We start from the raw sequence: 57671 nt of genomic DNA, 5'->3' as shown, positions 1-57671 counted from the left end.
AGGCCCTCGGTGACGGCGCGCACGTCGCGCTCGAGGATCAGGAGGCGGATGCGTTTCATCGGGGCCGGTTTGAGCACGTGCGGGCCCTCGCTACGCGGCGGCGGTCAGCCGCGGATGGATCAGCCCTTCGCGGATGAGGGTGGGCGCGAGGCCGTAGCGCACGCCCTCGATCACGCGGATGAGGTTGGCCAATTCGACGCGCTTGACGGTGTAGAAGGCCACGACGAGGCCGAGGTCGCCCACGGACCGGTAGAACTGGCGGTTGGCCACGCGCAGCAGGCGCTCCCAGACGGCCCGCTCGAGGTCGGCGATGGCGAAGAGGCGGGCGGCGTCCTCGGGCCGCACGAGCTCGCGCGGCACGTGGGCCAGCATGTCGCGGAAGTCGGGGTAGTCGAACAGGCGCTCGACCTGCACAAGGTGGAGGGCGCCCTGGGCCAGGAAGGCGCGGGCCTTCTCCTGGGCGAGATGGTAGTTGAGCTTGAGGCGGAAGATCGCCAGCGTGTTGTAGATGGCCGCCTCCAGGCGCACGAGCGGTTCGCACGTGCGGCGGTGGAGGGCCGGCAACTCGGCGGCAAGCGACAGGAGGCGGGTGTAGTAAGCCGCGTCGAGCGCGGCCTCGACGAAGAAGGTCTCGCCCGCCTCGGCGTGCTGCGGGGCGGCCTCGAGCGCCGCGGCGCGGAGCTGCGGCTCGGGGATGCCGAGCACAAAGCTCGCCAGGTCGGCGGCTCGGAGCAGCGGGGCTGCCTCCAGGGCCAGGCCGCCGCGCAAGGGGGCCAGGAACGGCAGCACACGCTCGGGCGGTTCGTGGGCCTTCCAGGCGCGGAGGATGACCTTGAGGTTCTCCACCTGGAACCGCCGCATCATCCAGGCGTAGAGCGGGCCGAGAGGCTCGGGCAGGTGGGGCTGGACGCTGGCGAGCTCGGCCACGTGGTCGGCCAGGAGGCGGCGTTGGAGTTCGTGGTGGCCCTGGGCGTCGGCTTCGGGGTACAAGCGGTGCCAGAGCTGGGCCACGGTGCGCAGGTCGCACAGGGCGTCCAGGCGGTCCAGCTCGTAAACGCGGCTGCGGAGGCCGTGGACCTTGGCCTGAATGTAATCGAAGTCACCGCTGAGTGGCATCGTCGGCTCCCGTCACGGCGCGGCAGATGGCCTCGACGGCGCGCTGGGCGAGCGATGGGGGGATGCGGGCGGCGTCGCGGTTGGCCGCCGCGGCGGCTTCGAGCCGGGCCTGCTTCTGGCGGCGGGCCTCTTCGGCCCGCTGGGCCACCAGGCGTTGCGCCTCCTCGCTGGCGCGCAGCCGGCTCTCCTCGGCTTGCGCCTGGGCCTGGGCCCTGGCGGCGGCCACGGCCTGCTGGGCCTCGGCCTCGGCCTCGGCCACGAGCTGGCGGGCCTGGCTCTCGACCCGCAGGAGTTCCTGGATGATTTCCTTCATGGCCCCTCGTGGCTCCGCAGAGGGTCGAAGGCGGCGGGCCGGGCTACTCCTCGGCGCGGATGATGTCGAGCACCTCGCGCGCGTTCTTCGCGGCGCGCAGGCGTTCGTTCAGGCCCGGCACCTGAAGCAGGCGGGCGATCTCGCCCAGGCACTGCACGTGCGGCCCGGGGTTATTGGCCTCGGCAAGCACCAGAAAGACCAGGTACACCGGCTCGCCGTCGGTGGCGTCGTACTCGATGCCCTTCTTGGAGATGCCGAGGGCGACGAGGAGGGACTTGATGGACGGTTCCTTACCATGGGGGACGGCCACGCCGCTGCCGATGCCGGTGGTGGCCATCTCCTCGCGGGCCAGGATGGCCTGGAGCGCCCGGTCGCGGTCCTCCAGGCGTCCCGCGCGTACCAGGAGTTCGATCATCTCCGCGAACAGTTCTTCCTTGTCTTCCGATTCCAACCCGACCTTCACCACGCTCTCGTTGAGCAGGTCGCTAAGTTTCATCTCTGGCTACCCCTTCGCGCTGGGCGGCTCCCATGAGGCGGGGAGCCGACTTTAACTCACCAACTATAGCAGATGCCCCCGCCCATTGCAAACACTGGCGTGAGGGCGGGACCCAGGGAAGCAGGGGGGCCGGGGTGCAAGGGGGTGTGTTGGAGGACGGCCTTGCCTGGCTGGGGGCCGCGCTCATTTCGGGGGCGCCTGGGCGCGGAGGGCGTAGAGGCGGGTCATGGTGGCCACGTAGAGGGTGCCGTTGGCCGCTGTGGCCGTGCCGTTGATGGCGCCGTCGAGTTGCACGCAGGCGAGGAGCCTCTTCGCGCGGTCGGCGGCGAAGACGTGGAACTCGCCCCGCCGGCTGCCGAGGTAGAGCTTGCCGTCGGCCACCAGCGGCGAGGCCCAGAAGTCGCCCTTCGCCTCGTGCGTCCAGTGGGCCTTGCCCGTTGCGGCGTCCACGCAGTGTACGAGACGGCCGCAGTCGGCCACGAACACGAGGTCCCCCACGACGGCGGGCGTCGAGCAGCAGTGATTCCTGAGGTCATAGGACCACAGTTCCGCGCTGGCCGTGATGTCCCCCGTCTTCGTGGCGTCGAAGCACTTGAGCCAGGCCTTGTTCTTGCCCCACCAGATGTCGCCGCCCACGGTGAGGTAGACGCGGCCCTGGTGGAAGACGGGCATGCTCTTGATGTTGCTGGGGCCTGTTTCGCGATTGTTCTTGTACTTGTGGATGTCCTCCTTGGGCGAGGTGGGGTCGGGGTCGAACCGCCAGAGGCGCTGGAGCTTGGCCACGTCGCCGGCGGGCGGCATCGTGGCCAGGGCCGCGAAGCCATAGGCCACGCCGTCGCCGCCGCAGAAGACGACGAGCGGCTTGCCGCCGACCTCGCCCAGTGCGGGCGATGACCAGGTGCTGTGGTAGACCTTGCCGCCGATCCGCTCGTCGTCCTGGGCCACAAGACGCCCCGTGGCCTTCTCGAGCACGACCAGGCTCGGGGCGTCGGGGGCCGGGTTGCGGCGGTGGGTGCGGTCCACGCCGTTCGACGTGTTGAGGTAGAGGAAGTCGCCGTGGAGCAGGATGGAGGCGTGGAAGGCGTCGTTGGGGTAGACGCCCGACTGGGCTCGCAGGTCGTAGAGCCACAGGATGTCGGCATCGAGCGGGCCGGGCGTCATCGCGGGCCGGCCCTGGGGGGCCATGTGCTGGCCCTCGTCCTGGTAGGGGCCGTCGTTGCCGTTGGCGAGGCCGTGGAGGTCGAGGCACACCACCTCGCCGCGGTTGGTGACGGCGTAAACGCGGTCGCCCTCGACGGTGGGCGGCGAGCACAGGCCGGCGTTGGGCCAGTCGAGGTAGGGGTCGGGCGGGTCGGCGGTGATCTTGGGCACGACGAGCTGCCAGGCGAGGTCGCCGGTCCTTTCGTCGAGGCACAGCAGCACGCCGCGGTCGCCCTGGTGGCGGGGGTCGCGGGGGCGGTTGTTGTTGGTGCCGATGAACACGCGGCCGCCGGCCACGATGGGCGACGAGTAGGTTTCGGTGCCGAGGGGGACCGACCACTTGACATTCTCGCCGGTCTTCGGGTCGAAGGACTCGGGCAGGCCGCGTTCGGGCGAGACCATGTTGCGGCTGAAGCGCTCGCCCCACTGCGGCTGGTCGCCCGCCGAGACGGCGGCCGCCACGACGATGAGCAGCAAGGTCGTACGATGCATCCAGCGGGCTCCACGAGGCACAGGCGGTTCGTCGGGTTCCCTGGCGCGGCCATCTTAGGGGCGTTGCCGCGCGATTGCAAGCGGCAGAAGGCGCGGGACGGGCGGGCGCCCTGAGGAGGCGCCCGCCCGGGTCAGGAGGCGCGGCCTCAGCGGCTCAGTGGCCGCCGATCAGCCTGTCGGCCGCGGCCACCACGTCGGCCGCGGGGCTGCACTGGGCGTTGTCGCACGAGGCGGCATCGCACTTGACGGTGAACGCCGCTTCCACCTTATTCTTGTTGGCCACCAGGGCCAGCGTGGCGCACGCGGAGTCGAGCTTGTAGGCGCTCGGGCCCTTCGCGCCGTCGGCCGCGATGGTCAGGGGGATCGAGAGCTTGTGGTCGGCGGCGAGCTTCGTCAGGGCCTCGCGGTTGGCTGCGTTGTCCTCGCCCAGCAGTACCGCGAAGGCGGCGGCGCGCTGTTCCTTGTGGTCGGCGACGAACTTATCCACCGCCTTCACCAGGTCCACGAAGTGGCCCGTGGTCGTGCGCGTGAAGATGACGACCGATGGCCTGCCGCCGTAACGGCAGATGTAGCAGAGCTTCTCGCCCTTGGCCGGGCCGGTGACGTCGAGCACGTTGAACGGCGTCGTCGTGGCGATGCCCGGCTTGGCCCCGCTCGGGGCCGCCGCCGGGCCGCAGGCGCCGCAGCCCGCCCACACGTACACGCCCACCCCAACCACCCCGGCCAACGCGAGAGCGAAGATGAAGGAAAGACGAGCGAGGTTCATGGTCAGGCTCCTGGTCTCACGTAGATGCCCAACGAACACCGCCCGTCCTCTACCCGAATTGTGGCGCAGGCCATGCGCCGCGTCAAGCGGGAAAAGAACGCCGCGCCGCCGCTCGGCGACTCACCATCGGGCCTCCAAGCCGAGCGTCTGGCCCTCGGCCACGCTGACGCGCGAGGGGAGGGTGACCGTGAGCCTGTTGGCGGCCAGCTCATGCGTCGCCTCGAGCGGCCTGTCGCCGAGGCTGACCGCCAGCTTCGAGGGCCTGGCGTCCTCTGGCAGTTCGAAGACGAGGGACTTCACCTGGAGCTTGCCGTGGCGGACCTCGAGCCGCGCGGTCTGGCGGCCGGCCTGGCGCTTCTGGGTGAAGAGGCCCCAGCCCTCGGCGCCGCTCCAGAAGCTCGCGTGGTCCTCGGGCCTCCACCGCGGCCGGAAGCCGATGACCCCGGCGGGGCCATCGTAGATGAACCCCTGGCAAGCCAGGAGCAGCGACCAGATGCTCATCGTGCGGGCGTAGAACTTGCCGCACTCGTCGTCGCCGAAGGGGTTGCCGCTGTGGCCCCAGGACGCTGTGCCGCCGGGGGTGAGGCCGGTGCGCAGGCGCCCGTCGTAGCGGTCGGCCGCGGCGCGGACCACCCCGAAGCCCTCCTTCATCAGGCCCGCGTAGAGCATCATGGCGGCCGCCGAGTATTCGAAGCCGCTCATCACCTCGTCGGCGTAGATGGTGTGATTGGGCGGGCGGTTGTCCTTGGGCCAGCAGATCATCTGGAGGCCCGCATCGGCGTCGGCCACGAACTTGCGCGGGGCCTGGGGCACGCCGCGGAAGTGGGTGCGGAAGTTGTGCTGGAAGAGCGCCCGCATCGCCTTCGCGCAGTGGTCGGGCGGGTAGAGCCAGCCGAGGTCGAGCTGATGCGCCCACCACTGGCCGAGGAGCTGGTCAATGTGGCAGCCGTCGTGGTAGTCGCGGTGCGGCTGGGGGTCGGGAATCTGGATATAGTAGTCGCCGTTGAAGAGCGATTCGTCCTGCTTCTTCGAGCCGCTCTCGCGGATTCTCCTGTAGCGGGCCGCAGCCGCCTCATCCTTCTGGAGGAGCGCCATCTTCTCACTGGCGGCGAGGGCCGCGAGGTAGAGCGTGCCGAGCCACGAGGTGCTGCCGCCCGTGTTGCAATCGAGGGTGTTCCACTGCGGGCCGGCCAGCACGCCGTCCTCGTCCTTGTCGTGGGTGGCGATGAGGAAGTCCATCGCCTTCTTCACGGCGGGCCAGTGTTGGGCGAGCCAGGCGCCGTCGGGGGAGCACAGGTGCTCGCGGTAGGCGCCCAGGATGCCGCCGCACTGGCCGTCGAAGGCGGGGTGGCTGGCGGGCTGGCGGTGGGGGATGGCGCCGTTGGGGGCCATGAAGCGGAGTTCCTGCTCGCGCAGGATACGCCCGATTTCGGGGAAGAGGCGGGCGTGGCTCTGGGCGTATTGCCACACGTGGTTGCAGTTGCCGTTGCAGCAGCCGCTGTCGGGGGCGCAGCCCTCCCAGCCGCCGAAGTAGCCGGCCTTTGTCCAGAACACCGTCTGGCTGCGAAGCACGGCGAGTTGCGAGCTGAGGCGGTCGAGGAGCCAATAGGGGAGATTGCTTGCGTAGAGCGTGTCGTGGTAGAGGCGGGTGAGCCGGGTCAGGTCGTCGAGGCGGGCGGCCACGTCGTCGGCCACGGCGCCGGCGTTGGGCCACCAGTTCTCGTACATGTTGCCCTCGCCGCCCCAGCCGCCCTGGCCGTGGCGCCCGCCGGGGAAGTGCCAGGCGAGGATGAACGTGACGGTGCGGCTCGCGCCCGGATCGAGTTTCAGCGTGGAGGCGAGGGCGCCATCGGAGCCTTCGCCTGCGCCGAGGACCGCGAGGGCCATGCTGCCGGGCTTGGCCCCGGTCATGTCGAGGATGGTCGCGCGCTCGGTGCGCCGCATCTCCCTCTTGTGGCCCTCGGTGCCGGCGCCGTAACGCTGATAGGCCAGCACCGCGGCCTCGACCGGCTTGTCGGTGGGGTTCTTCACCGTGACGTTGTAGAGGGCGCAGGGGATCGCGGAGTCCTTGGTGTTCAGCGGGATGAGGGGGTTGAAGGTCTCGAGGCTCACCTTCAGGGGCACGTCGGGGTCGGTGAAGTCGTACCAGCCGAAGGGGTATTCGCCACGGAAGGAGAGGGCCTTCATGGCGGCGTAGGCGCCGGCGGGCTCGGTCTGGAGGGCCTTGAGGATCGGCTTGTCGCCCGCGATGCGAATGGCGAAGAAGCTGTCGGGCACGGCCATCTGGTTCATGTTGTTGAAGATGTGCCAGACGGGGCGGGCGGCCTTGCCGTCAATCTGGATGGAGCCGGCGCCGATGCCGCCGACTGGGAGGCGGATGGCGCCCAGAGACTCGCCCTGGTAGACGCGGCTCTCGCCGCGGGCGAAGAGCCGCTCGTCGGTCATCATCGCGGCCAGGTCCTTCTTGCGGACCTGTTCGCGGGCGAGGCGTTCCTTCTCGGCGAGGGCGGCCAGCTCCTCGCGGGTCATGCGCTTCTTCGCGCCCATCGCGTCCATGTGCCGCTCGATGTCCACGGGCGACAGCACGCGGGAGTAGACGGCCACCTCGTCCATCGCGCCCTCGTAGTATTCGAAGCCGTTGAGGTCGGCGGCGCCGAGGAGGAGGGGCAGGCCCTTCTTCTCGAAGCTGATGGTGCCCGCGCCCGCGAACTGGCGGCAGGGGAGGCCGTCGAGGTAGAGCTTCAGGTCGTTGCCCGCGCAGGTGAGCACCAGATAGTGCCACTCGCCGCGGCGCAGTTGGCCCGCCGCTGGGGCGAAGCGGACGACCGCCTTGCCGTTCCAGAAGGCGAGGCCGCTGTAGTCGTTCCAGAGGTGCAGGCTGAGGCGGGTTTCGCCGCTGGTCTTGCGTTTGCAGATGAGACAAGGGTTGCCCTGGCCGCCGGGCGCGAAGGTGGGCTTGAACCACAGTTCGATGCTGGTCGTCTCGAGGTCGAGTGCGGGTGCCTCGCCCATGGTCACGGCGCGCCTGGCCCCGAGCACGAGGGCTTTGCCGCCGTTGGGCCCGTCGGCGAACTCCGCCTGGCCGCCGCGGATTTCGCCCTTGAGTGCGCCTCGGGCGTCGTCGAGGTTGCCCTCGAAGCGCCACTGGGCCACCAGCCCCGGTTCCTTGGCCACGAGGCGGGCGAAGGCCTCGGACCCCGTTTCCGCCGCGCCCGCCAGGCCGCAGCAGATGAGCCACAAACACAGGGTGCTTCGTTGCATCGCGTCATCCTCCAGCGGTTCCTTGCGGCGCCCCCCGCCCCCCCTTGTCATTCCGCGCCTGTCGAAGAACCTTTCGGGGGCCCGAAGCCGACCCACAGAGCAGCCCTTGTGACGCCAGTCTACTCCCCTGAAAGGTCGCTCGACAAGCTCGCGATGACAGGGCGAACCCCCTGCCGACTGCCTCCTGCCGACGGCGGGCCGCTCCCATCGCGTCACAAGAGCGCGAGGAGATCGGCGGGCTTCCCAATCATCGCCCGCGCCCCCGCCTCGCGCAACTCGTCGGCGGGGCGGAAGCCCCACAGGGCGCCCACGGCGAACATGCCCGCGGCGTTGGCCGTCTGCATGTCGGTGTTCGTGTCGCCGAGATAGAGGAACTGCTCGGCCGGGACGCCGAGCTGGGCGATGATCGTGCGGACGCCCGCGAGATCGGGCTTGGGCGGCACGGCCTTGCTCTGGCCGATGACGGCGTCGAAGCGCCAGCGGGGCAGCAGCCTGGCCACACAGAGCAGCGTGGATTCGTGCGGCTTGTTCGACAGCACGGCCATCTTCACGCCGCGTGCGGCCAGGGCGTCGAGCAGCTCGGGGATGCCGGGGTAGGGCCGCGTCTTGTCGGCCCAGTGCTCGCCGTAGATGCGGCGCATCAGGTCCACGGCCCTGGCCACGGTCGGCTCGTCGCGATGGGCCTCGGGCAGGGTGCGCAGGATCAGGTTCGTGACGCCGTCGCCCACGAAATACCTGTAGGCATCGAGGGGGTGCGGCGGGAAGCCAAGCTGCATCAGGGCGGCGTTGGTGGAGTCCGCCAGGTCCTCCAGCGTGTCGAGCAGCGTTCCGTCGAGGTCGAACAGCACGGCGCGGTAGCTCACTTCGGCTCACTCTCGGGGGGGTGGTTTCGCAGGACATCGTAGTTTACCACGAGGGGCCTGTTGCCGCCAACCGCGGATCGGGCGCTGCCCAAGCGGGATTCAGACAACAGGCGCCCATGCTGTATCACCAGGGAGAGGGAGAAAGTGATACAGCATGGGCATGGCGGCCGAAAAAGGCCTCGAATCGCCAGAGCGCCATGCTGTATCACCTCCCGGCGGCGGGCGAGGCGGCAGGGCAGGGGGCTGAAGTGCCATGCCTCCTTCCGGCCTCCGCGTGCTCCACGGGCCTCCCTCCCGAAGGTTCCGATCCCTTCGGGAGGGTGTCAGGAAAGGCGAGCGCCGGGGGCCTTACCCTCCCGAACGTATTGGAGCGTTCGGGAGGGGCGGCTCGCCGGTCGGTTCCAGGCGCAGAATGTGGCCCTGGCGGAGGCCAAAGTTCACATCGCAACCGCCGCCCGAGCGCCAAGTCGCCATACTTGCTCAAATGAGAGGGGGAGGGAATTGAGCAAGTATGGGTGGAAAGGCCGTAAAGCCGCCCGGATCGCCAAAGCGCCATACCTGCTCAACTGGCAGGAGGAGGGAATTGAGCAAGTATGGGCGGAGAGGCCGCCGAGCCGCCCCGATCGCCCAGGCGCCATACTGGCTCACCTCGCGGCGGCGGCAGAGCCACGCCCGTGAGGCGCCGTTCTGTCTTTGCTTTCGCGGCGCCTTATTCCTATAATGAGGATCAGTCGTTCGCCGCCCCGCGGAGTCCCCGTCCGCGGGAGCCGGCTGGCTCTGGGCCAGGAGGACCGTGGCGCGATGAGTTGGCAAGCCCGCCGGCCCGCCGGCAGTGTCCCCGTCATCTTGTGTCTGGTTGCGGGCGTTTGGAGCGTGGGCGAGAGCGGCGCCGCGCGGCCCGAGCCCGGGGGCCTGTTCGCCCCGGCCTTCGCGGCCGATGACGTAGACCTCGCCGCGTGCAGGACATACAACGACGGGGTGCCCTCGCCCGCCGACCCCGCCGAGGCGCTGGCCGTGCTGGGCCTGGGGCCGCGGCCGCGCGACAGCCGCGGCTGGTCGGCCGGCGAGCCGGCCGACCCCGAGAAGGGCTCGACCTTCCACTATCTGGTCGCCTTCAAGCGGCCCGTCGCCCTCGGTTCCACGTGGGTGGAGGCTGGGGATTTCTGTTACCTGAGGCCCGACGCGCCGCTGCCCGCCGACCCGGCGAAGGCGGAGCAATGGCTCAAGCCGCCCGTCCATCCCGGCCAGGGCCATCCGCGCCTCGTGACCCTGCCGCCCGGCACGAGGACCCAGGCTGTGCTGCTCACCGAGCGCCGCTCGACGCGTCGCTCGACCCTGCGGCAGTGGCGCTTCGGGGCGCGGCGGCTGCACAACGTGACGCCCGACGCCGTGGCCCAGGCCGAGAGCGAGTTCACGCAGTACTCGCAGCTCGGCCCGCCCCACACCTACCACGCCGCGCGCATCACCACGGGCACCGGCTCGTGGCAGAACACGGGCAAGGACCAGAAGGAGCGGATCCCCCGCCCGCCCGTGTCGGACGTGGACCCGAGCTGGTTCGTGCTGTCGTGGGACGAGGCGCAGACGCTCTCGGGCCTGTTCCTGCGCGACAACTTCGAGATGCTGCGCATCGAGGTCTTCCGCGGGCCCGACACCCTCAGCCCCGTGGCGGCCGTGGAGAACGAGTGGAAGCGTCTGGCCGACTACGCCGAGCAGCGGGCGGGCGAGGGGCGCTGGATCGCCTTCGAGCCGCTCAAGACGCGCGGCATCCGGCTCGTGATCCTGAAGACGAATCCCGCGCAGATCGCCCGCATCGAGACGCTGCACGCCTATGTGGACCTGGGGGAGGCCCCTGTGCCCGCGCCTCGCCAGCGCGAGACGGCCCCGCCCCCCTTCCAGATCGCCTACACGCTGGCCGAGGACCGCAGGCTCACGATGGTGGTGAACGACGCCCAGGGGCGGCGGGTGCGCAACATCGTCGCCCGCGCCGCCCGCTCGAAGGGCCCGGGCGCCGAGAGCTGGGACCTCCGCGATGAGCGCGGAAACTTCGTGGCCCCAGGCACTTATGAGTGGAAGGCCATTGCCTATCCCCCGCTCGAACTGCGCTACCAGATGACCCCGTACCCCAACATCGAGGCCCATCACCCCGAGAACTCGCCCTGGCTCAACGGCGCCAGCGGCCCCGGCGGCTGGCTGGCCGACCACACGCCGCCCAGCAGCTCGGCCACCGACGGCGACTTCGTGTTCCTGGGCGCCCCCTGCGCCGAGAGCGGCGTGAGCTTCATCGCCTGCACCCTCGAGGGGCGCAAGCTCTGGGGCATCCACAGCTTCGCCGCCTGGAGCGGCCCGCGCCGCATGGCCGCCGCCGACGGCAAGGTGTTCGTCGAGAACCAGGGCTGGAGCGCCTCGGGCGAAGAGGGCATGGACCGCGTGTGGGCGGTGGACGTTGCGACGCAGAAGGTCGAAGAGCTGCTGATGCTCAGCCAGACCGAGAAGCGCCAGCGCGGCATCTGCGGCATGGCCGCCGCCGGCGGCAAGCTCTACATGGCCATTGACGCGGGCAGCGACTGGCTGAACAACGCCGTGGGCATCGGCGACGTGGACATCGAGAACTGCCTGCCGCCCTATCCGCGCAAGAAGCAGTCGGGGCTGGACTACGTGCCCGACCCGCGCGACGACTTCGTGCGGCTGTTCCGGATCAAGGGCACGCCGGCGGGCAATAATGGGGGCATCAGCTACCTCGAATCCACCAAGGGGCCGGGCCGCCAGCAGCACATCGTGCTGGCCCTCAAGCGTCCCGTGGCCATCGGCAGCCTCGTGCTCCCTCTGCCGACGTTCGAGGACGTGAAGCTCAAGATCAGCGTGCTCAAGCCCGACGCACCCTACCCCCCCGACGCCGAGAACGCGAAGAGCTGGACCGTGTTCTACCCTCCCCGGACCGCAGACCGAAATCCTCAATCCACAATGGCTTGGGACGTGGTTCCCTGCCCCCCGAACACGATCACCCGCGCCCTGCGCTTCACCTTCACCAAGGGTGCAGACGACGAGCTGGAGGCCGCCCTGGAAACGACCGACGAGGCCAAGGGCCTGAAACTCGACGCGCGAAAGGGCGACGAGGAGAAGGACGAGCGCGCCTGGTCCGCCCGCCTCGAGGGCGCCAAGCTCCTCCGTCGCCGCTTCAGGAGCCTCGCCAACACGGCCACCGTGCGGGTGAACTCGGGCAAGGTCGCGCCCGATGGCTCCTGGGATGCCGAGCGCTCAGAGCCCGTAACCGCCGATAGGCCAGGCATTTACGTCATGGAGTGGCCCGAGCCGCAGCGAATTCGCGGCATCGCCATCATGGAAATTGACGGAAAGCGCACTGAAATAGAGGCTTACGACGGGCAGAACGCCCCGGCCGACATCTCGGCCGGGGAGGGCTGGACTCCTCTCGCCACCTACGAGCAGGCGCGGCGCTACTTCTACTGGCCCGACGACAAGATGAACGCAAATGCCCGCTATATGGATGGTTACGTGGACTTCGGCCGCGAGGTGACCACCCGCGCCATCCGCCTGCGGGTCGTCGAGCAATGGGTTCACCGCGAAAGCGACCGGGCGGGCTGCTACGGCATCCGCGCCGACCGCGGCGGGCAGAAGATGGACCCCACCCGTTGCCGCATCTACGGCGTCGCGCCGCTCCAACCGCTGGGCGACGAGGCTCCCGCCGACCCGCTCGTGACCCGCCGCATCGAGGTGGCCGACGTGGCGACGAAGAAGATCACCCAGGAAATCCCTATCGAACAACCCGGGCCGCTCGCCCTCGGCCCCGGTGGCCAGCTCTTCTGTCTGTCGGGAACCCGTGTGCTGAAGCTGGACCTGGCCGGCGGCAAGCACGAGGCTGTCGTCTCCGACCTGGTCAAGCCCACGGCCCTCGCGGCCGATGGCGCCGGGGCTCTCTACGTCTTCGACAAGGCGCCCGACCGGCAGGTCGTGCGGGTGTACCAACCTCCAGCGGGTTCGCAAGCCGCGGGAGGTTACCGCTACGCGCGGGACCTGGGCACGCCGGGCGGCTTCAAGGTGGGGCCGTGGGACCCCACGCGCTTCGGCGACGTGTCGAGCCTGAGCATTGACAAGGCGGGCCACCTGTGGGCCGTCGAGTGGCAATACTGGCCCAAGCGCATCGTGCAGTGGACCACCGACGGCAAGTTCCTCCGCGAGTTACTCGGCAACACCTCGTACGGCGGCGGCGGCGTGCTCGACCCGTGGAACAAGCGCCGCGTGTTCTACGGCAACCTGGAGTTCGAGCTGGACTGGGACAAGGGCGCCACCCGCCTGAAGAACTACACCTGGCCCAACGGCTGGGAGGCGGGCGAGCTGCCCGTCAAGATCGGCGACCGGGTCTACATGGTCACCCGCACCCGCGAGCCGGCCAGCGACATCCCGGTCGGCATCGTATATCTATATGAGAGAGACCATCTGCGGCGCGTGGCCGCTGTGGGCCTGGCCAACTACTTCCCCGCGCTCCGCACGCCCGAGATCCTCGGCCACCTCGGCAAGCAGGTGCTCGAGGACTTCCAGTTCCTCTGGAGCGACCGCAACGGCGACGGCGAGCCGCAACTGGCCGAAGTCACCTTCTCGCCCAAGCGCATCCACGGCGTGAGCCTGTTCAACCGCGACCTCGGCGTCCAGGCCGGCACCCTGCGCTACCAGGTCAAGGAGTTCCTGCCCGACGGCGTGCCGGTCTACGAGGAGAAGGAGTTCCCGAAGCTCGAGCCGGCCACGAAGGGCTGGCTCTCGACGCTGTATCGGCTGGACAACGGCACGTTCTTCCACATGGGCAACCCCGAGGCGGCCTACACGCCCGAGGGCGAGATGCTCTGGTCGTACCGCACCGAGGGCGCCGGCGGCCACGCGCTCAACACCGCCGGCCCCTGGCACCCGGCCCAGGTCGTCTGCGAGTTCGGCTGGGTGGGACACGAGACCACCAGCCGGCAGGCGGCTGAGGGCAGCCGGCAGGCGGAGGGGCTGGGCGAGTTCGTGGTGTTCAAGACCAACGTCGGCTCGTGGAACGTGTGGACGAGCGACGGGCTGCTCGTCGGCCCCATCTTCCGCGACATTCGGGACCCCCAGCGTGTGCCCTGGGCCATGCGCGACCACGCCCGCGGCCTGCGCCTCGACGACGTGACGGCCGGCCAGGAGCATTTCTGCGGCTACTTCGGCCGCTCGTTCGAGGACGGCAAGTACTATGCCGTGGCGGGCCACAACCACGTGAGCGTGGTCGAGGTGGCCGGCCTCGAGCAGGCGCAACGCCTCGGCGGCAAGCTCACGGTCGCGCCCGACGACGTGCGCAAGGCCCAGGAGTGGGAGATCGCCCACGCCAAAGCCGTCGCCCGCCAGGACGTGAAGGTGCTCGACTGCTTCCGCGCCCTGAACCCCATGAAGCTCGACGGCAGCCTGAGCGACTGGGACGGCGTGGAGCCCACCCCGCTGATGACCGAGGATGCGGCCAAGATCCAGGGCGTCTCGCACAATGCCTCGCTCCGCATGGCCTACGACGACCGTACCCTCTACCTCGCCTACGAGGTGCGCGGCCTGGGGCCGATGAAGAACAGCGGCAATCAATGGGACAAGCTGTTCAAGACCGGCGCGGCCGCGGACCTGCACCTGGGCACCGACCCCGCGGCCGACCCCGCCCGCAAGACCGCCGTGGCCGGCGACCTGCGCCTGCTGATGACCTGGATGGGCGACAAGCCGGTGGCCGTCCTCTATCGCCCCGTGGCGCCCGGGGCCCGGCCCGAGGAGAAATGGGAAGTGGTCTCCCCGGTCTGGAAATTGACGTTCGATCTCGTTAAGATACTCGACACGGTGGCCATGGCCCGCTCGGGAGGCAGCACCCAGTACGTGGTGGAGGCGGCCATCCCGCTCGAGGCCCTGGGGCTGAAGTTCCCGAAGTCGTCCGGGACATCGGCGGCCTCAGGCCCGATTCGCCTGAAGCTCGACTGGGGTGTGCTCGCCACCGACGCGGACGGCACCGGAGTGCTCGGGCGCCACTACTGGGCCAACAAAGCCACCAGCGTGCTCTCCGACGCGCCCTCGGAGGCCGCGCTGCACCCCGACCTGTGGGGCTACGTGCGCGTGTTCGCCCATTCGAGCAAGGGCCTGCGCATGACCGAGCCCAAAGACCTCACGCCGGCCGGCAAGGCGACCGACGACCCGATCAAGCTGGAGTTGGACGAAGAGTAGCCAGACAGCCAACCTCCCGCGGGCCCCGAACCCGCGGGAGGTTCACCGGCTGCCGCCGATTCACCTCTGTTCGGGGACTCATGATGCGGAAGATCTGTTCTCTCGCGGGGCTGATCCTCACCGTGCTCGCGTGCTGGGCAAGCGGCGCCTCGGGCGGCGCCGTGGAGGAGGCCCGCGCCCTCCTGGCCCAGAAGAAGCACGACCAGGTGGACGCCGTGCTCGAGAAGCTCCTCGCGCAGGAGAAGCCGCCCGAGGACGCGCTGCGCGTGTCGCTCGACGCCGCGCTCGCCGGCGGGCGGGTGGTGACGGCGCACAAGCGCATCGCGGCGCTCCTCCAGCTCACGCAGACGCCCGACCTGCTGTACCTCGGCGGCGAGATCGCCGACCGCGCCGGCGACACCAACCTCGCTGCCGCCCGCTTCCTCACCTTCGTGCGCCAGTCGAACGACAGGAACGACAAGGTGGCGGCCGCCCTCCGCTACCTCCTCCAGCGCAACTCGTACCCCGAGGAGTTCAAGAAGTACGTCGCCCTGTTCGGCGCCGACGGCACGGCCTGGGCGCTGGGCAACCTGCTGCTCGACCGCCTGCTCCAGGCCGGCGAGGGCGAGCGCGCCGTCGAGATCGCCAGCCTGCTCATCGAGCGCTTCCCCGCCCCCGAGCAGGTCGGCCACGTGCATCGCCGCCTCAAGGCCTCCACCGACCGCATGGAACTCGGCGGGGGCGACAAGGAGCGCTTCGTCCAGCTCCTGCCCGCCATGCTCAAGGGCAAGCCCGACGAGTGGAGCGACCTCGACCAGGTGCTCGGCAACGCCGCCCGCGCGATGACGCCCGAGGAGCAGGTCGCCGCCGCCTTCGCCGTGCAGGCCTTGGCCAAGGAGCCGCTCTGGTGGGGCGTCTTCCATCGCTTCAGCAACATCCGCTCGTTCGCCGACGAGAACGCGCGCCTGGCCGAGGGCCGCAAGTTCCTGGCCCTCGAGCCGCTCTACCGCGACAGCAAGGACCCCAGCCACTACGAGCAGTTCCTCTCGATCCTGGGGGATTCGCCGCAGGCCTTCGCCCTCCAGGGCAAGGCCCTCGTCACGCCCGACCAGATGGCCCAGCGGTTCGACGCCCTGCGCGCCAAGTTCGGCGCCAACACGGCGCCCCTGCGCCCGCACGTGCGGCGCATCGCCGGGAACTACCTGGGCGGCATGGCCAACCCCGCGGCCGTGGCCTTCGTGAAGAAGCACATCGCCCTCGCCGACACCCAGCTCTTCGGCGAGCTGCTCTCGGCCGTCAAGAACGAGGGCTTCGAGGCCCTCCTGGCCGCCGCGGCCCAGGGCAAGGGCTACAACGAAGTCCTCGAGCTCCGCTGCCAGGCCCTCCCCGCCTACAACGAGGCCAAGAACGGCGGCGCCGTGCTCGCCATCGCCAAGGAGTATCTGAACGCCTTCCCCGGCAACTTCGACTGGGGGCGCCTCTACCACCACGTCATGCTCAGCCCGCACATCCAGATGGACGCCAAGCTCGCCCTCCTCCAGGACGTGCTGGCCAAGGGCGGCGCCAGCCGGCCCCTCAACGATCTGTTCAACAACCTGATCAAGATCACCGACCAGGACAAGAAGCGCCCCTGGGCCGACCACCCGACCTTCCAGGCGATGAAGCGCGACCTCGACGGCAAGAAGGCCGGCAGCGACCCGCTCCTGGCCGCCCACGTGACGCTGCACAACCTGCCCCTGGACGGCCAGAACGTGCCGCAGGCGGCCTGGGACGCCTACAACAGCTTCCTCAAGGCCTACGGCGGCCGCATCGCCGGCGGCTGGGAGACCACGGCCAACGTTCAGGACGTGCTGATCCAGGGCATCGTGGACCGCCTCCGCGGCGCCTCCTGGAACAACCGCCAGCACCTGTGCCAGTGGGCCGAGCTCACCGCGCCCCGCCTCAACCTCGGCTCGGGCTGGGAGGCCCTGGCCCGCCGCGTGGGCGAGCACCAGAGCCGCTCGACCCTCCACAAGATCGCCCCCTTCTACGTCGCACTCACCGCCGGCGCCGACAAGGGCGACCCCGCCGTCTGGGCGCAGCTGCGCAACGCGCTCAACCCCCGCACCGACCCCAAGCCGCTCTTCGCCTCGTGCTACGACCGCCTCGGCGGCGAGAACGCGCTCACCTATCTCGCCGCCCAGGACGCCCTCGACCCGCAGCTCGTGGCCGACGAAATGGCCAAGGTGGTGGCCATGCCCGGGTTCCAGTTCACCAGCCGCGCGCTTGCCAGCGGCCTCATCAGCACGCTCTACCAGCGCGCCGGCCCCACGTGCAAGCCCGCTCCCGCCCTCCTCAAGGCCCTGTGGGACTTCTACCGCGCCGAAGAGGATCGCACGAAGAGCTACAACGTCGTCACCGAGTCCTACGCCTACGGCCTCTACACCAAGCTCGAGATGGCCAAGGAGGCCGAGGCCTGGCTCAACGCCTACTTCGGCGCCCTCGCCAGCCGGCCGCTGCCCCAGCAGATCGAGGCCGTCGCCTCCATCGCCCAGTCGCTGCCCGTCGAAGCCGAGAAGAAGCTCGCCGCCAACCAGCGCCTCCACACGCTGCTCACGCGCCTGCGCCCCCTCTACGAGCGCGTGCCGCGGCCCGACTGGCCCCTGTGCACCGTGTACGACCAGGTGCTCGACGACGTGAACGGCGTGGCCGCCGGCTGGCCCGACGGCCCCGAGAAGGCCCAGGCCATCGGGTTCCTGCGGCTCCAGACCGACATGGTGCTGGCCAACGTGCGGCACGCGGGGCGCGGCAGCTCGCTCTTCGCCCCCGTGCAGCGCTGCCTCGCCGAGTCGATCGGCAAGGGCGACTGGCCCACCGTGAGCCAGCTCACCCGTCTCTACGCCGGCATCCTGCGGTGGGAGAACGACTGGTCGAAGTGCTACAACGACCACATCGTGCCGGCCGTCGAGAAGCTCCAGGCCCAGGGCGCCCACGAGCTGGCCTACGTGTTCCTCAACGAGGTCGAGCATCGCAACCGCCCGGGCGAGGAGTTCGGCAAGCAGCTCGCCATCCTCAAGGCCAAGGTGGCCCGCGAGATCACCGGCCTGCTGCCCGTGGGCCCCAACCACCCGACCTACGACCTGCACATGGCCGCCCAGGCGCGCTCGTTCGGCAACGAGGCCCGGGCCTGGGAACTGGCCGCGCCCAAACTCAAGCTCCTGCCCGAGCACTGGACCAGCCTCGACCCCGCCTTCGTCGCCTGGACCCTCGACCAGATGCGCAAGCAGAAGCTCCTCAAGGAGGCCCTCGAGCTCTCCTTCACCGTGCTCCTGCGCGAGTTCGACCTCGACCCCGAGGTGGCCGCCGCCGTCTCGCTCACGAAGGGCGACATCTACTCCGACATGCAGAACTACCAGGCCGCCCGCATCGAGTACGAGGGCCTCAAGAACAACAAGCGCTACGCCCGCACCGACGCCGGCAACAAGGCCCGCTACCGCCTCATCAACCTGCTCATCCTCACCAAAGACTACACCACGGCCGAGAGCCAGCTCGAGCGGCTCGTGGAATCCGACAACCTCGAGACCCAGGCCGAAGCCTACTACCTCTACGCGCGCATCGCCTACGAGCAGAACGACTACGAGCGCGCCAAGGAACTGCTCAAGGACGTCTTCAAGCGCCGCCACGACCACGTCGAGGCCCGCCTGCTCGAGGGCGAGCTGAAGCTGCTCGTGCCCCGCGGCCTCGCCTCCACCGAAGTGCTCATCGGCAACCCCAAGCTGCGCACCATCGCGGTGCCCGGCCGCGTGCTCACGCTGAAGCTCCAGGACGCCAACCTCTCGATCGCCCGCGGCGGAGCCGCCGTGCCGGTCATCGTCACCACCGCCCCCGGCGGCGACGAGGAGCACGTGAAGCTGCTGCCCAGCTCGGGCGAGAAGAACCTCTTCGTCGGCACCATCGCCACCGCCCTCGGCAAGGTCGAGAAAGGCAACCTCCAGCTCGAGATCCGCGGCAACGACACCATCTCGTACGTCATCGAGCCCGAGTTCCAGAAGGCCAACGACCTCAACTACCCGGCCAAGGCGCTCGAGGTGCGCTACGACGCGCGCCTGGTCGCCAGCGCCGGCGAAATCCTCAGCGAAGAAGAGGCCGAAAAGCGCGCCCTCGAACTCCGCCTCCAGCGCGAACGCGGCGTGGTCGAAAGCCGCCGCTTCGAGGGGCGGTCCGGCTCCGTCGTCCGACCAGGCAGCCCCATCTACGTCCAGGTCACCGACCTCGATTGCGACCTCACCGACGAGAAAGACACGGTGCCGGTGGACCTCAAGACCAGCTCGGGCGACCTGCTGAAGGGCTACAAGCTCGAGGAGACCGGGCCCCACACCGGCACCTTCCGCGCCGCCGTGCCCACAGGCATCCCGCTGCCCAAGGCCGCCGCCTCCGACACCCAGGAGGGCAAGGACCCCAGCGTCACCATCAACACCACGAAGCAGGACGCCTGGTCGAGCCTCGCCGACGGCCAGAAGCCCAAGTGGCTGGGCGTGGACACGATGAGCTCGCACCTCGTGAAAACCGTGTCGCTCGAGATGCCCGAGCCCAAGAAGGTCAAGCAGCTCGCCCTCCTGGGCGCGCTGGCCGACGACGAACTGCTGCTCGCCGCCTGGCCCAAGGGCTACCGCGGCGAGGGCAACGGCCTCAAGGGCGAGTACTTCAGCGGCACCAGCCTCAACCCCGCCCAGCTCCGCCTCACCCGCGTGGACCCCGTGATTGACTTCGACTTCTCCAAGCGGCCGCCCGACCGCGCCCTGGGCCGCGAGAACCTCTCCGTCCGCTGGACCGGCCAGATCCAGCCCCGCTTCTCCGAGACCTACACCTTCACCGTCCGAAACGACGACGGCGTGCGCCTCTTCCTCGGCGGCCAGAAGCTCATCGAGGACTGGACCACCCACGCCGTGAAAGAGAACAAGGCGACCATTGACCTCAAGGCCGACCAGAAGTACGACATCGCCATCGAGTACTTCCAGGGCCAGAACGACGCGGCCATGACCCTCCTGTGGTCCAGCCCCAGCCAGAAGCAGGAAGTGGTGCCCGCCGCCCGGCTCTTCCCCGGCACCGAGGCCGCCGAAGGCGCGAAGCCCAAGGCTGACATCACCCCCACCGACACGGGCTTCTCCGTCACCCTGCCCGAGCCGATCCGCCTGCGCCGCCTCACCTGGGTCTTCGACGACTTCGACGGCGAGGCGGTCACCGTCAAGAAGATCACCATCAGGAACGCCGACGACAAGGACGTGGTGCCCGGCCAAGAGGACTTCACCACCGGCACCACCAACACGACCCTCGAGATCGCGCCCGGCGACAAGATCGAAGTCACCTACACCGACGAGCGGCGCGCCACCAAGGACACCCCCACCCTCACCGCCGCCCTCAACTCGTCCTACTACAACGGCACGCTCCTGCTGGCCAACGAGGTCATCGAGCAGCGCGGCGAAGAACGCTGGACCGACTACCAGCCCGCCAAGCGCTGCCGCGTCGGCGACCAGCTCATGATCGTGCTCACCGACTACGACGAGGACCTCACCGACAAGCGCGACACCGTGAAGGTCGAAGTCAAGACCACTGCCGGCGAGAAGCTCACCCTCGACGCCCTGGAGACCTGGGTGAATGACACCAGCGGCGAACGCCACAACCACAGCGGCGTGTTCCTCGCCCTCCTGCGCATCGGCGACAAGACCGAGAAAGACACCCTCAAGGTCGCCCCGGGCGACGTCATCACCGCCAGCTACCTCGACAAGGAGAACACCAAGCCCGGCGTGCCCGTCGAGCGCATCTACACCGTCGAGGAGGCCGGCCGCAGCAAGCCCACGCTCACGGTCTACGGCACCACCCTCCAGACCGTCGAGGACAAGAGCGAGGAGGCCAAGGCCCAGCTCCGCCGCATGGTGATGAAGGGCAAGAGCGCCAAGGACCTGGTGATCACCCGCGACGAGATCATCGCGCGGCACCCCGACTATGAGGACCCGAACACCCCGCCCAAGCCCGAAACGCCCAAGGAAGCGCCCAAGGAGGCGCCCAAGGAAGCTCCCAAGGAGGCCCCGAAGGAAGCGCCCAAGGCCCCCGCCGGCGCGAAGGGCGAGGCGGGCACGCCGGGGCCTGCCGAAGGCGCCGCGCCCGCACCGCCCAAGGGGACCCCCGCGCCGGCCCCCGCCGCCGAGCCGAAGGTCGTGGCCGAAGTCACGGCCAGCGTGCAGGCCCCGCTGCTGATCGAGCTCACCTACCCCAAGGTGGCCCTCAACGCCGGCAGCGTCTTCGAGATCACCGCCGTGGCCGAGTCCGAGCTGCGGGCCGCCGCCAAGGCCAACCGCAAGCCGGTCGAGCTCAAGGTGCCGCTCTACCTCAAGGACGTCGCCACCGTGGCCCGCGACAAAGGCTATCGCCACCTCCAGGTGCTGCGCCCCAAGCCCGCGAAAACCGAACGACGGCCCCCGCCGGGGGTGTCCCTCGAGCGCTTCCTGGCCGACGAGCGGCTCGCCGAGGGCCGCTTCAGCGGCATCGTGCGCCTCCAGATCGGCAGCCCGGGCGACCCGATTGACGACCTCGTCGTCGGCGGCACCAAGGAGTTCTCGCAACCCGCCGAAGGCGAGGTGAACCAGTACTACTACCGCATCCCCACGCTCATCGTGGCCGGGTCCGACGTCGTCCAGCTCCGCGTCGAGGACGTCGAGACCAAAGAGGTCACCGTCACCAAGGTGCGCCTGCTCTCGAACGGCCGCCTCGACCTGCTCGACATGGCCTACACGGTGCAGAAGGAAGCCATCCATCTCGGCGAGAGCTTCTACGTTCGCGTCACCGACCCCGACCACGACCGAAGCGACGCGCAGGACAAGGTGACCGTGCAGGTGGCCGCCGCCTCGGGCGACCGGCTCACCCTCGAACTCTCGGAGACGCTGCCCCATTCGGGCATCTTCACGGGCAGCCTCAAGCCCGAGTTCCTCGGCGAAGGCGCCAGGCCGGCGCCCGGCGCCGCCCCGCCGGCCGAGCAGAAGGAGGCGGACCCCAAAGAGGCCGGCAAAAAGGACGAGCCGAAGAAGGCCGCCGCGCCGGCCGCCCCCGCCCCGAACCTCAACGACCAGGTGCTCAGCGTGGCCTTCGGCGACGAGGTGACGTTCACCTACGTGGACGACACCTCGATGCTCTCCGACCAGCCGGTGGAGGTGGTGGCCAGGGGCAAGGTGCACTATGGCGCGGACTGCGAGCTGGCCACCTTCACCAAACGCTTCAAGGACCCCGAGATGGCCGTGAAGACGCGGTTCCTCATGGCCGAGGCCCTCTTCGAGATGGCCAAGGAGCACCGCAAACTCGGCCAGGAGCAGACCGCCAACGACGAGATCGCCCGCGGCAAGCAGATTCTCGAAGAGGCCCTGCGCGACTACCCCAGCACCTCGCTCGCCGCCCAGGGCGAGTTCCTGCTCGCCAACCTCGCCCAGGAACTCGACAGGAACCAGGAAGCCATCGGGCGCTACTCCAACATCATCAGCAACTGGCCCGACAGCGAATACGCCAGCCGCTCCCAGTTCAAGAAGGCCATCTGCCTCGAGAAAATGGGCAACTACGAGCAGGCCTGCGAAGAGTACGTCAAGGTCACCTACATCTACCCCGACAGCCCGCTCGTGGCCGACGCCACCGTGCGCCTCGGCAACTACTACTACAAGCAGAAAGCCTACAAGGTCGCGGGCAAGGTCTTCTTCAAGTTCCAGCAGCGCAACCCCACCCACCCCCTCGCCTGCAAGGCCCTCTTCCTCTCCGCCCAGTGCTACATGAAACTCGAAGACTTCAAGGAATCGGTCGCCCTCCTCACACGGCTCATTGACGAGTACTCCGACGACAAGGAAGTGCGCGCCGAGGCGATGTACTGGCTCGGCGACTCGTACTTCAAGGACCACAATTACCTCAAGGCCTACCAGACGTTCAAGAAGCTCACGTGGGACTACCCCGAGAGCAAGTGGGCCAAGATCGCGCGCGGCCGCCTCACCGAGGACGCGCTCGCGCGGTTCGAGGAGGAAGGCACGTGAGGCGGCCCCAACTGCGGAATGCGGAGTGCGGCATGCGGACTGGCAGAAGCGCTGCGCCCCTCTGCCGGAGCCGCGAACCGCACGCCGCAGGCCGCAAGCTCGGAATCGCACTTGCCGCCCTCGTGGCCAGCCTGGGCATGGCCAGCCTGCGGGCCGCCGACTGGACCTGGGAGCTGACGAACGAGCGCTACCGCCAGCTCAACGTCTTCGAGCGCGCCCAGTACGACAAGGCCGCCCGCCTGCTCAAGGAAGGCAACCCCCAGGCCGCCGCCAGCGAGTTCGAGAAATTCAAGATCCAGTTCCCCGACTCCGCGGCCCTCGCCTACGTGCTCTTCATGCGCGGCTACTGCCTCCAGCAGGCCAAGACGCGCAACCAGGCCATCAAGACCTACAACGAGGTGCTCGACTACTTCGCCGACGACGTGGCCGACGCCGCGCCCGCCAAGTACTTCATCGGCCTCGCACACCTCGAGAACGGCGACACGCGCCAGGGCCTCGCCACGATGAAGGAAATGCTCGCCAACGAGGCCTACGCCAAGCACCCCCTCGCCGCCGGCGCCCTCTCGCGGCTCGCCGAGAACCATTGGAAGAACAAGGAAACCGAGCAGGCCGTCAAGCTCTGGAAGCAGGCCGTGGCCGACTTCGCCAAGACCAGCCACACCGAGGCTAGCCAGGCCCGCGACAACCTGATCGTGCACTACATCAAGAGCAAGGACTACGCCGGCTACGACGCCTGGCTGCTCACCGCCGAGAACCGCGACGACCCGAAGCACCGCGTGTGGATGGCCCAGCAGGTGATTGACAAGGCCCACCACCACATCTTCCCCAGCAACAGCGGCCACTACACCGCGTTCGAGCGCGAGGAACGCGCCGCCGCCATGAAGGCGTGCTTCGAGTACTACAAGGCCCAGAAGCCCTGGTACGACAAGGCCCAGCAGACCTGGGAGTACCTCACCCGCGCCATCTCGTTCCTCTCGCAACACTACGGCGACAAGACCGAACGCGACAAGGCCGTGGACGAAATGGTCGCCCTCATCCGGCAGATCAAGGACAAGGCCGACGCGCACGGCAAGTACGCCTGGCTGGTGGACCGCCTGCGCGAGGCCAACGACCTCCCCCGCGCCCGCTACGTCATCGGCCTCATCGCCGACCCGCCCTACGCCGGCTACAAGGAAGCCGAACTGCTCGTCCACGAGAACAAGGACGCTCAGGCCGTGGCCCAGCTCGAACAGGTCGAGAAGATGGGCAACGCCTACTGGACCGGCCAGGCCCAGGAACGGCGGGCCTGGATCTACAAGGACCGGCTCCAGAACTACGAGGCCGCCATCAAGATCTACCGCGAGATCAACAAGCCCCCGGGCACCCTATGGGCGATCCAGGAGTGCTTCATCCGCTGGGGCAAGCTCGACGACGCCATCAACACCCTCTCGGAGATCGAAAACTCCTTCCCCGACGAGGCCTCCAAGGCCGCCTGGCACAAGGCCCACTACTACCACCAGGCGAACCAGAGCAAGAAAGCCATCGCTCAGGCACGCAAAATCCTCAAGGTCTACAAGACCTCTCAGGAGGCATCCAAGGCCCACCAGATGCTCGAAGGCTACGGCGTGGCCACGGGCGGCGGAGTGTTCGAAGAGGAGTAACGGCACTTGCGACTGCCGATTCCCGATTGCCCCTTTCAGACCAGACTGGAGCCCCTCATGCGTCATCGGCGCCCGATGATCCGTGTCGGCAGGTGGTTTCTCATGGCACTGCTCGCGGCCGGCTGGGGCCAGGGCGGCGAGCCGCCGGCCAAGGGCGATGCCGCCGAGGATGCGAAGACCGAGTACCGGGCCGCCGACATGCTCAAGCGCGGCCTCGAACTCCTCGAGCTCAAACAAGAGGAGCGCGCCCTCAAGCTCCTCTCCTCGGTGCCCCGCATGTTCCCCGCCGCCAAGGCGCGCTTCAAAGCCTTCCTCGCCCTCGGCCAGCACCACATGGAGAAGCGCAACTACGAGCTCGCCATCCGCCAGTTCCGCCAGCTCGCCGACTCCGAAGACCCCGACCAGCAGGCCGAAGCCCTCTACCTCGAGGGCATCTGCTACTACAACCTCAACGAGTTCGACAAAGCCTTCATGTCCCTCCGAAAGGTCACCAACGAGTTCCCCTGGAGCATCTACGCCAACGAAGCCTTCTACTACATCGGCCAGTGCCACTTCAAGCTGGGCCGCTGGTCCAAGGCCGTGGACGCCCTCGAGAAGGTCGGCACCAGCGTACCCACCAACACCGAGGGCGAAACGCTCGCCGAGGCCGGCCAGCGCCTGTTCGTGAAGATCTTCGACCGCGACCTCGTGGTCCTCATGACCCTGGGCGGCAAGCCCAAGGCCACCCTCACCACCCAGGCCGGCGACAAGGAGGAAATCGCCCTCGACCCACTGGGCCACAGCGGCGAGTTCTACATCGGCTCCCTGCCCACCGAGCCGGGCGAGCCGAAGCCCGGCGACGGCATCCTCCAGATCGCGGGCGGCACCGTCGTGACCGCCGAGACGATTGACGCCAACACCGAGAGCGGCCAGCGCAACCTCAAGCGCGCCGCCACCATCCGCATGGTCTCCACCGCCTCGGTCGGCTTCACCGATGGCGCCTACCGCGAATACACCAAAGGCATCTTCGGCGACGGCGAAGCCTTCATCCGCGTGAAGGACCTCGACCGCGACACCAGCGCCAACAAGGACCAGATCGTGGTGAAGGTCACCACGCAGTACAAGGAGGAGAAGGAAGCCGAGGCCGAGCCGGGGATGCTCGACTTCGGCCGCCGCGAACAAACCGTCGTGCGCGACGCGGTCCAGGTCAAGCTCACCGAGACCGAACCCCACTCGGGCATCTTCGTCGGCAGCGTCGTCCCGCGTGTCGCGGTGGACAAGAACGAGATCCACCAGGGCGACCCCGTCCTCTCGGCCATGAAGGGCGACGAACTGGTCGTCGAATACCTCGACGAGGCCCACATCGGCGGCACCGAGCCGCGCGAGGTCAAGGCCACCGCCAAGCTCCTCATCGGCCAAATCCAGGACGTCAAGATCGAGCACCGCGAGGTGGACACCCTGGAGCTCAAGGCCCGCAAGGACCTCATCGAAGCGAAGATCTACCTGAAGCTCGCCAGCATCTTCAAGGACGTGGGCCTCCAGAAGCAGGCCAGCGAGCGCGCCGCCGAGGGCCTCGACCGCGTGGAAGAGGTCATCCGCACCAGCACCCGCGCCAGCCTCGACCGCTCGCTCGTCGAGGAGGCCTTCAGCGTGAAGTGGGACCTCCTGCTGGTGCAGGACAAGCTCAGCCAGGCCATCGGCGTCTGCCGCACGCTCACCCAGCTCTTCCCCGACTCGACCCTCGTGGACCGCGCCCTCCTGAAGATCGGCCAGGCCAAGATGGAGAGCGACAACCCGGGCGAGGCTATCGGCATCTTCCACGCCGTCATCGGCCTCCCCAAGAGCGACCTCAAGGCCGAGGCCCAGTTCCAGATCGGCAAGGTGCACGAGCTCCTGGCCAACGCCCACGCCAAGCAGAGCGGCAAGGACCCCGACCTGTCGCAGGCCATGCTGGCCTACAAGAAGTGCGCCGAAACCTATCCCGAATCGCCCTTCGCCGGCGACTCCCTCGAGCAGATCGCCAACTACTACATCCTCACCCGCGACTACAAGCGCGCCGTGGAGCTCATGGAACGCGTGTTCCAGGACTACCCCGACGCGAGCTTCCTGGACCGCATGCTGCTCAAGTGGGTCATCGCGGCCTACCGCCTGGGCAACCTCCAGGCGGCCAAGGCCAAGGCCGAGCAACTGCTGGCCGAATACCCCAACTCGCCGCTCGCCCCCAAGGCCCGGCAGTTCCAGGAGATCATCGAGAAGAAGCTCGGCGGCGGCGGCGACGCCCCCGAGCCCAAGGCCGAGGAGAAGAAGGAGGAATGAGGTAGCCCATGCTCGAGTACCTGCTGGACGGGGGGCCGCTGATGCTCCCCCTGCTGGCCTGCTCGATCGCGGCCCTGGCCGTGATCGTGGACCGTGTGCGCGCCTTCCGCGCCGCCGAGGCCGACACCGTGCACCTGCGCGCGCGGGTCACCGACTGCCTGGACGGCGGCCGCGTGGACGACGCGGTGGCCCTCTGCCAGAAGAGCCGCGGCCCGGTGGCGGCGGTGCTGCTGGCGGGCCTCGACCGCTACCGCAAGCTCCTGGCCCGCGGCCGCGCCGTCATCGAGATCGAGACCAACGTCAAGGAGACGATGGAAGACTACGCGCCGCATGCCATGGAGCCGCTGGAGGCCCGCCTGAACCTCCTCTCCATGGTCGGCAGCGTGGCGCCTCTGCTCGGCATGACGGGCACCGTCACCGGCATGATCAACTCGTTCAACACCATGGCCGAGATGGGCGGCCTCGACGCCGGCGGCGTGGCCGCGGGCATCGCCGAGGCCCTCATCACCACCGGCGCCGGCCTGCTCATCGCCGTGCCCGCCATCGTCGCCTACAACGTCTTCGCCAGGAAGATCGATAAGTACGTCCTCGAGATCGAGCAGACGATGAAGGAACTGATTGACTTCATCTCGCTGGGCCGCCCGCAGGCCTGAAGAGCGTCCGCCCGCCGCCTGCTGGCGCCCGCCCCCGGGGGTCTGCGATGCCCTTGCCCAAGCCCAAGCCGCTCTTCGAGCCCGAGCTGTCGAGCTTCTCCGACATCGCGCTGCTCCTCATCATCTTCTTCATCCTCACCACCACGTTCATCGTGCCCGCCGGCAACAAGATCGAGCCGCCCGCCGCCTCGGCCGACCCGGCCCACGCCGAGGAGAAGCAGCTCACCATCGCCCTGACCGGCCAGGAGATCCTCTACGGCCCGCGGGCCGAGCGCCTGACGATCGAGGAACTGCGCGCGGCCCTGCTCGAGCAGAACTTCCGGGCCAAGCCCCCGTCCAAGCGCATCGTCATCGTGAACCCCACGCCTGACGTGCCCTATGAACTGTACTTCGACGTGGTCATGGCCATCCACAGGGCCGATGGCATCCTGGCCCTGATCGAAGAAGACGAGAAGCCCAAGAAATGAGCGTCCGACGCAAGAAGCGATTGCCCGCCAAGGTGCCGACCACCTCGATGGCCGACATCGCCTTCCTGCTCATCATCTTCTTCATGGTCACGTCCAACTTCGTCAAAGAGAGCCACATCGAACTCACCCAGCCGCGCTCGCCCGACATTGAGGCGATGAAAGAGGCGCACATCTCGGTCACGCTCGACAAGAACGGCGACCTGTGGCTCCAGGGCAAGCCGTGCCCCGTCGCCGTGCTCGAAGAGGGCGTCAAGGCGCTCCTGCTCGAGCAGAGCGACAAGACCGTGATGCTGAAGATTGACAAGGACACGCGCCAAGAGAGCTACGGCCCCGTCTTCCTCGCCCTCAGCCGCGCGGGCGCCGAGCTGGCTCTGATCGGCGAGAAGCAAAAGGAATAGCCCCATGCCCGAAAGCACCGCTCCGCAAGCCGTGGACCCCGACGAGCTGCTCGCCGACGTGAAGCGCCAGTCGTTCCTGCGCACCGTGGCGGCCTCCACCGTCGTCCACGTCATCGTCATCCTGCTCACGTCCATCGGCTACATCGGCCTCATGCGCCAATACAAGTCCTGGCACCCGCGCATCGAGATGAAACGCCTGGCCAAGGAACAGCGCGAGCGCGAAGACGAACAACGCCGCAAAGAAGCCCACGACAAGTTCCTCGCCGACCAGGCCAAGAAGAAGGCGGGAGAGAAAGGCGGTGACGAGAAGGGCACGCCCGCGCCCACGTCGGCCACGAAAGCCGAGGGCGATAAGCCCAAAGTGCTCAAGGATATCGAGGCCAAGTCGAGCGAACGGCCCAAAGAGTCCTCCATGAAGCTCAACGAGCTGGATGCGCCGTGAGTCTCCCGCGCGAACGAATCCTCGAGCGTGTGGTCAGGCGGCTGGTTGACGACGCCTTCTGGCTGTGCGCGCAGATTCACCGCAACGCGGCCCGGCAACTGGCGTGGCTGGGCCGCGCGGGGGCGTGGGCGCTCGCGCCCTTCCCCTGGTCGTGCCGCCTGGGCGCGATGGCCATCGCGCTCTCGGTGCTCAGCTTCTGGCTCGGCTACCAGGGCGAAGCATGGCTCGTCCGCGCGGCCGACTTCGGGGCCAAGGAACTGCGCATCCTCGCCGAGCGCGGCCTCGCGCAGCCGTTTGCCCACCTGGCCCTGCTGGCGCGCGCGGCCGCGCTGCTGCTGGCGCTCGCGGCCCTCGCGGCCTTCGTGCGCCACAGGCTGGTGCCCTGGCTGCTCAAGGCGGGCGGCGCGTTCTTCGCCGCACTGTGGGCCTGGCTGCTCTTCTTCCTCGTGCGGGCGCCCAGCGCGCTCTTCCTCGCCGACGCCAAGACCTACGACAAGTCCATCCGCAACGACCTCTGGGTCGCCGGCGTGTGGGCCTGGGTGCCCGGAGCGGCCCTGGCCGCGCTCTTCCTCGTCGTGCTCAGCCGGCGTCCGATCGCGCAATTCTACCGAGCGCGGGAGGTGTCCAGGGACCGCTTCGGCGACCGCCTGCTTCACACCCTGAAGTCCCCCCGCGACCCCCGATGGCGCTCGTCGTCCTACTGGGCCGTGTTCATCCACCTGTTCGTCCTCTTCCTCCTGCCCCTTCTCCTGCGCGACTGGGGCATGCAGAAGGCCTACGGCGTGCCCAAGGGCAGCGGAAATCCCGTCGTGCAACTGGTCAAGGTCAAACGCATCGAGAAGAAGGAAAAGCCGAAAAAGAAAAAGTTCGTCCTCAACATGGACAGCCCGATCCTCTTCTACCGCCCCGACATAGACGAGAGCGAGATCATCAAGAAGGTCGAGGAGGAGACCCGCGACACCTACGTGGCCACGGCGCTCACCGACGGCAAGCTGGGCAAGGGCGGCGGCCGGTCCGGCGGCTGGCCCAGCGGCATGGAAAACGCCAAAGTGCGCTTCATCCGCCTCGAATACCACGGCGGCGACTGGGACCAGGACATGGGCGTGAACGCCGACTACAACCTCCTGCTTCAGTTCCATAAGATGACGGGTTTCAAGATTGCCGACGCCACCGAGCACATCACCATTCCCCAGCTCCGGCGGTTCCCCAAGCATCGCGGGCCGCCCTTCGTCTTCCTCACGGGCAGCGGCGGCATCTCGGCATCGAAGAAGGACGTGGACACGTTGCGCTGGTACTGCCTGGAGGAGGGCGGGCTGATCTTCGCCGACAACGGCGGCGGCAGCTTCAACCACTACTTCCGCGCCCTCATGCGCCGTTGCTTCCCCGAGCTGGAGTGGGTGGACATCGCCAATGACGACATCCTCTACCAGCAGCCGTTCGTCTTCCCCAACGGCGCGCCGCCGCTGTGGCACCACTCGGGCATGCGGGCCCTCGGCCTCAAGCACGGCGGACGCTGGATCGTCTTCTACCACCAGGGCGATGTCAACGACGCCTGGAAGACCGGCCACTCGGGCGCCACCGAGGCCCAGGCCATGCAGGCCTACCGCCTGGGCGTGAACATCATCAACTACGCCTTCAACCAGTACATGCGCATCCACTACGGCGACTAGCCGCTACCGCACCTCGATCTCGCTCGTGTGGAAGTTGCGATAATAGCTGCCCCACGGCACATAGCGCAGCTTGCTCACGCCCTTCAGGTTCAGCGCGTAGGTGTTCACCGGCCCCGTGAGGAAGACGCCGAACGTCGCCGTGTTCCACCGCTTCAGCCCCTCGTCCCACACCTGCACCAGCCCCTCGGTCGGCCACGAGTCGGGGAACGCGGAGTTCTCGTAGATCGTGAGCGCCCTCACATCGGTCGGCTGCTTGAACTCGATTTCGGCCCAGACCTGACGGCCGGCCGTGGCGTCCCAGAACAGCTCGTCGAGGTGGAGCCACGGCGTCGCCACGTCGTCGGTCTGGCCGTTGGTCAGCTCCTCGGCCTTCACCTGGAGCTTGCCCTCGGACATCCAGCTCTTTGTGCCGCCGAGCGTAAGCGTGGCCTTGCCGGTTCGGAGCAGATTCTCGCCCTGGGGCACGTCGTTCGACACGGTGGACGGTCGCACGGCCTGCACCGCGGCCTTCCCCTGTAGGCGGGGCGTCTCTGCCCCGCGCTCTTCGCGGGACACAGAGGTCGCGCCCACAGCCACAGCAGCCATCGGGTCGTCGTCGAGCATCGCGGGCGTCAGGTCCAGCATCCAGGCCGGCTCGCCATCGCCGTCGAACGCCCGAAGCCTGCCATCCCAGCCCGCCGCATAGACCCGTTCCCCCGAGGCGGCGAGGGCTGAAACGCATCCGAGATCGGCGTGCCAGATCGCGTGGCCCGCCGCGTCGAGCTGCGTCAGGCGGCCCGCGTCGTCGGCAATGTAGAGCCGCTGGCCGTCGGCTGCGAACGCCACGCCCACGGGCTGGTTCTTCCAGAAGAAGTTGTAGACGAGCGAGCCGTCGGGCCGCCGCATCTCCACCAGCCGCTCGTTGAACACCAGCGCGAAGTTGCCCGTCGCGTCCGCCACCGCCACGTCGAGTGGCGCGATCTTCGAATCCCACGACGCCACCAGCTTGGCTGTTGTGGGCGGCGTGTCCCCACGCCGCGTAGCGCGGGACGGGGACGTCCCGCCCACAACGCCGCCATCAATGGCGAAGAAGCGGAAGGTTTCACGCCCCCAACTGCCCATCTGCACCTGGAGCAGCAGCCTCGTGCCGTCGGGGCTGGTGTGGAGCGTTGGGAAGAGGAGCGTCTTGAAGATCGGCACGTCGAACCGCCACAGCTCCTTGCCGTCGTCCAGGCTCACGGCCGCGAGCCAGGCCGAGCACGGATTGTCGGGCGTCACCCAGCCCTGATTGCTGAACTCGCCAAACAGGATGAGCGCATGACCGCCGCTCTTGACCTCCCGCGGGTCTGGAGACCCGCGGGAGGTTGAGGCAGGAATGAAGGCGTGGAACTGGGGAATGCGCTCCTTGGTCTCATGCACCGGCCAATCGAGCTTGGGGAACTCCTTCCAGTAGTCGAGGCTCCAGGCCTCCTTCCACTCCGCGCGGCGGTTCCAGAAGGGGCCGCTGCGGTGGCGTCTCCAGCACACGACGCCGTACTTGCCGGGCGCGAGCACCGTATCGCCGTCGGGCGAGACGGCGAAGCGGTGGTTCATCCGCCCCTCATCGCCGAAGGCGGCGAACGTCGTCGCCTTCCCTCCCTCGATGAGCTGGAGGCCCTGGCCGAAGCGGGCCGCCATGCGTGCGGATGCGGCGAACCACGAGCCGTCGGGCGCGAGGCACGTTGCGCCCACCGTCGGCGCCTGGCCCACCCGCACGGCCCGCTCGACCCTGGCCCGTCCGCCCCGGTCCTCCACGAGCGCCACGTTCTTCAGATAGCCCTTCGCCGTCACGAGCAGATGCCGGCCATCTGCCGCCACCTTCACGGCATCGAGCCGCGCGCCGACGAACTGGCTGAGGCGCTGCGGGGCCTCAGGTGCCGGCATCGGTTGCTGGTTCGACGCAACTTCGCTCGCCGCGAGCGAGGAGAGATCGGCCAGTCGTGGCCCGGCGCCCAGCGGCAAGGCCACTGAGCTGCCGCCGAGAAGCTCCGTCGCCTCCAGGCTCCAGCCGTCGCCGGTGGGCACGTGCAGGTCGTGGCGGAAGTCGCCGCTCGCGCCCGTGGCGCGGCAGATTTCCAGGGCGCAGGCGGTCTGGCTCCTCAGGCGGAGGCGCAGCGGGACGCGCGCCCCGACTTGTGTCCCACGCCGGTCCACGGCACGCAGCATGCAGTGCCGCAGCGCCGCCGTCGCGCCTGGGTCGCTCAGCACGGTGCCGGCCATGCTCAGCGGCTCGGGCGCGAGGGCATAGAGGCGGCCGGGGAAGGTGCGCAGGTCCACCGTCAGCCTCCGCTTGCCGCCCTCGCGCTGCGGCTTGACAAGGGTGTGCTCGAAGACGTCGTAGACCACGCCGCCCGTGTCGGGGAAGGTGATGGTTGCGGTCTTGGGCAGGACGCTGAAGCGCCAGGTTGCGCCCAGCGACCAGACGGTGCCGGCGTCCCAGGGATAGGGTGTGCCCTCGTCGGTCGTGACCATGAGGTAGCGGACGGCGCCGCCGTCGAACTGGTTGACGGCGACCCAGGGGTTGTCGCTGTCCACGGGGAAGCGGCGGAATTGGCCGACCGCGGCCCTCAGCTCCGCCGCCAGCTTCTCCTGCACGGGCGCGAAGAGGGGATAGATGGTATCGGCGGCGTAGCCCTCGTGCCAGAGCGACTTCAGCTCGTGGGTCTTGAGGGCGAGTGTCGTTGCGCCGGGATAGTCGGCGCTGTCGGCATCGGTGAACACCTTGCCCCCGGCCTCGATGAACTTGCCAATCTGCTCCTGCACCTTCGGCGGTAGGGGCTTTGTCTGTCCCACAAGGAACAGCATTGGCACCCGCGGCATTCCCGCTTTCCGGTTCCTCTCCTCAATCATTTTGCCCGTAATCATTTTGCCTGAGTCTTCAAGCAGCCAGCCGGCTGCGACGTCCTCCTCGAACGTGACAAACATGGGGACGCCGGCCATGAGGCCGGCGGTGTGGAGGGCGAAGACGCGCTCCCAGTGGGGCGTGCCCATCGAGTTGCGGCGCTCGGTCACGTCCTGCGTGTAGGAGTAGAGCACGGCGGCTTCGTTCGCCGGCTGGCACTCCGCGAAGACCGGGCCGTACACCTTGGCGATGAAGTTGCCCACGCGGTAGGCGCTGGCGCCGCGGGCGTCGCGGAAGGGCCGCGTGTGCTGCACGCCCGCGCCCTGCACGCCCCGCGCCAGCACCTGCATCAGGTCCTGGAGGTAGCAGTCGCCGCCCTCGCCGCTGTAGGAGTTGTCGAACACGCCCATCAGCGGCTTGCCCGGCCGCCGCACCGCGTCCACCGAGTGCGCGGGATACCAGGGATAGTGGTAGCCCTCGGAGAGGTAGTGGCTGTAGCTCTCGTCCATGTCCTCGTAGATGACCGGCGGATAGCTGCCCTCGACGGCGGGGAACTGCCACATGGGCGTGGCCGTGACTTTGGCCTTGGGATTGGCCTCGCGCACGCCCTTGTTGAACGCCCCGTACATCGTGCGGAGAGCGTGCATGTACACGTCGGCCATCGGGCGGCCCTTGAACTCGCCTTCGTGCTTCGCCTTCAGCCAGTCCTTGTCCTCTTGCTTCCAGTCGGTGACCCATTGGCCGAAGAACATTTCGTCGTTGTAGTTGAAGCCACAGAAGGATGGATACTTGCCGAGCCACCGGGCGGTGCGCTGGAGGAGGGGCACGAGCTCCTGAAGCCATTCGTCGCGGAAGCGCACGCCCGAGCAGTGGCCGAGGAGCTGGGTGTCGTAGCGGATGCCCCAGCGGGTAGCCTGGTCGAGGTAGTACTCGGCCTCCCAGTTCGCGTTTGCGGGCGGGAAGGCATAGTGCTCGGGCGGGGCGTAGCCGGGGGCTCTCAGCTCCACGGGCGAGTAGTCGCGGCGCCAGGCGGCGGGGCCGGTCTGGGTGTTGAGCTTCCCCACGAGGCGATCGGTCTCGCGGCTGAAGCCCAAGCGAGCGACGGCCTCAGTGTAGTCGCGGATGAAGGCCATCCGCTCGGCGTTGTCGGCCAGGTTGTTCTGGCGCATCGTCACCGCCTCGTTGTCGAACTCATGGTACAGGATGCGCTGCATAGGCGAATCGGGTTGAGCCTGGGCGATGACGAAACGCAGGGGGTACACCACGCAAGACTTGTCGGACCCGATGGTTGGCCTGAGGTCGTATTCGCCGGGGGGCAGGCTCTGGGTGACCGCGGCGGGAATCTCGAACGCCGCCCCCTTGGCCTCGCCCGAAGCAAGGGCAGCCCCATCTTTCTCGAGCGCCAGTCGCACGACCTGGTCGGCGGGGAAATCGCCCCGGCGAACCACCTGAATGGCGATGGCCTCGCCCTGCTGGAAGCAGCGGCGCCCAGTGGAGGCAATGACGGCGATGCTGCGCTCGGCGCCCTGGGGCAGGAAGGCCAAGGGGCGCTGCACATAGAGGTCGTTGGCCCGGTCGGCGAGGACGATCGGCCCAGGGCCGAACTTCACGGCGACCTCGTAGAAGCCGCTTAGCGTCTCAGGCGTCGCTGCCTCCAGCCTGACCTCCCGCAGGTTTGGAACCTGCGGGAGGTTGATGGGCAGTGGGCGCCAGCGCAGGTCGCTCCCGTCGCTGGGGCGGATCATCACTTGCCAGGTTCCCGGCTGGGCCGGTTCGGGCCGGCCTTCGGCCCTGACCTTGAATGTCAGCAACTCCCCCGCCTTCGCCGCGGCGTTGGGAAAGTCCGCCGAAATGCGGACGAAACGCGGCCCGAACGTCTCGCTCTTCTCCAGGTCGGGCGACCAGCGAATGAAGGTGACGGTCGGGTCGTTCACCGAGGCGTAGAGCCGGCCGCTCGCGTCGGCCTCGAGGTCCTGAAGGCCCTGAAGCGGCAGGACGCGCAACGGCTTGAGGTCAGGGTCGTAGAGTTGAACGCCGCGCCCATCCTTCGCGCCCACGGCGATGCGCCCGTCGGGGAAGACGGCGATGCCGCCGCGTCCCGGCGCCGTGCCCGCGGGCTTGCCGTCGTAGCCGAAGACCAGCAGGTCGCCCGTCCGCCGAGCCGTTACGTAGACGCGCTGGCGGGCGGGGTCCACCTCGATGTCGTCGTACCACGTCCGCCTCGCGTCGTCGGCGTCCTTCGCCTTGCCATCGAAGCGGGCGATGTCGCCGACGTACTTGCCGTCGAAGTCGAAGATGGCCACGCGCGACCACACGGGGTCGGGCTCGCCGCGCTGGCCCATCGAGGTGTCGAGGGCGAAGAGGAGCTTACGCTCGGGGTCCACCGCGCCGCCGGTGGGGCTGGTCCAGCCGGTCATGTCGTGCCGCAGATGCTTCTCGTCGCCGCCGCGGCCGACGAGTGTGCGCTCGGGCGAGCCGTCGGGGCGGAACATGGCGATGTGCCCGCTGGCGTGGGAGTTGAAGGCCACGAACCAGCCGTTGGGCAGCGGCACGAGCTCGCGGCCCGCGCCGGTGGGGATGCCCCACTTGTCCACGAGCCGGCCGCCGGCGTCGAACACGTGATAGCTGCCGGCCCCGAAGAACAAGCGGGAGCCGTCCGGGGCGACCTCGAAGAGGCTCAGGTTGCGCGGCACGTCGTCGAGAATCACCAGCTTCTCGTCGGCGCGCGGCGACGCAGCGGCGCACAGAAACGCGGCCCATGCCGCAACGGCGAGCGGCCTGTTCATCCTTCCGCCCTCCAGGGGGATCGCGGCCTTGCGGAGGTCACGACACGAGTTTCCGGATTCCTTCGAAGCCCGCAGTGTAGACGCCCTCGACGATCTTCTTCACGTCGGCCTCGGGCGCGCCCTTGGGCGTGAAGCGGCACGACCACTCCAGCTCGCAGCGGGCCCTGCCGAGTGGCCGGACCTTCATCGTGGAGGAGTAGCCCTCCATTGGCAGCGGGGCCGACACGATGGAGTAGGTGAGGCTACGGCCCGCGTCGTCGAAGGCGTCGAGGCGCTCGATCACCTCGGCGTCGCCGAGCGCGAGGATGCGCCGCGCGCCCACGCCGCTGCCCTCAAGCCGCGCCGACTCCACGGCCGCGACGAACTTGTCCGGCCGCCCGAAGTCGCGGACGAGGGCCCACACCGCGTCGGCGGACGCCTCGAACTGTGCCTTCATCGCCATGGTCGCCATTCCGTGCTCCTTCCTGTGGATTGGTCGGCCCGGTTCTGCATTATCCGTCCGGCCTTGCGGCGCGCCAGCCGGCCTTGAGCTTCGCGCTCCACTCCTCGACCGTAGCCCTGTGCTCGGGGCGGCCGGCGAGATTCACGTTCTCGCCGGGGTCGGCCTCGTGGTCGTACAGCTCGCGCGCCGCGGCCTCGCCCGTCTGGCGGTCCTGCCACTCGGTGTAGCGCCAGCGGTCGGTGCGCATCGTGTATCCCATGATCTTGCCGCGGGGGTACTGGCTGAAGACGGCGGACTTCCACGGGCGATCGGGGTGCTCGGTGAGCGGCATGAGGCTCGTGCCCTCGAGGTGGCCGGGCAGGGGCAGGCCAGCCGCCTCGCACAGCGTAGGATAGATGTCCACGAACTCGACCAATGCCCGCGTCTTCCTGCCCGCGTTTCTCTGGCCGGGCACGCTCAGGAGGAGAGGGGCGTGGGTGTCGAGCTCGAAGTTGGTGTGCTTGCACCAGGCGGAGTATTCGCCCAGCTTCCAGCCGTGGTCGCCCCAGAGGACCACGACCGTGTCGTCGGCGAGGCCGAGGCGGGCCAACTCGTCGAGCACGCGGCCCACCTGGGCGTCGGTGTAGCTCACGCAGGCGTAGTAGCCGTGGATGAGCTCGCGGGCCCGATCGTCGGTCAGATTGCCCTTGGCGGGGATGCCGGCGTAGGCGCGCAGTTCGCCCCAGTGCGAGGCCGCAATGGGCGGCATGTCTTTCGGCCAGTCGCGGTTCGCCGGGAGCTTGATCTCCTCGCGGCGGTACAGGTCCCAGTATTTCTTCGGGGCGTTGAAGGGCAGGTGGGGCTTGAGGAAGCCAACGGCGAGGAAGAAGGGCTTGCCCCTCAGGCGGCGGAGTTCCTCGATGGCCTTGTCGGCGATGGCGCCGTCGGGGTATCCGTTGTCGGGCACGTCGGCGCACTCGAAGGCGGGGCCGATGCCCTTGCGCTCGGGGTTGGTCTTGCCGCGCTCCTGCATGGCCTGGACGGATGCCTCGGCGCGGTAGCCGCGCCCCCGCCACTCGCCCTTCGGGTGCCAGGCGGGCACGCTCCAGCCGATGCCGTTGTCGTCGGTGCCGTGGTGGTAGATCTTGCCGAGGGAGACGGTCTCGTAACCGTGGTTCTTGAAGTGCTGAGGCAATGAGAGGGCGTCTGGCATGGCCTTGCGCAGCGGTGTCTCGAGGTCGTAGATGCGCGTGGTATCCGGGCGGCAGCCGGTGAGCAGGCTGGCGCGGGAGGGGGCGCACACGGCCTGCTGGCAATAGGCCCGCTCAAAGAGGAGGCCGCGGGCGGCCAGCTTGTCCATGTTGGGCGAGAGGATCTGCGGGTGGCCGTAGCAGGCCAGCTCGGGCCGCAGATCGTCCACGGCGATGAAGAGCACGTTGCGCTTCGGGCGATCGGGCTCCGCGCCCACGGCGAGACGCGCCAGCGGCGCGGCGGCCAGCAGGCCCAGGAACTCACGGCGTCTCATGCCAGTCTCCTCCTCACGGTTCGCAGCGGCCCTTCCACACCCCGCCGCCGAAGGTGGTGACGTACATCACGCTCCTGTCCTCGGGGTCGAACGCCACGTTCTGGCACGCGCGGAAGGGGATGGCGTCGAAGCGACGCCAGGTCTTCCCCGCGTCCTGGCTCAACCACAGGCCGTGGCTGCCCGTGCCCGCGTAGACCCAGTCGGGCTTGTCAGGGTGGAGGTTGACAAAGAAGCAATGGACGTAGCCCGGCAGGGCGCTCTTGGCGAAGTCTTCGTCGCCGATCACCCGCGCCCAGTTCTTCCCGCCGTCAGTCGTCTTGTAGACGCCGCCTTGGGGGCCGCCGGGCACGGTGCCGGCCGTGAGGTAAATCGTGTTCGGGTCGTCGGGATGTAGGGCGAAGCCGCCGGGCCACTTGAGCCCGAGACCCTTCGTGATGTCCGCCCAGCTCTCGCCGCCGTCCGTGGACTTCCAGATTCCGCCGGGCACGGGGAACTCGCGTGCGCCGACGCGATGGGCGGTGATGGAGCAGAAGACATCGCCCGTCTTCGGGTGCACCTTGACCATGTAGGCGTGGAGGTTGCCCTGGTTGCCGAGGCCCTCGGACTTCTTGGCCCACGTTTGCCCGCTATCCGTGGACTTGTAGACGCCGCCCTCGTAGAAGGTGGCATATAGGGTCAAGGGGTCCTTCGTGGTCTTCGGGTCCAGGCACAAGTAGGTGCACGGGAGCTTGGGCTGGCCGGAGCCGAGGACGCGCCAGGACTGGGCGTGGTCCTCGGAAACGCACACGCCGCCGGCGTGGCCGGGCTTATTCCCGTCGGTGTGCGTCCAGTGCGGAATGTCGTGGCGGTTGCTCGTCGCGGCATAGAGCTTGCCCTTCACGGCGGGGTCGAAGACCACCTTGTAGAAGGTGTTGGACCACGGGCAGCCCTTGGCCGCCCAGCTCCAGGTCCTATCGGCGTCGAGCGAGCGGGCGAAACCGATGTCGGTGTAGGCGATGTAGCGGCGGTTCCGCTCGAAGGGGTCGAACAGATACTCCCAGCAGCTCGTCACCTCCAGGCCATTCGAGGCGAAGCGGGGCCGCCCGTCATCGGGCTGGTTGCCAGCGGAGGTGTTCATGGCCTGCTGCCAGGAATCCCCGCCGTCGCGGGTGATGTAGATGTCGCCCTGGGTCGTGACCATCGCGACCTTGGGGTCGCCGGGCCTGATGCCGAAGCCGAGCGGCGTGATGTAGTAGCCCCAGTGAATCTCCGTCTGCACCCACGACCGCTCGACGTTGGCCTTCGGGCCGGTCATGCGGAAGCAGTTCTCCCACGTCTTCCCGCCGTCGCGCGTGCGCCACACCCCTTGCTCGCCCCTTCGCCCTTCCTGGACGGCGTATGCCACTTGGGGTGAAGCCATGTGGATGTCGTTGCAGTCGCGGAACTGATCGGCGAGCGCCCAGGTCTGGCCCTGATCGTCCGACTTGAGGACTCCGACCTTGAAGATGAGACCGAAGAGTCGGTTGTTGCCCGCGATGGCCTGGAAACCCCCTTCGATCGTTCTGCGGCCTTTGACGTGTTCCCCGTCGAACTCGAGGCACTCGATGTCCCGCGGCTTCCACGTCACGCCGTCATCGTGGCTCATGAAGTACTTGAGGTCCACCGAAGCGCAGATGGTGCTATCCTGAGCAACGACGGCATAGCACTTGCCCTTGAGGCACTGCGACCAGACCTTGTCGCGCTCGTGGTAACGCCAGAGCCCTGTGTCGGTGCCGACGAAGAGGATGGGATTACCTGGGACGACGGCGAGGCGGGTGATGGCGGCGTTGCCCCAGGGCCTGTCGCCGGCGACGACCGGCGCCCAGGTCTTCCCCTTGTCCTTGGTCAGCTTCAGTTCGGGGCCGCTTGCCCAGTAGATGCCTTGCTCGCGGCTGAAGACCGGGCGGCAGTTGAGGGAGGAATGGAGCTGGCTCCAGTGGATCATCTCCCAGTGCTTGCCGCCGTCGAGCGAGCGGTAGCTGCCGCTCATGTCGCACGACATCAGCATCAGGTCGGCGTCGTAGGGCGAGGCGGCGGGGGTGAACATGCCGCCGCCCCCGCCGATGCCGAGGACCTGCCAGGGCTGGTCTCCCGCAGTGGCAGAGGATAGGACTGATAGGACGGATAGGACCGATAGGACAGGAAGAAGGCGCGGGCGCATGGGTGGTTTCCCCCTCATTGCTTGGCCTTGCCCTTTGGGCGAAGCCCCTCGCGGATGGGCCAATCCTTCGAGTCGGCGCGGGCGGCTCGTCCGCTGGCGAGCCGAGGAGCGGCCATCGCCAGCTCAGCCGTCGTGCCGACGAAATCGCATCTGCGGATCCTGTTCATCGCGCAGCCTCCGTGGCAGGAGTGTCCACCCTCAGAATACCCGCCCGGACAGGCGAAGGCAAGCGGCGGATCGGAATGGCGGCCCGTTGTGTTCGAGTGAGGCTGGCGACACGCTCGCTGTGGCGCGCCATGTGCTCGGCAGCCAGAGGGTCGGGACGGTTCTGGGTCTCTACAACATCGGGCAAGCGGCGCGGTGATCCGGCGCCCCTGCGGGTCCGGCGCTTTGACCTCGCGGCAACAGCCGCTATAATGCAGGGAGGAACCAGAGGAGTGCGCCAGTGACTGAGGTCAGGCAGCAGCTCGAGCAGTGGGTGGAGGCTTGGCGGCGGGCCGGGCCGAAGCTTGAGCGCTTCCGTCGCCAGGAACGGCGCGCGTTCAAGTGCGAGGAGAACATGCTTCTCGTGGATGGCCTCCCGGGCATAGCCGTGCGGCTTGCGAAGCCGCGCCCGACGGGCGGCCGGGTCGAGCAGCGACGCTGGCGCTTCTGCATCATCGGCGGCATAGGATTGGGTTGGTGTGGAGGGCATCCTCGTGCGCCAAGACGAACGCCTGGACGGGGACTGCATCGCACGGCAGCTTCGCCCCGTGTGTGAGTTGAGGGAGACCCCTGACACTCTCCCGCGTCTGGAGGAACTGCGGAGACGGGCCCGCGAGACCTGAAGGCACCCCCCGCTTGCTCCGACATCCGTCGGCGGGGGCAAGAGGCCCAACGATGTTGCTCAGAGCACGAGTCTCTCGCCGCACATTCGCCCGACGAGCCAGCGCGCTCCTGGGTCTCGCCGTCTCGCCAACCATCCTCCCCGCCTCCGCCCTCGGCGCCGAGGGCCAGGCCCCGCCCAGCGACCAGATCGCCCTCGGCGTGATCGGTTACGGCGGGCGCTGCACCGTGGTGCTCGACCACTTCATGGAGTTCACCGACCTCCGCTGCCTCGCGCTCGCCGACTGCCAGGCCGTCCGCCGCCGCGCCGGCAAGGCCCGCGTGGATGCCCGCTACGCCAACACCGAGTGCGTGGACTACAGCGACTTCCGCGCCCTGCTGGACCGCCAGGACATCGAGGCGGTGCTCATCGCCACGGGCGACCGCTGGCACACGCCCGCCGCCATCCTCGCCGCCCAGGCGGGCAAGGACGTCTATTCCGAGAAGCCCATCAGCATCACCATCGCCGAAGGCCGCGCCCTGGTCGAGACGATGGCCCGCTACCGCCGCGTCTACCAGGCCGGCCACCAGCGCCGCTCGGTGGACTCCTATCGCTTCCAGGCCGAGGTCGTGCGCCGCGGCCTCCTCGGCAAGCTGCACACGATCCTCTGCCAGCAGTGGGAGGGGCCCACCGTGCGCCCCCAGGCCCCGCAACCCGTGCCGCCCGGCTTCGACTACGAGATGTGGCTCGGCCCTGCGCCCTGGCACCCCTACACCCACGCGCGCGTGAGCGGCTGGAACTACTTCTGGGACACCGGCGGCGGCCCCATCATCGGCATGGGCTGCCACTACACGGACCTCGCGCAGTGGGCGCTTGACCGCGACGACACGGGGCCGGTCGCCTACGAGGGCGAGGCGACGTTCGACCCCACGGCCTTCTCCGAGACGCCCGTGACCGCCGACATCCGCTGCACCTACGCCGATGGCGTGAAGATCGTGCTGCGCTCCAGCGGCACGTTCGAGGCTCGCTACATCCGCTTCGTCGGCTCGGACGGCTGGGTGCAGGTGGACGACCAGACGAACGTGGTGACGGCGGAACCGCAGGACCTCCTCCGCCTTCGGGCCGTGTCGGCCCGAAGCTGGGCGCACACGGGCGACCACGCGCGCAACTTCCTCGATTGCGTGAAGTCGCGCGCCCGCACCCTCTGCCACCCCGAGGCCGCCCACCGCGCCACCACCATCTGCCACGCCGCCAACCTGTGCATCCGCCTGGGCCGTCCCCTCACGTGGGACCCCAAGGCCGAGCGCTTCCTCGGCGACGACGAGGCCAACCGCCTGCGCTCGCGCGTCATGCGCGAGCCGTGGACCCTCTGACCCTCTGGGAAACGGACACCGACCCATGCCGAACGAGATCACGGATGCACTCCCCTGGGAGGACCTCCAGCACGTCATTGACGCCGAGATTCCCTGGGACGCGCTGAAGCAGTTCGCCGACGCCCTGGCCGCTCATCCGCCGCTGTGGGACGAGCTTCGGGACCTCTATGAGACCTTTATGGAGCGCCCGTATGAGAGGTGCAGCTACGTGTGCTGCTACGTGCCTGCCATCGTGGCCCTGGCCGCGCCGCGGCTCGCGGAGCCGCAACGGCAGGCGATCGCGCGGTTCCTCCTCGAGGAGCTGTTCTGCGCCAGCGACCGCGACGACGAGGTCATGCTGGATGTTCTCGGCGCCGCCGCGGCCTCGCTGGGGCCGTGTATCCTGCCGGCGGTTCTCGAAGCCCTGGACCGGCGGCGCCGCTACTTTCCGGGAGCATTCACCCTCTGGGAGCTTGCGGAACTGGCCGTGAAATGCGACGACGCCTCGCTCCGCGAGCAGGTGGCTCAGTACTGCATGCGCGCCCTCGAGCGCGCCGAGGCGAGGAAGATGGACCCCGTGCTCGCCTCGTGCCCCGCCTGGACGCTGGCAAAGATGAAGCGCCTCGATGCCCTGCCCCTCTTGCAGCGCGTGTATCGGGTCACCCGCGACCCCGACACCCGGGACGCGCTGCTGCTGATGCGCGGCAAGCTGGACTACGAGCCGTCTGCCGCCGATTGGGACCAGCCGGTGGAGACGTGGCTGGAGACCAACCACAAGCACCTGCGCGAGTGGTATGAGAGCCGCCTCGAGGAGAGGGCGCGGGGCTGGGAGGAGCACGACGAAGAAGAGGGCGACGAAGACCTCGAGGAGGAGGACTGGGCCGACGACGAGCCCGACGAGGAAGCCGACGACTGGACCGATGATGAATCGGTCGAGCCCTTTGCGCCCGCCCTCCCCGTGCGCTCTCCGCACGGCGTGGGCCGCAACGACCCCTGCCCCTGCGGCAGCGGCAAGAAGTTCAAGAAGTGCTGCGCGAAGAAGGGAGCCAGCCAGTGAGCGAATGGGGCCTTCTGGTCCTGGGCGGCCTGAGCCTGGCCGCCACCGTGGCCGCGGCGGAGAGCGACCTCGTGCTCTGGTACCGTCAGCCCGCGAAACAGTGGGCCGAGGCCCTGCCCGTGGGCAACGGGCGCCTCGGCGCGATGGTGTTCGGCGGCACGGCCGAGGAGCGCATCCAGTTCAACGACGACACGCTGTGGGCCGGCCAGCCGCACGACTACACGCACGCGGGCGCCGCGAAGTTCCTGCCGCAAGTGCGGCAGTTGCTCTTCGAGGGCAAGCAGCGCGAGGCCGAGCAGCTCGCCGGCAAAGAGATGATGAGCGTGCCGCTCCGCCAGGTGCCCTACCAGCCGTTCGGCGACCTCAAGCTCGCCTTTCCCGGCCACGCCGACGCCGCCGACTATCGCCGCCAGCTCGACCTCGACGAGGCCGTGGCCGCGACCCGCTACAAGGTGGGCGGCGTGATGTTCCAGCGCGAGGTGTTCGCCAGCTTCCCCGACCAGGCCATCGTCGTGCGCATCACGGCCGACCGGCCGGGCCAGGTGAGCTTCACCGCCTCGCTTTCCAGCCCTCATCCCGGCGCGGCGACGAAGGCCGAGGGCGGCCTGCTGGTGCTGACCGGCCAGGTGAAGCCCCACGACTACCAGGGCGCGAATCCCGACCCGCCCACGGGCGTCCGGTTCGAGGCGCGGCTCAGGGCCATCGCCGAGGGCGGCGAAGCCAGGGCCACCGACGCCGGCATTGAGGTCAAAGGCGCCAATGCCGCCACGCTCCTCCTCGTCGGCGCCACGAGCCACAAGAGCTACCGCGACATCACTGCCGACCCCGCCGAGCGCTGCCTCAAGGCCCTCGCCGCCATCGAGGCGAAAAGCTACGACGCCCTCCGCGCCGCCCACGTGAACGACCACCAGACCCTCTTCCGCCGCGTGAGCCTCGACCTTGGGGCCACCGATGCCGTCCAACAGCCCACCGATGCACGGATCAAGGCATTCGGCCCCGCCGACCCGCAGCTCGCCGCGCTCTACTTCCAATACGCCCGCTACCTCACCATCGCCGGCTCGCGCCCAGGCTCCCAGCCCCTCAACCTCCAGGGCATCTGGAACGACCAGATGCGCCCGCCGTGGGACAGCAAGTGGACTGTGAACATCAACACCGAGATGAACTACTGGCCGACCGAGCCCGCGAATCTGGCCGAGTGCCACCTGCCGCTCTTTGACATGATTGAGGACTGTGTGGCGACCGGCCGCCGCGTGGCCAGGGAGCACTACGCCTGCCGCGGCTGGGTGCTGCACCACAACACCGACCTCTGGCGCGGCACCGCCCCCATCAACGCCTCGAACCACGGCATCTGGGTCACCGGCGGCGCCTGGCTCTGCCAGCACCTGTGGTGGCACTACGAGTTCGGCGGCGACAAGGACTTCCTCGCCAGACGCGCCTACCCCGTGCTCAAGGAGGCGGCGCTTTTCTTCGTGGACTTCCTGGTGAAGGACCCCAGGACGGGCTGCCTCATCAGCGGCCCCTCGAACTCCCCCGAGCAGGGCGGCCTGGTCATGGGCCCGACGATGGACCACCAGATCATCCGCAGCCTCTTCGGCTGGACCATCCGCGCCAGCGAAATCCTCGGCGTGGACGACGACCTGCGCCACCAGCTCACCGAGATGCGCACCCAGATCGCTCCCAACAAGGTCGGCCAGTACGGCCAACTCCAGGAATGGCTTGAGGATAAGGACAACCCGAAGAACCAGCACCGCCACGTCTCGCACCTGTGGGGCCTGCACCCCGGCGACGAGATCACCCCGCGCGGCACGCCCAAGCTCGCCGCCGCGGCGAAGCGCTCGCTCGAACACCGCGGCGACGGCGGCACCGGCTGGTCCAAGGCCTGGAAGGTGGACCTCTGGGCGCGCCTCGAAGATGGCGACCATGCTTACAAGATGCTCAGCGAACTGATCTCCAAGAGCACCCTGCCCAACATGTTCGACACCCACCCGCCCTTCCAGATTGACGGCAATTTCGGGGGCGGAGCGGGCATCGTCGAGATGTTGCTTCAGAGCCACGCGGGGGCGGTTCACCTGTTGCCCGCCCTGCCCAAGGCCTGGGCGGCGGGCAGCGTGAAGGGCCTGCGCGCCCGCGGCGGCTTCGAGGTGGACATCGCGTGGAAGGAAGGCAAGGTGGCGTCGGCGACGATCCGCTCGGCCCTCGGCGGCCCGTGCCGCGTGCGGGCGGGCATCCCGCTGGAAGTCAGGGCGAAGGGGCAAGCGGTCCGGGTCGAACGGCCCGAGCCCGGGCTGGCTGTCTTCGTCTCACAGCCCGGCGCGATGTACGAGCTGCTTCCTACGTCGTCCCGGTGAGCTCGCGGCCTGCTCCTGCTCCGTCCCCAAACAGAAGCGCCTTGGCCAGAAGTGGCCAAGGCGCTTGATCTTGCAGTCGCAGCGGCCCTGTGGGTTTCTCAGCTCTTGCGGCGCCGGCGGGCCAGGCCCACGAGCCCCACCCCCAGCAGCAGCATCGTCGTGGGTTCGGGGGTCAGCAGGATGCCGCCGCTGCCGAGCGTGATGTCGGCCCCTGTGCTGGCACCATCCGCCACCAGGCTGCTGAACGTGAGCCGTACCCCCTGCACGTTGCTGAGGGTAAGCGTGCCGCCGCCCGCGGTGAAGAGCGAGAAGGGCAACTCGTAGGTGCCTGCGGCATTGACGAGCAGGCCGCTGGCCACCGGCACGGAATTCACGCCCCCCGAGGTGGTCAGCTCGGCGGTGATGCGCGTGAACAAGCCGTCCGGCCCGGTCACCTTGATCAGCAGGCCGTGCACCCCCGTCCAGTCCGCGCTCTGGGGAACACCGGCATAGCTTCCGTAGCCGAGCTGCATGTAGCCCTGCATCGTCGAGGAGTTGCTGTATGCCGCCGACCCACCGAAGACGGTGAGTTGCGAGGTGTCGGTGGGGGCGAGGATCACGGTGTTGATCGTCCAAGCACGCATCCCGCCCCAGGCGGCCGGTGCAGCCATCGGGGTCACATAGGGCCCGTAGGTCGGCACAGGGATCTGCACGGCGCCCGGGACCGTCGGCCCCGAGAAGGGCGGGAAGATCGGACCCGTACTGAAGTCGTCAATCAGCGGCAACGCCCAAGCGTTGGCCGCGATGAAGACCACGAGAAGCCCCGCCAACACCCTCTTCATCTGATCCCCCTTGTCCTCGCGTTGGGAGGTCCAATTTCGGACCTCAGCAAGCCATTGAGGCGTAGTGAAAACAGTCAAACATCACAAACTACTCCCAATAGCAAAAGCCAAGATAGCAAACCGCATGCCAGTAGCCATCGCCACTGTCGGCGTTGTAAGAGCAGTATAAGTTATTGATGTTGAACGAGATATGTTCTCGGCATAGTTCACTTGGAGCCTGCCAGAATGGCGGCGTGACGGCAGATGTTGACGCATGTCAACGGCGTCCGTGGCTCATCGGGGGCGCATGAGCCGTAAGCGCTGTGCCCGCATGGCTTAATGGCATGTTGATGTTCGGCAACGCCGATTCAGGCCAATCAACATGGCCCTGCCGGTCGGTCCCGGCGCTGTGGGGGCGTGGTAACTCCAGGCGAAGCGAGTTGCCTGGGAGCGTCGTGATCGTGCCTTGACGCCGCGGGGCGCGGGGCGTAAGATACCTGCCTGCCGGTCAGCGGCTGGTGCGGACCTCATGACCCGGAAGGAGCAGGCGATGAAGCACTTGCGTTGGGGCTTGCTGGCGGCGGGGGGGATCGCGCGGCGCTTCGCAAAGGGCCTTGCCACGATACCCGAGCAGGCGACGGCTCTGGCGGTCGGCTCGCGCGACCTCGCAAAGGCGCAGAAGTTCGCCGAGGAACACAAGATCCCCCGCGCCTACGGCTCGTACGAGGAGCTTCTGGCCGACAAGGACGTAGACGCGGTCTACATCTCGACGCCGAACTCGCTTCACGCCGAGTGGAGCATCAAGGCGGCGAAGGCGGGCAAGCACATCCTGTGCGAGAAGCCGGTCACAGTCAACGCCGCCGAGCTGCGCAAGGTGCTCGGCGTGGTCAAGCGATGCGGTGTGTTCTTCATGGAGGCCTTCATGTACCGCTGCCATCCGCAGTGGAAGAAGCTCCTGGAGATCATCAAGGCCGGCACGATCGGCGAGGTGCGGATCCTCCAGTCGGCGTTCGCCTTCAACATGGGCCTCCAGCTCCAGAACATCCGCCTGTCGAATCCCCTGGCCGGCGGCGGGCTGATGGATGTGGGCTGCTACTGCGTGTCCTTCTGCCGCCTGGTGGCGGGCGAGGAGCCGAAGACGTGCCGCGCCGTCGCCCACATCGGCAAGCAGAGCCGCGTGGACGAGTATGCGGCGGGCGTGCTCCAGTTCCCCTCGGGCATCGTGGCCACCTTCGCCTGCGGCACCCAGTGCGGCACGCCCTCGATGGCCAACGTCTACGGCTCGAAGGGCAGCATCGTCGTCACCAACCCCTGGTTCCCCTCGGACGAGAACGCGAAGCTCATCGTGAGCGCCGAGGGCAAGACCGAGACCATCGAGGTCCAGTACGGCCGCGACCTGTATGCGAACGAGGCCCTCACCGTGGCCGAGAACCTCCGCCGCCGCCAGGCCCGGCCCACGGCGATGACGTGGGACGACAGTCTGGGCCAGATGAAGACCCTGGACGCCCTGCGCGCCAGCATGGGCCTCAGGTTCGACTGCGAGTGAGCGTGCCATGCGCCCATTCTGTCCCGGTTGGACTGGATTCCTGCTGGGGGTTCTGTGCGTGATGGGTCTGTCGCGGCACGGCATCGCCGCCACGGTTTCTCCCGAGGAGATGGCGGAGCTCCGGCGCTGGGTCGGTGGGAAACTGGCAGCGCCCGACCCGCCGTTCTCCTTCCGCTATGGCGGGCAGCCTTCTGCCGCGCTGCTCACGACCTGGGAACTGAAGCGAAGCTCCCGCGATCTCGACCTGCAACGCGCCGAGCACACCCTTATCTGGGCCGATCCGAAGACGGGCCTCGCGGTCCGCTGCGTCGCGGTCGAATACCGCGACTTCCCCACGGTCGAGTGGACGCTCTACCTCAGGAACACGGGCCAGGCCGCCACGCCCATCCTCACCGAGGTCCAGGCGATCGACACCCGTTTCGAGCGCAGCGACCAGGGGGAGTTCGTCCTCCACTACGCCGTCGGCAGCCCGTGCTCGGCGAACGACTTCCAGCCGCTGGAGCGGTCGCTCCCGCCCAAGGCCGAGCTGCGCGTAGCCACCTCCGGCGGCAGGCCGTCCAACAGCCACATGCCCTACTTCAACGCTGCATGGCCCGGCGGCGGCGCGATCGTCGCCCTCGGCTGGCCGGGCCAGTGGGCCGCCGCGTTCACCCGCGATGAGGCCCGGGGCCTCCGCGTTCGCGCCGGCCAGGAACTCACCCACTTCAAGCTACTGCCCGGCGAAGAGGTGCGGACCCCGCTCGTAGTGGTCCAGTTCTACCGGGGCGACCGCATGCGCGCGCAGAACGTCTGGCGCCGCTGGATGCTCGCCCACAACCTGCCCAGGCCCGGCGGCAAGCCGATGCCGCCCATCCTCATCATGTGCTGCGACGACCACTTCCCGGGCATGCGCAGCGACGAGGCCGGCCAGTTCACCTTCATTGACGCCTACGCCGGGGCTGGCGTGCCGCTCGACTACTGGTGGATGGACGCCGGCTGGTACCCGTGCGACCCGGTGGGCTGGCCCAAGGTGGGCACGTGGGAGCCCGACGCGAAGCGCTTCGCCCGCGGCCTCAGGGCCGTGAGCGACAAGGTGCACGGCCTGGGCTGGAAGCTCGTCACCTGGTTCGAGCCCGAGCGGGTCCACGCCGGCACCTGGCTGGCCGAGAACCGCCCCGAGTGGGTTCTCGGCGGCAAGGGCGGGGGCCTCCTGAACCTCGGCAACCCCGACGCCCGCAAGTGGCTCACCGACCACATGGACAAGCTCCTGACCGAGCAGGGCATTGACCTCTACCGCCAGGACTTCAACATGGAGCCCCTCGGCCACTGGCGCGGCAACGATCCGCCCGATCGCCAGGGGATCACCGAGATCCGCCACGTCGAGGGGCTGCTCGCCTACTGGGACGAGTTGCTCCGCCGCCACCCCGGCATGCCGATGGACACCTGCGCGAGCGGCGGGCGCCGCCTCGACCTCGAGACGCTGCGCCGCGCCGTGCCGCTCCTCCGCAGCGACTACCGCTCCGAGCCCCACGGCACCCAGGGCCACACCTACGGCCTCTCATTCTGGATTCCCTACTACGGCACGGGGATCGGCAATGAATCGCCCTATATCCTCCGCACCCACTACTGCCCCTGCTACGGCATCGGCGGCGACGTGCGGGACGGCAGGATGGACTGGGCGAAGATGAAGCGCGCCATGGCCGAATGGAAGCAAGTCATCCCCTGCTTCCTCGGCGACTACTATCCCCTCACCCCCTACAGTCTGGCGGGCGAGGTGTGGATGGCCTGGCAGTTCGACCGGCCCGAGGCGGGGGAGGGGATAGTCATGGCCTTCCGCCGCGTGGACAGCCCCTACGAGATCGCCCGTTTCCGGCTCCACGGCCTGGAGCCGCAGGCGCGTTATGTCGTCACCGACCTGGATGGCGTCGCGCCCACCGAGGCCACGGGCAGCGAGTTGGGCGACAAGGGGCTGGCGATCGCGATCCCGCAGCGGCCCGGCTCTGCCATCATCACCTACCGGCGCAAGTGAGAGGACGGCGCGAAGATGCGCTACCTCTGGCTCGTCATCTTCTGGGCGATGCAGGCGGTGGCCCAGCTCCTCTTCTCCTACGGCAGCCGCACGCCGGGCAGGGCCACGCTCGGCTTCGTCCTGGGCAATGTCTTCGGCGCGTCGAGCATCGTCTTTCTCATGATGCTCTACAAGGCGATGAACCCGAACCTGGCGCTCGGCCTGGGCACTGGCGGGGCGTTCCTGTGCGCCCAGGGCTCGATCGCCGTGCTCTTTCGCGTGCCGCTCACGCCGCTCCAGTACGGCGCCATGCTCGCCATTGCGGCCGGCATGGCCGCGTTCTCGATGGGGGGGAAGGCGTCATGAGCGCCGCCAAGGCCGAGCGCACTTGCGATGGGCAGCGGAGTGCAGTAAGATCTACTGCGCATGCAGTGGATTCTACTACAAGGAAGAGAGATGTGCTCGAGAACCTCTTCGGCTCCAGGCTGAGGGCCAAAGTACTTGGCTGGTTCCTATCGCACCCCGAGGAGAGGTTCTTCGTGCGCCAGCTCGAGTCCCTCCTCCGCGAGGATTCCACAAACCTCAGCCGCGAACTCGCCCGCTTGAGCGTCTTGGGCATTCTCCTCCGCCAGACCGAAGGCAGGCAGAGGTACTACCGAACCAACCGGCGCTGCCCGATCTTCCCGGATCTTCAGCAACTCGTCCTCAAGACCTGCGGCGTGGCCGATGTGCTCCGGGCCGCGCTGAAGCCACTTGGGGCGCGCATCCGGTCCGCCTTCGTATTCGGTTCCGTGGCGAAGGGCGAACCGCGCGCGGAGAGCGACATTGACCTCTTGGTAGTAGGCGACGTGACGCTGCGCGAACTTGTGTCCGCACTGGGCGCGGCCCAGCACCAGCTCGGGCGCGAGGTGAACCCCACGGTGTACTCCCCATCGGAGTTCGCGCAGAAGGCGGCAGAAAAGCAGCCCTTCGTCCGGGACGTCCTGCGCGGTCCCAAGCTCCTTGTAGTAGGGGACGAGCATGAGCTTGCGGGATTGGGTGGCGAACCGCTGGCTCGTTGAGCATCAGGCGACTGAGGATGAGATTGGGGATCTGCTTGCCTTGGCGGACCGGGATCTGAAGGACTGCCAGGCTCAAGGGCTGAGCGCCGACGGCAAGCTACGCCTGGCCTACAACGCCGCCCTCCAGGCGGCCACGGCCGCTCTCGCCGCCGCAGGGTACCGCACCGGGCGGGGAGAGGCCCACCACTATTGCGTCATCCAGAGCATCGCGCACACGATCGGCGCCGAGGCGGCCGAATTCGCCCGATGGCTTCGCCGTCAGGTCAAGGACTGGCTGCGGGCTCATCATCCAGCCCTTCTCGGCAAGTAGCCCAGCCGCGGTTGAGGGGTGCTGCAATGTCGCCATTCTTCCGTCCAATCGCTATCCTCTTGGGAGGCTCCATCGCCATGATGCAAGCTGCCCAGGCCATGACTCCTACTGGCGACGAGATGGCCAGCGCGCGGAAGTGGGCCGCGGCGCGCTTCGAGGTGCCCGAGCCGGGGAAACAGGCCGAGCCGGGCCTCGTGGTGCTGGCGAATAACGACCCCGTGATCCGAAACAATCGCGGCGGCCGGCCGCTGAAGCTCGCGGGCAAGGAATTCACCCGCGGCCTCTATTGCCACGCCGTGAGCAAGGTGGTCGTGCGCCTGCCCGGGCCGGGCAAGACGTTCACCGCTGTCGTCGGCGTGGACTCGAACGACCAGACGAGCGGCGGGCGGGGGAGCGTGGTCTTCTCCGTGAGCGTCGGGGGCAAGGAGGCATTCAGGTCGGGCGTCCTCCGCGAGGGGATGCCGCCCGTGCCGGTCGCCGTGGACCTCGGCGGCGCGATGGAGTTCACGCTGGAGGTCGGCGATGCGGGCGACGGCATCTCGTGCGACCAGAGCGACTGGGCCGACGCGAAGGTCGCCCTCGCCGATGGCAAGGAGGTGTGGCTCGGCGACCTGCCGTTCGTTGAGGGCGAGGGGCTTCTGGCCGCCGGGCCGCCCTTCGCGTTCACCTACGGCGGCCAGCCCTCGGCCACGCTGCTTCCCGCTTGGGAGCGGCAGCAGGCGAGCCGCAAGCTCGACGACGCCCGCACCGAGCACGTGGCGACCTACACCGACCCCAAGACGGGCCTCGTCCTCCGCTGCCGGGCCATCGAGTACCACGATTTCCCAACGGTGGAGTGGACGCTCTACTTCAAGAACACCGGCAAGGCCGACACGCCGATCCTGGCCGATATTCAGGCCTTCGATGCCGCCATCGTCCGCAGCGGCAAGCAGGAGTTTCTCCTCCACCACGCGGTCGGCTCGCCGTGCAGCAAGGGCGACTACGGGCCGCTCCTGACCGAGCTGAAGCCGAACGCCACGAAGCGCATCGCCGCGGCCGGCGGCAGGCCGACGAACACCGATTGGTCCTACTTCAATATCGAATGGGGGACGCGGGGCAGTGATGCCCCGCCCACAGCCGAGACCCGGGAGGGGTTGATCCTGGTCGTCGGCTGGCCGGGGCAGTGGGCCGCCACGTTCGCCCGCAACGGCGGCACGACGCTCCGCATCCGCGCGGGGCAGGAGCTCACCCACTTCAAGCTCCTCCCCGGCGAAGAGGTGCGCTCGCCGCTCATGGTGCTCCAGTTCTGGAAGGGCGGCGACTGGTTCCGCGCGCAGAACCTCTGGCGCCGCTGGATGATGGCCCACTCGATGCCGAAGCCCGGGGGAAAACTGCCCCCGCCGCAGTTCGTGGCGGCCAGCTCCCGCGCCTACAACGAGATGATTGACGCCAACACAGAAAACCAGATCATGTTCATCAACCGCTTCCTCGAGGAGGGCCTGAAGCTCGACTACTGGTGGATGGACGCCGGCTGGTACATCCAGGAGAAGGGCTGGCCGCAGGTGGGCACGTGGGAGGTGGACCCCAAGCGCTTCCCCAAGGGCTTCAAGCCCATCAGCGACCACGCCCACGCCAAGGGCATGGGCATCCTCGTATGGTTCGAGCCCGAGCGGGTGGCCGACGGCACCTGGCTGGCCGAGAAGCACCCCGAGTGGCTCCTCGGGAAGCCCGGCGGCAACCGCCTCCTCAACCTCGGCAACGACGAAGCGCGCAAGTGGCTCACGGAGCACGTGGACAGGCTGATCACCGAGCAGGGGATTGACCTGTATCGCCAGGACTTCAATTTCGACCCCCTCGGCTACTGGAGAGCCAACGACGCGCCCGACCGCCAGGGCATCACCGAGATCAAGCACGTGACCGGCTACCTCGCCTACTGGGACGAACTGCGCCGCCGCCATCCGAACCTGCTGATTGACTCGTGCGCCAGCGGCGGGCGGCGGAACGACCTCGAGACGATGCGCCGCGCCGTGCCCCTGTGGCGCAGCGACTACGCCTTCGAGGCCACCGGCCACCAGGGGATGACCTATGGCCTCTCTCTCTGGCTGCCCTACCACGGCACGGGCACCGTGGCCTGCGACAACGCGCCCTACTACGGCGGCGGCAAGACGCCCGTCGAGCCCTACGCCTTCTGGAGCAACGCCGCGCCCAGCCTCGGCTGCGGCATTGACCTGCGCGTCAAGGACATTGACTACGACAAGCTCCGCAGGCTCGTCGCCCAGTGGCGGGCGATCAGCAAGCACTACTACGGCGACTTCTGGCCCCTGACGGCCTACAGCCTCGACAACAGCGTGTGGATGGCCTGGCAATTCGACGGCCCGGCGAAGGGCGAGGGGGTCGTGCAGGCATTCCGCCGGCCCGACAGCCCCTACGAGGCCGCCCGCTTCCGCCTGCGCGGACTCGACCCTGCCGCCGAGTACGCCGTGACCAACCTCGACGAGGGCAAACCCGTCCAGCTCCCCGGCCGCCAGTTGCTCGACGAGGGCCTGCTGGTCACCATCGCCGACAAGCCGGGCGTCGTGGTGATCACCTACAAGGCGGCGGGGAACTGACCGCGTCACTCAAGGAGCGCGCAGATGGCAATGATCCTGGCGTTCACCGTGTTGGCGGCAGCCGAAGGCCCCTCGCGCGGCGGCACGGCCGCGGTGCGGACGGCGGACTTCCTCAACAGCATCGGCATTGTGACCACCTTCCCCGACCGCGGCCAGCCCATCGAGAAGACCATCGAGATGGTCAACTACGTGGGCTTCCGCTGGGTGCGCGGCGGCATCGAGGGCCTCACCGCCCAAGGCCCCACCACGGTGCAAACCTATCTCGACCTCCACAAGGCCACCGGCGTGCGCTTCAGTTGGGGCCTCGTCAGCGGCGGCAGCGACCTCCAGAAGCTCCTCGAGACCGCCCGGCCCCTGGCCGAGGCCGGCGCCCTCCTGGCCTTCGAGGGCAACAACGAGCCCAACAACTGGGGCGTCACCTACCAAGGCGAAAAGGGCGGCGGCAACGCGCCCTCGTGGCTCGCCGTCGCCAAGCTCCAGCGCGACCTCTACGCCGCCGTCAAGAGCGACCCGCTGCTGAGGAAATACCCCGTCTGGTCGCTCAGCGAGAACGGCGCCCAGCGCGACAACTGCGGCCTCCAGTTCCTCACCATCCCGCCCGGCGCCGGCACCCTGATGCCCGACGGCACGAAGTACGCCGACTACGCGAACTGCCACAACTACTTCTACCATCCCAACTCGCCCCACCCAGGCGACAACACGACGTGGAACGCCGCCGACCCCGGCCCCGCCTGCAAGGTGGACGGCCTGTACGGCAACTACGGGGTCACGTGGGCCAAGCGCTTCCGCGGCTACTCCGAGGCCGAGCTGCAAACCCTGCCCCGCGTGACCACCGAGACGGGCACCACCATCGGCGGCGCCGTCACCGAGGAGATCCACGCCCTGAACCTGCTGACGCTCTACCTCGCCCAGTTCAAGCGCGGCTGGAGCTACACCGCCGTCTACCTCCTGCGCGACCGCACCGACGAGGGCGGCAACCAGAAGTTCGGCTTCTATCGCCCCGACTACACGCCGCGCAAGGCCGCCCACTACCTGCACAACCTCACCACGATCCTGGCCGACAAGGGAGCGCCGCGCGAGCCGGGCCGCCTCGACTACGCCATCCCCGACCCGCCGCCCACCGTGCACGACCTGCTCCTCCAGCACAGCGATGGCACGTTCCAACTGGTCGTGTGGGGCGAGCGGCTGAAGGGCGAGGACCGCATCACCGTGCAGTTCGGCGCCCCGCAGGCCACCGTGAGGGTCTACAACCCGACCGTCGGCACCGAGCCCGTCCAGACCCACCGCGGGGTCGCCTCCCTCGCGCTCACGCTGAGCAACCATCCCCTCATCCTCGCCATTCCGCCGACTGCCGGCCAATAGGGGCCCGCCGGGCATCGCGGCTTGCGGCCCACGCGGCGTTGCGGTAATCTACTGCGCACGCGCGCCCGGGGCAGAGGCCGCCGGGCCACCGCACCAACCCCCTGGCAAGGACGACGCGGGATGAAGACCGTGCACATTCGCGAGCTGGGCCGCCAGGTCTCGTGCCTCGGCATGGGCTCGATGATCTTCGCGCCCGAACGCAAGGAGCTGGTGTTCGAACTGCTCGACCGCTTCCGCGCCCACGGCGGCAACCTGATCGACTCGGCCGAGGTCTACGGCGGCGGAAAGTCCGAGCTCGCCATCGGCCAGTACCTGGCCGAACGCAACTGCCGGGCCGACTGGGTGATCCTCGACAAGGGCTGCGCCGACGTGAAGCTGGTGACGCCCGAGAACATCCGCAAGGCCATCGCCGGCAACCTCCAGCGCCTGGGCACCGACTACGTTGACCTCTGGGTCGCCCACCGCGACAACCCCGCCGTGCCCGTCGGCGACATCGTCGAGACCCTCAACGACGAGCGCGCCAGAGGCCGCATCCGCGCCTTCGGCGGGTCGAACTGGACGGCCTCCCGCATCCGCGAGGCCAACGAGTACGCCGCGAAGAAGGGGCTGATGGGCATGGCCGTCTCCAGCCCCCACGTCTGCCTCGCCACAGCCGCCGAGCCGTTCTGGGCCGACTGCACGCAGGCGAGCGAGGCCGACATCGCCTGGCACGCCCAGAGCGGCATCCCCCTCGTTGCCTGGTCGAGCCAGGCCCGCGGCTTCTTCCTCGACTCCAGCGGCCCCAACGATCCCAACCCCGACCTGCGGCGGGTCTACCATCCGATCAAGGAGAACTTCGAGAAGCTCGCCCGCGCGCGGCGGCTGGCGAAGGCCAAGGGCGTGACGGCCATTCAGATCGCCCTCGCCTACGTCCTCAACCTGCCCGCGCCCATGATCGCCCTCGTCGGCCCGGCAACGACCGCCGAGGTGGACTCCTGTGTCGCCGCGGCCCGGCTGGCCCTCACCGAGGCCGAGATGCAGTGGCTGAACCTCAAGCGCCAGGAGCTGTGAACCTCCCGCAGGTTCGAAACCTGCGGGAGGTCGGCCGGACCTCCAGCGTCAGGAGCGACAGACCCGATGCGCAAGTTCGCCTCGTGGCCCCGCAACGACATCCCCGCCCGCCTCGCGCGCGAGATGAAGAGGCGCGACGGCCTGGCCCCCGTGGACCTCGACCGCTTCTGGGCCGACCAGGAGGCCGCGATCCAGGACCCGTTCGGCGCCCATATCCCCCAGTGTCCGCTCGGCGTGCTGATGAGCGGCGAGTGCGTCTACGCCGAGCTCGGCCTCGAGGAGGACTACTGGCGCTACGACCACGACGAACCCTGGCGCCTCGGCCTCCACCGCGCCTACAACGACAAGGCCGAGAGGATCGTCGGCCGCCGCCTCCTCAGCGAAAAGCCCAGCGACCCCACCCGCCGCTACCCTGCCATCAAGGGCCTCCACGACGTCTTCGAGGCCCACCACGAGTGGCACTCGGGCTCCTGGTGGCTCCAGCCCTGCGTGCGCAACGACGACGAGCTGAAGGCCCTCCTCGACCGCGTCGAACGCCGCCTCGACGACGGCCTCCGCCGCTTCCTCCTGCCCCCGAACTGGCACGAGGAGCGCGCGCGGCTCATGGCCCTCGGCGTCAAGCCGCCCCTCTACCGCCACCAGCGCGGGCCGGTCACCTTCGCCATGTCGCTCTACAGCGTCGAGGGCGTCATCTTCCTCATCGCCGACCGGCCCGACCTCGCCACGCGCTGGAGCCGCCTGATCCTGCGCGCCATGCTCGACATCGCCCGCCTCACCGACGAGGAGGCCGGCTACACCCCCGACACCGCGCCCCACGGCTTCAGCTTCGCCGACGACAACTGCTGCATGCTCACCCCCGAGATGTACGAGCTCTTCGCCTATCCCGTCCTCAAAGGCGTCTTCGACCGCTACAGCCCGAACCCCGCCGACAGCCGCTACCAGCACTCCGACTCGGCCATGGCCCACATCCTGCCCGTCCTCGCCAGGCTCGGCCTGAACGGCACCAACTTCGGCCCCACCGTCACCGTGCGCGAGATTCGCCAGCACCTGCCCAACGCTGTCATCCACGGCCAGCTCGCGCCCTACACCCTCATGCGCAACGAGAGCGAGAAGATCGTCGCCGAGTTCCTGCGCGACTTCGAGCAGGCCCGCGCGACGCGCGGCCTCGTCTTCGCCACGGCCGGCTCCATCAACAACGGCTCGCTGCTGGTCAGCATGCGGCTCATCATGTCCGCCATTCAGCACTTCGGGCGATACAGCTAAGAAACGGCTCATCAGGGTTTGGCGCGCCTGACGTGGCAGTCGCCGGAGAGCGTGGGACG

At 68.5% G+C, this 57671-nt stretch carries 35 protein-coding genes (1 of these 35 running past the window's edge); 21 read left to right on the top strand and 14 right to left on the bottom strand.

Features of this window, described 5'->3' with window-relative positions; all coding sequences use genetic code 11:
* The 8 genes from PLE19_07720 to PLE19_07685 all read right to left on the bottom strand — a co-directional run.
* Positions 1-77, bottom strand: the beginning of a protein-coding gene (locus PLE19_07720) for a V-type ATPase 116kDa subunit family protein (GenBank protein HPD14821.1). The gene continues 1876 nt to the left of window position 1, outside the view; only the first 77 of its 1953 coding nucleotides appear in the window; its start codon is at positions 75-77; the stop codon falls past the left edge of the window.
* A 13-nt stretch (positions 78-90) separates the two neighbouring features.
* Entirely contained in the window at positions 91-1116 is a 1026-nt protein-coding gene (locus tag PLE19_07715; GenBank protein HPD14820.1) for a V-type ATPase subunit, read from the bottom strand.
* Positions 1100-1429, bottom strand: a complete 330-nt coding sequence (locus tag PLE19_07710) for a hypothetical protein (GenBank protein ID HPD14819.1) — start codon at positions 1427-1429, stop codon at positions 1100-1102. Before PLE19_07710 ends, PLE19_07715 begins: the two co-directional genes overlap by 17 nt.
* Positions 1430-1472: 43 nt before the next feature.
* A complete protein-coding gene (locus tag PLE19_07705; protein ID HPD14818.1) occupies positions 1473-1925 on the bottom strand; it encodes a PTS sugar transporter subunit IIA in 453 nt (150 codons plus the stop codon).
* 183 nt (positions 1926-2108) lie between these two features.
* Entirely contained in the window at positions 2109-3617 is a 1509-nt protein-coding gene (locus PLE19_07700; protein HPD14817.1) for a PQQ-binding-like beta-propeller repeat protein, read from the bottom strand.
* A 154-nt stretch (positions 3618-3771) separates the two neighbouring features.
* Positions 3772-4383 (bottom strand): hypothetical protein, encoded by a 612-nt coding sequence (locus PLE19_07695; GenBank protein ID HPD14816.1) that lies wholly within the window; start codon positions 4381-4383, stop codon positions 3772-3774.
* A gap of 120 nt (positions 4384-4503) precedes the next feature.
* The gene (locus tag PLE19_07690; GenBank protein ID HPD14815.1) at positions 4504-7644 is read right to left on the bottom strand and encodes a GH116 family glycosyl-hydrolase; all 3141 of its coding nucleotides are present in this window, start codon (positions 7642-7644) and stop codon (positions 4504-4506) included.
* A 212-nt stretch (positions 7645-7856) separates the two neighbouring features.
* Positions 7857-8507: an HAD family hydrolase gene (locus tag PLE19_07685; protein HPD14814.1), complete on the bottom strand. Its 651-nt coding sequence runs from the start codon at positions 8505-8507 to the stop codon at positions 7857-7859.
* Positions 8508-9308: 801 nt separating this feature from the next.
* Between PLE19_07685 and PLE19_07680 the strand changes: the two genes are divergently transcribed.
* The 9 genes from PLE19_07680 to PLE19_07640 all read left to right on the top strand — a co-directional run bounded on the left by PLE19_07680 (position 9309) and on the right by PLE19_07640 (position 30312).
* Positions 9309-14726 carry a hypothetical protein gene (locus PLE19_07680; GenBank protein ID HPD14813.1) on the top strand — a complete coding sequence of 1806 codons (5418 nt, stop codon included), beginning with the start codon at positions 9309-9311 and terminating at the stop codon, positions 14724-14726.
* An 83-nt stretch (positions 14727-14809) separates the two neighbouring features.
* Complete coding sequence (locus PLE19_07675) at positions 14810-22747, top strand: PA14 domain-containing protein (GenBank protein ID HPD14812.1); 7938 nt, start codon at positions 14810-14812, stop codon at positions 22745-22747.
* A 32-nt stretch (positions 22748-22779) separates the two neighbouring features.
* Positions 22780-24387 (top strand): tetratricopeptide repeat protein, encoded by a 1608-nt coding sequence (locus tag PLE19_07670; protein HPD14811.1) that lies wholly within the window; start codon positions 22780-22782, stop codon positions 24385-24387.
* Between the two features lie 102 nt (positions 24388-24489).
* Positions 24490-26682 (top strand): tetratricopeptide repeat protein, encoded by a 2193-nt coding sequence (locus tag PLE19_07665; GenBank protein HPD14810.1) that lies wholly within the window; start codon positions 24490-24492, stop codon positions 26680-26682.
* An 8-nt stretch (positions 26683-26690) separates the two neighbouring features.
* The gene (locus tag PLE19_07660) at positions 26691-27335 is read left to right on the top strand and encodes a MotA/TolQ/ExbB proton channel family protein (protein HPD14809.1); all 645 of its coding nucleotides are present in this window, start codon (positions 26691-26693) and stop codon (positions 27333-27335) included.
* A 47-nt stretch (positions 27336-27382) separates the two neighbouring features.
* A complete protein-coding gene (locus tag PLE19_07655) occupies positions 27383-27802 on the top strand; it encodes a biopolymer transporter ExbD (GenBank protein HPD14808.1) in 420 nt (139 codons plus the stop codon).
* Complete coding sequence (locus PLE19_07650; GenBank protein ID HPD14807.1) at positions 27799-28200, top strand: biopolymer transporter ExbD; 402 nt, start codon at positions 27799-27801, stop codon at positions 28198-28200. The genes PLE19_07655 and PLE19_07650 overlap by 4 nt, the downstream gene beginning before the upstream one ends.
* A gap of 4 nt (positions 28201-28204) precedes the next feature.
* A complete protein-coding gene (locus tag PLE19_07645) occupies positions 28205-28642 on the top strand; it encodes a hypothetical protein (protein ID HPD14806.1) in 438 nt (145 codons plus the stop codon).
* On the top strand, positions 28639-30312 hold the full coding sequence (locus PLE19_07640) for a DUF4159 domain-containing protein (GenBank protein HPD14805.1): 1674 nt from the start codon (positions 28639-28641) through the stop codon (positions 30310-30312). The genes PLE19_07645 and PLE19_07640 overlap by 4 nt, the downstream gene beginning before the upstream one ends.
* A 3-nt stretch (positions 30313-30315) precedes the next feature.
* Here the strand turns inward: PLE19_07640 and PLE19_07635 are convergent, their stop codons facing one another.
* From PLE19_07635 to PLE19_07615, 5 genes are all read right to left on the bottom strand, one after another.
* Positions 30316-35958 (bottom strand): hypothetical protein, encoded by a 5643-nt coding sequence (locus PLE19_07635; protein ID HPD14804.1) that lies wholly within the window; start codon positions 35956-35958, stop codon positions 30316-30318.
* A 37-nt stretch (positions 35959-35995) separates the two neighbouring features.
* Positions 35996-36409: an SRPBCC family protein gene (locus tag PLE19_07630; GenBank protein HPD14803.1), complete on the bottom strand. Its 414-nt coding sequence runs from the start codon at positions 36407-36409 to the stop codon at positions 35996-35998.
* Between the two features lie 40 nt (positions 36410-36449).
* Complete coding sequence (locus tag PLE19_07625; GenBank protein HPD14802.1) at positions 36450-37904, bottom strand: sulfatase; 1455 nt, start codon at positions 37902-37904, stop codon at positions 36450-36452.
* Between the two features lie 13 nt (positions 37905-37917).
* Complete coding sequence (locus tag PLE19_07620) at positions 37918-39969, bottom strand: hypothetical protein (protein ID HPD14801.1); 2052 nt, start codon at positions 39967-39969, stop codon at positions 37918-37920.
* A gap of 128 nt (positions 39970-40097) precedes the next feature.
* Positions 40098-40250, bottom strand: a complete 153-nt coding sequence (locus PLE19_07615) for a hypothetical protein (protein ID HPD14800.1) — start codon at positions 40248-40250, stop codon at positions 40098-40100.
* Positions 40251-40962: 712 nt separating this feature from the next.
* On the opposite strand from PLE19_07615, the gene PLE19_07610 reads away from it, so the two are divergent.
* Genes PLE19_07610 through PLE19_07600 form a run of 3 tightly spaced genes read left to right on the top strand, consistent with a single transcriptional unit; the run spans position 40963 to position 45645 of the window.
* Positions 40963-42261 carry a Gfo/Idh/MocA family oxidoreductase gene (locus PLE19_07610; protein ID HPD14799.1) on the top strand — a complete coding sequence of 433 codons (1299 nt, stop codon included), beginning with the start codon at positions 40963-40965 and terminating at the stop codon, positions 42259-42261.
* A gap of 25 nt (positions 42262-42286) precedes the next feature.
* Positions 42287-43297, top strand: coding sequence for an SEC-C metal-binding domain-containing protein (locus tag PLE19_07605; GenBank protein ID HPD14798.1), 1011 nt, complete (start codon positions 42287-42289; stop codon positions 43295-43297).
* A complete protein-coding gene (locus PLE19_07600; protein ID HPD14797.1) occupies positions 43294-45645 on the top strand; it encodes a glycoside hydrolase family 95 protein in 2352 nt (783 codons plus the stop codon). The genes PLE19_07605 and PLE19_07600 overlap by 4 nt, the downstream gene beginning before the upstream one ends.
* A 98-nt stretch (positions 45646-45743) precedes the next feature.
* On the opposite strand, the gene PLE19_07595 is transcribed toward PLE19_07600, so the two are convergent.
* The gene (locus PLE19_07595) at positions 45744-46466 is read right to left on the bottom strand and encodes a PEP-CTERM sorting domain-containing protein (GenBank protein ID HPD14796.1); all 723 of its coding nucleotides are present in this window, start codon (positions 46464-46466) and stop codon (positions 45744-45746) included.
* Between the two features lie 529 nt (positions 46467-46995).
* Here PLE19_07595 and PLE19_07590 point away from each other — a divergent pair.
* The 9 genes from PLE19_07590 (at position 46996) to PLE19_07550 (ending at position 57612) form a co-directional block, all read left to right on the top strand.
* A complete protein-coding gene (locus PLE19_07590) occupies positions 46996-47991 on the top strand; it encodes a Gfo/Idh/MocA family oxidoreductase (GenBank protein ID HPD14795.1) in 996 nt (331 codons plus the stop codon).
* A 61-nt stretch (positions 47992-48052) separates the two neighbouring features.
* A complete protein-coding gene (locus tag PLE19_07585; protein HPD14794.1) occupies positions 48053-49999 on the top strand; it encodes an alpha-galactosidase in 1947 nt (648 codons plus the stop codon).
* A gap of 15 nt (positions 50000-50014) precedes the next feature.
* A complete protein-coding gene (locus PLE19_07580; protein ID HPD14793.1) occupies positions 50015-50344 on the top strand; it encodes a hypothetical protein in 330 nt (109 codons plus the stop codon).
* Between the two features lie 92 nt (positions 50345-50436).
* Positions 50437-51039, top strand: a complete 603-nt coding sequence (locus PLE19_07575) for a nucleotidyltransferase domain-containing protein (protein HPD14792.1) — start codon at positions 50437-50439, stop codon at positions 51037-51039.
* Positions 50999-51349: a hypothetical protein gene (locus PLE19_07570; protein HPD14791.1), complete on the top strand. Its 351-nt coding sequence runs from the start codon at positions 50999-51001 to the stop codon at positions 51347-51349. The genes PLE19_07575 and PLE19_07570 overlap by 41 nt, the downstream gene beginning before the upstream one ends.
* A gap of 77 nt (positions 51350-51426) precedes the next feature.
* Positions 51427-53937, top strand: a complete 2511-nt coding sequence (locus PLE19_07565) for an alpha-galactosidase (GenBank protein ID HPD14790.1) — start codon at positions 51427-51429, stop codon at positions 53935-53937.
* 24 nt (positions 53938-53961) lie between these two features.
* Entirely contained in the window at positions 53962-55299 is a 1338-nt protein-coding gene (locus PLE19_07560; GenBank protein HPD14789.1) for a glycosyl hydrolase, read from the top strand.
* A gap of 120 nt (positions 55300-55419) precedes the next feature.
* A complete protein-coding gene (locus tag PLE19_07555) occupies positions 55420-56349 on the top strand; it encodes an aldo/keto reductase (protein ID HPD14788.1) in 930 nt (309 codons plus the stop codon).
* Positions 56350-56415: 66 nt separating this feature from the next.
* Entirely contained in the window at positions 56416-57612 is a 1197-nt protein-coding gene (locus PLE19_07550) for a uroporphyrinogen decarboxylase family protein (GenBank protein HPD14787.1), read from the top strand.
* Positions 57613-57671: the final 59 nt, after the last annotated feature.

This window comes from Planctomycetota bacterium (assembly GCA_035384565.1).
Lineage (GTDB): Bacteria > Planctomycetota > PUPC01 > DSUN01 > DSUN01 > DAOOIT01.
Note: the sequence above shows the minus strand (reverse complement) of the source record. Positions and strands in the feature narration are given on the sequence as shown.

Excerpts from the sequence above, each read along its gene's own strand:
- PLE19_07565 (HPD14790.1), top strand. The coding sequence starts at position 51,427 with ATGATGCAAGCTGCCCAGGCCATGACTCCTACTGGCGACGAGATGGCC.
- PLE19_07555 (HPD14788.1), top strand. The coding sequence starts at position 55,420 with ATGAAGACCGTGCACATTCGCGAGCTGGGCCGCCAGGTCTCGTGCCTC.
- PLE19_07695 (HPD14816.1), bottom strand. The coding sequence starts at position 4,383 with ATGAACCTCGCTCGTCTTTCCTTCATCTTCGCTCTCGCGTTGGCCGGG.
- PLE19_07630 (HPD14803.1), bottom strand. The coding sequence starts at position 36,409 with ATGGCGACCATGGCGATGAAGGCACAGTTCGAGGCGTCCGCCGACGCG.
- PLE19_07710 (HPD14819.1), bottom strand. The coding sequence starts at position 1,429 with ATGAAGGAAATCATCCAGGAACTCCTGCGGGTCGAGAGCCAGGCCCGC.
- PLE19_07700 (HPD14817.1), bottom strand. The coding sequence starts at position 3,617 with ATGCATCGTACGACCTTGCTGCTCATCGTCGTGGCGGCCGCCGTCTCG.
- PLE19_07585 (HPD14794.1), top strand. The coding sequence starts at position 48,053 with ATGGGTCTGTCGCGGCACGGCATCGCCGCCACGGTTTCTCCCGAGGAG.
- PLE19_07590 (HPD14795.1), top strand. The coding sequence starts at position 46,996 with ATGAAGCACTTGCGTTGGGGCTTGCTGGCGGCGGGGGGGATCGCGCGG.
- PLE19_07645 (HPD14806.1), top strand. The coding sequence starts at position 28,205 with ATGCCCGAAAGCACCGCTCCGCAAGCCGTGGACCCCGACGAGCTGCTC.
- PLE19_07625 (HPD14802.1), bottom strand. The coding sequence starts at position 37,904 with ATGAGACGCCGTGAGTTCCTGGGCCTGCTGGCCGCCGCGCCGCTGGCG.
- PLE19_07715 (HPD14820.1), bottom strand. The coding sequence starts at position 1,116 with ATGCCACTCAGCGGTGACTTCGATTACATTCAGGCCAAGGTCCACGGC.
- PLE19_07595 (HPD14796.1), bottom strand. The coding sequence starts at position 46,466 with ATGAAGAGGGTGTTGGCGGGGCTTCTCGTGGTCTTCATCGCGGCCAAC.
- PLE19_07570 (HPD14791.1), top strand. The coding sequence starts at position 50,999 with ATGAGCTTGCGGGATTGGGTGGCGAACCGCTGGCTCGTTGAGCATCAG.
- PLE19_07655 (HPD14808.1), top strand. The coding sequence starts at position 27,383 with ATGCCCTTGCCCAAGCCCAAGCCGCTCTTCGAGCCCGAGCTGTCGAGC.
- PLE19_07635 (HPD14804.1), bottom strand. The coding sequence starts at position 35,958 with ATGAACAGGCCGCTCGCCGTTGCGGCATGGGCCGCGTTTCTGTGCGCC.
- PLE19_07705 (HPD14818.1), bottom strand. The coding sequence starts at position 1,925 with ATGAAACTTAGCGACCTGCTCAACGAGAGCGTGGTGAAGGTCGGGTTG.
- PLE19_07610 (HPD14799.1), top strand. The coding sequence starts at position 40,963 with ATGTTGCTCAGAGCACGAGTCTCTCGCCGCACATTCGCCCGACGAGCC.
- PLE19_07690 (HPD14815.1), bottom strand. The coding sequence starts at position 7,644 with ATGCAACGAAGCACCCTGTGTTTGTGGCTCATCTGCTGCGGCCTGGCG.
- PLE19_07660 (HPD14809.1), top strand. The coding sequence starts at position 26,691 with ATGCTCGAGTACCTGCTGGACGGGGGGCCGCTGATGCTCCCCCTGCTG.
- PLE19_07675 (HPD14812.1), top strand. The coding sequence starts at position 14,810 with ATGCGGAAGATCTGTTCTCTCGCGGGGCTGATCCTCACCGTGCTCGCG.
- PLE19_07550 (HPD14787.1), top strand. The coding sequence starts at position 56,416 with ATGCGCAAGTTCGCCTCGTGGCCCCGCAACGACATCCCCGCCCGCCTC.
- PLE19_07580 (HPD14793.1), top strand. The coding sequence starts at position 50,015 with ATGCGCTACCTCTGGCTCGTCATCTTCTGGGCGATGCAGGCGGTGGCC.
- PLE19_07615 (HPD14800.1), bottom strand. The coding sequence starts at position 40,250 with ATGAACAGGATCCGCAGATGCGATTTCGTCGGCACGACGGCTGAGCTG.
- PLE19_07605 (HPD14798.1), top strand. The coding sequence starts at position 42,287 with ATGCCGAACGAGATCACGGATGCACTCCCCTGGGAGGACCTCCAGCAC.
- PLE19_07670 (HPD14811.1), top strand. The coding sequence starts at position 22,780 with ATGCGGACTGGCAGAAGCGCTGCGCCCCTCTGCCGGAGCCGCGAACCG.
- PLE19_07680 (HPD14813.1), top strand. The coding sequence starts at position 9,309 with ATGAGTTGGCAAGCCCGCCGGCCCGCCGGCAGTGTCCCCGTCATCTTG.
- PLE19_07665 (HPD14810.1), top strand. The coding sequence starts at position 24,490 with ATGGCACTGCTCGCGGCCGGCTGGGGCCAGGGCGGCGAGCCGCCGGCC.
- PLE19_07620 (HPD14801.1), bottom strand. The coding sequence starts at position 39,969 with ATGTTCACCCCCGCCGCCTCGCCCTACGACGCCGACCTGATGCTGATG.
- PLE19_07650 (HPD14807.1), top strand. The coding sequence starts at position 27,799 with ATGAGCGTCCGACGCAAGAAGCGATTGCCCGCCAAGGTGCCGACCACC.
- PLE19_07560 (HPD14789.1), top strand. The coding sequence starts at position 53,962 with ATGGCAATGATCCTGGCGTTCACCGTGTTGGCGGCAGCCGAAGGCCCC.